Source organism: Streptomyces sp. NK15101, from assembly GCF_020400725.1.
Taxonomy (GTDB): Bacteria; Actinomycetota; Actinomycetes; order Streptomycetales; family Streptomycetaceae; genus Streptomyces.
In genome coordinates this window covers 1-40,492 of sequence record NZ_JAINVG010000072.1, presented here as the reverse complement: position 1 = coordinate 40,492, position 40,492 = coordinate 1, and the positions used below count along the sequence as shown (strand labels likewise).

36 protein-coding genes and 2 pseudogenes are annotated in these 40,492 nt (G+C 74.5%); 18 read left to right on the top strand and 20 right to left on the bottom strand.

What is annotated here, in order from left to right:
• From K7G60_RS29425 to K7G60_RS29415, 3 genes are all read left to right on the top strand, one after another.
• On the top strand, positions 1–103 hold a 103-nt coding region (locus K7G60_RS29425), incomplete at its 5' end, for a DNA alkylation repair protein (RefSeq protein ID WP_225804002.1).
• Between the two features lie 48 nt (positions 104–151).
• Positions 152–1,021: a patatin-like phospholipase family protein gene (locus K7G60_RS29420; RefSeq protein WP_225804000.1), complete on the top strand. Its 870-nt coding sequence runs from the start codon at positions 152–154 to the stop codon at positions 1,019–1,021.
• Positions 1,022–1,043: 22 nt separating this feature from the next.
• A complete protein-coding gene (locus K7G60_RS29415) occupies positions 1,044–1,889 on the top strand; it encodes a spermidine synthase (RefSeq protein WP_225803999.1) in 846 nt (281 codons plus the stop codon).
• Here K7G60_RS29415 and K7G60_RS29410 read toward each other — a convergent pair.
• Complete coding sequence (locus K7G60_RS29410; protein WP_225803998.1) at positions 1,851–3,185, bottom strand: MFS transporter; 1,335 nt, start codon at positions 3,183–3,185, stop codon at positions 1,851–1,853. The genes K7G60_RS29415 and K7G60_RS29410 overlap by 39 nt on opposite strands.
• Positions 3,186–3,437: 252 nt before the next feature.
• Complete coding sequence (locus tag K7G60_RS29405) at positions 3,438–4,556, bottom strand: hypothetical protein (RefSeq protein ID WP_225803997.1); 1,119 nt, start codon at positions 4,554–4,556, stop codon at positions 3,438–3,440.
• A gap of 106 nt (positions 4,557–4,662) precedes the next feature.
• Between K7G60_RS29405 and K7G60_RS29400 the strand changes: the two genes are divergently transcribed.
• Complete coding sequence (locus tag K7G60_RS29400) at positions 4,663–5,115, top strand: DUF4442 domain-containing protein (RefSeq protein ID WP_225803996.1); 453 nt, start codon at positions 4,663–4,665, stop codon at positions 5,113–5,115.
• A 309-nt stretch (positions 5,116–5,424) separates the two neighbouring features.
• Positions 5,425–6,069 (top strand): LysE family translocator, encoded by a 645-nt coding sequence (locus K7G60_RS29395; RefSeq protein WP_225803995.1) that lies wholly within the window; start codon positions 5,425–5,427, stop codon positions 6,067–6,069.
• Positions 6,070–6,326: 257 nt separating this feature from the next.
• Here K7G60_RS29395 and K7G60_RS29390 read toward each other — a convergent pair whose 3' ends face one another.
• Positions 6,327–6,506: a hypothetical protein gene (locus tag K7G60_RS29390; protein WP_225803994.1), complete on the bottom strand. Its 180-nt coding sequence runs from the start codon at positions 6,504–6,506 to the stop codon at positions 6,327–6,329.
• 435 nt (positions 6,507–6,941) lie between these two features.
• Here K7G60_RS29390 and K7G60_RS29385 point away from each other — a divergent pair, with 435 nt between their 5' ends.
• Positions 6,942–7,595 (top strand): DedA family protein, encoded by a 654-nt coding sequence (locus K7G60_RS29385; RefSeq protein ID WP_225803993.1) that lies wholly within the window; start codon positions 6,942–6,944, stop codon positions 7,593–7,595.
• Between the two features lie 170 nt (positions 7,596–7,765).
• Here K7G60_RS29385 and K7G60_RS29380 read toward each other — a convergent pair whose 3' ends face one another.
• Complete coding sequence (locus K7G60_RS29380) at positions 7,766–8,293, bottom strand: gamma carbonic anhydrase family protein (protein WP_225803992.1); 528 nt, start codon at positions 8,291–8,293, stop codon at positions 7,766–7,768.
• Positions 8,294–8,440: 147 nt separating this feature from the next.
• On the opposite strand from K7G60_RS29380, the gene K7G60_RS29375 reads away from it, so the two are divergent.
• The gene (locus K7G60_RS29375) at positions 8,441–9,208 is read left to right on the top strand and encodes an acyltransferase (RefSeq protein WP_225803991.1); all 768 of its coding nucleotides are present in this window, start codon (positions 8,441–8,443) and stop codon (positions 9,206–9,208) included.
• 43 nt (positions 9,209–9,251) lie between these two features.
• Here K7G60_RS29375 and K7G60_RS29370 read toward each other — a convergent pair whose 3' ends face one another.
• Positions 9,252–10,115 (bottom strand): DMT family transporter, encoded by an 864-nt coding sequence (locus tag K7G60_RS29370; protein WP_225803990.1) that lies wholly within the window; start codon positions 10,113–10,115, stop codon positions 9,252–9,254.
• 104 nt (positions 10,116–10,219) lie between these two features.
• On the opposite strand from K7G60_RS29370, the gene K7G60_RS29365 reads away from it, so the two are divergent.
• Both K7G60_RS29365 and K7G60_RS29360 read left to right on the top strand, forming a co-directional pair.
• On the top strand, positions 10,220–10,792 hold the full coding sequence (locus tag K7G60_RS29365) for a helix-turn-helix domain-containing protein (protein WP_225803989.1): 573 nt from the start codon (positions 10,220–10,222) through the stop codon (positions 10,790–10,792).
• Between the two features lie 44 nt (positions 10,793–10,836).
• Positions 10,837–11,400, top strand: coding sequence for a YbaK/EbsC family protein (locus K7G60_RS29360; RefSeq protein WP_225803988.1), 564 nt, complete (start codon positions 10,837–10,839; stop codon positions 11,398–11,400).
• Positions 11,401–11,415: 15 nt separating this feature from the next.
• On the opposite strand, the gene K7G60_RS29355 is transcribed toward K7G60_RS29360, so the two are convergent.
• Positions 11,416–11,856: a CoA-binding protein gene (locus K7G60_RS29355; protein ID WP_225803987.1), complete on the bottom strand. Its 441-nt coding sequence runs from the start codon at positions 11,854–11,856 to the stop codon at positions 11,416–11,418.
• A gap of 239 nt (positions 11,857–12,095) precedes the next feature.
• Between K7G60_RS29355 and K7G60_RS29350 the strand changes: the two genes are divergently transcribed.
• From K7G60_RS29350 to K7G60_RS29340, 3 genes are all read left to right on the top strand, one after another.
• The gene (locus K7G60_RS29350) at positions 12,096–12,722 is read left to right on the top strand and encodes a YigZ family protein (RefSeq protein WP_225803986.1); all 627 of its coding nucleotides are present in this window, start codon (positions 12,096–12,098) and stop codon (positions 12,720–12,722) included.
• A gap of 257 nt (positions 12,723–12,979) precedes the next feature.
• The gene (locus K7G60_RS29345) at positions 12,980–14,149 is read left to right on the top strand and encodes an exonuclease SbcCD subunit D (protein ID WP_225803985.1); all 1,170 of its coding nucleotides are present in this window, start codon (positions 12,980–12,982) and stop codon (positions 14,147–14,149) included.
• Positions 14,146–17,184 (top strand): AAA family ATPase, encoded by a 3,039-nt coding sequence (locus tag K7G60_RS29340; protein WP_225803984.1) that lies wholly within the window; start codon positions 14,146–14,148, stop codon positions 17,182–17,184. The genes K7G60_RS29345 and K7G60_RS29340 overlap by 4 nt, the downstream gene beginning before the upstream one ends.
• Here the strand turns inward: K7G60_RS29340 and K7G60_RS29335 are convergent.
• The 3 genes from K7G60_RS29335 to K7G60_RS29325 all read right to left on the bottom strand — a co-directional run bounded on the left by K7G60_RS29335 (position 17,174) and on the right by K7G60_RS29325 (position 19,944).
• On the bottom strand, positions 17,174–17,623 hold the full coding sequence (locus K7G60_RS29335) for an Lrp/AsnC family transcriptional regulator (RefSeq protein ID WP_225803983.1): 450 nt from the start codon (positions 17,621–17,623) through the stop codon (positions 17,174–17,176). The genes K7G60_RS29340 and K7G60_RS29335 overlap by 11 nt on opposite strands.
• Before the next feature lie 70 nt (positions 17,624–17,693).
• Positions 17,694–19,397, bottom strand: a complete 1,704-nt coding sequence (locus K7G60_RS29330) for a DUF885 domain-containing protein (RefSeq protein WP_225803982.1) — start codon at positions 19,395–19,397, stop codon at positions 17,694–17,696.
• 49 nt (positions 19,398–19,446) lie between these two features.
• Positions 19,447–19,944, bottom strand: coding sequence for an Lrp/AsnC family transcriptional regulator (locus K7G60_RS29325; protein ID WP_030686247.1), 498 nt, complete (start codon positions 19,942–19,944; stop codon positions 19,447–19,449).
• A gap of 59 nt (positions 19,945–20,003) precedes the next feature.
• Between K7G60_RS29325 and K7G60_RS29320 the strand changes: the two genes are divergently transcribed.
• The gene (locus K7G60_RS29320; RefSeq protein ID WP_374115706.1) at positions 20,004–21,230 is read left to right on the top strand and encodes a PLP-dependent aspartate aminotransferase family protein; all 1,227 of its coding nucleotides are present in this window, start codon (positions 20,004–20,006) and stop codon (positions 21,228–21,230) included.
• Here K7G60_RS29320 and K7G60_RS29315 read toward each other — a convergent pair.
• From K7G60_RS29315 to K7G60_RS29290, 6 genes and pseudogenes are all read right to left on the bottom strand, one after another.
• Positions 21,142–22,599 carry a GNAT family N-acetyltransferase gene (locus K7G60_RS29315; protein WP_225803981.1) on the bottom strand — a complete coding sequence of 486 codons (1,458 nt, stop codon included), beginning with the start codon at positions 22,597–22,599 and terminating at the stop codon, positions 21,142–21,144. The genes K7G60_RS29320 and K7G60_RS29315 overlap by 89 nt on opposite strands.
• Before the next feature lie 88 nt (positions 22,600–22,687).
• The gene (locus K7G60_RS29310; RefSeq protein ID WP_225803980.1) at positions 22,688–25,489 is read right to left on the bottom strand and encodes a DUF6493 family protein; all 2,802 of its coding nucleotides are present in this window, start codon (positions 25,487–25,489) and stop codon (positions 22,688–22,690) included.
• A 98-nt stretch (positions 25,490–25,587) separates the two neighbouring features.
• Positions 25,588–25,929 (bottom strand): annotated as a pseudogene (locus K7G60_RS29305) (SWIM zinc finger family protein); the annotation flags it as partial.
• Between the two features lie 68 nt (positions 25,930–25,997).
• Positions 25,998–27,590, bottom strand: coding sequence for an alkaline phosphatase (locus K7G60_RS29300; RefSeq protein ID WP_225803979.1), 1,593 nt, complete (start codon positions 27,588–27,590; stop codon positions 25,998–26,000).
• Between the two features lie 198 nt (positions 27,591–27,788).
• Complete coding sequence (locus K7G60_RS29295) at positions 27,789–29,198, bottom strand: PLP-dependent aminotransferase family protein (RefSeq protein ID WP_225803978.1); 1,410 nt, start codon at positions 29,196–29,198, stop codon at positions 27,789–27,791.
• A gap of 84 nt (positions 29,199–29,282) precedes the next feature.
• A complete protein-coding gene (locus tag K7G60_RS29290) occupies positions 29,283–30,314 on the bottom strand; it encodes a trans-acting enoyl reductase family protein (RefSeq protein ID WP_225803977.1) in 1,032 nt (343 codons plus the stop codon).
• Positions 30,315–30,421: 107 nt separating this feature from the next.
• Between K7G60_RS29290 and K7G60_RS29285 the strand changes: the two genes are divergently transcribed.
• Positions 30,422–31,441 (top strand): helix-turn-helix domain-containing protein, encoded by a 1,020-nt coding sequence (locus K7G60_RS29285; RefSeq protein WP_225803976.1) that lies wholly within the window; start codon positions 30,422–30,424, stop codon positions 31,439–31,441.
• A gap of 10 nt (positions 31,442–31,451) precedes the next feature.
• Positions 31,452–32,288 (top strand): annotated as a pseudogene (locus K7G60_RS39510) (EamA family transporter); the annotation flags it as partial.
• A gap of 48 nt (positions 32,289–32,336) precedes the next feature.
• On the opposite strand, the gene K7G60_RS29280 reads toward K7G60_RS39510, so the two are convergent.
• Positions 32,337–33,110, bottom strand: a complete 774-nt coding sequence (locus K7G60_RS29280) for an alpha/beta fold hydrolase (RefSeq protein WP_263986459.1) — start codon at positions 33,108–33,110, stop codon at positions 32,337–32,339.
• 230 nt (positions 33,111–33,340) lie between these two features.
• Here K7G60_RS29280 and K7G60_RS29275 point away from each other — a divergent pair, with 230 nt between their 5' ends.
• Together K7G60_RS29275 and K7G60_RS29270 are read left to right on the top strand one after the other, a co-directional pair.
• Positions 33,341–34,240 (top strand): RNA polymerase sigma-70 factor, encoded by a 900-nt coding sequence (locus tag K7G60_RS29275; RefSeq protein ID WP_225803974.1) that lies wholly within the window; start codon positions 33,341–33,343, stop codon positions 34,238–34,240.
• Positions 34,241–34,498: 258 nt separating this feature from the next.
• Positions 34,499–35,239 (top strand): GntR family transcriptional regulator, encoded by a 741-nt coding sequence (locus tag K7G60_RS29270; RefSeq protein WP_225803973.1) that lies wholly within the window; start codon positions 34,499–34,501, stop codon positions 35,237–35,239.
• Between the two features lie 48 nt (positions 35,240–35,287).
• Here the strand turns inward: K7G60_RS29270 and K7G60_RS29265 are convergent, their stop codons facing one another.
• From K7G60_RS29265 to K7G60_RS29250, 4 genes are all read right to left on the bottom strand, one after another.
• The gene (locus K7G60_RS29265) at positions 35,288–36,445 is read right to left on the bottom strand and encodes an ROK family transcriptional regulator (protein ID WP_225803972.1); all 1,158 of its coding nucleotides are present in this window, start codon (positions 36,443–36,445) and stop codon (positions 35,288–35,290) included.
• 217 nt (positions 36,446–36,662) lie between these two features.
• Positions 36,663–37,148, bottom strand: a complete 486-nt coding sequence (gene mug, locus K7G60_RS29260; protein WP_225803971.1) for a G/U mismatch-specific DNA glycosylase — start codon at positions 37,146–37,148, stop codon at positions 36,663–36,665.
• 62 nt (positions 37,149–37,210) lie between these two features.
• Positions 37,211–38,653 carry an adenylosuccinate lyase gene (gene purB / locus K7G60_RS29255; protein ID WP_177181809.1) on the bottom strand — a complete coding sequence of 481 codons (1,443 nt, stop codon included), beginning with the start codon at positions 38,651–38,653 and terminating at the stop codon, positions 37,211–37,213.
• Between the two features lie 98 nt (positions 38,654–38,751).
• On the bottom strand, positions 38,752–39,534 hold the full coding sequence (locus tag K7G60_RS29250; RefSeq protein ID WP_225803970.1) for an SGNH/GDSL hydrolase family protein: 783 nt from the start codon (positions 39,532–39,534) through the stop codon (positions 38,752–38,754).
• Positions 39,535–39,598: 64 nt separating this feature from the next.
• On the opposite strand from K7G60_RS29250, the gene K7G60_RS29245 reads away from it, so the two are divergent.
• A partial coding sequence (locus K7G60_RS29245; protein ID WP_225803969.1) for a maleylpyruvate isomerase N-terminal domain-containing protein occupies positions 39,599–40,492 on the top strand: 894 nt, incomplete at its 3' end.

Below are 40,492 nucleotides of genomic sequence, written 5' to 3'. Positions count from 1 at the left end.
CGAGTACGGCAGGACGGCCCCCGCCGAGGTCCGCGCCTTCGTCACCGCCCACGGCTCCCGCCTCTCCCCGCTCTCCGTCCGCGAGGCCCTCAAGAACCTCTGACCCCACCCCGGTCGAGGCCCGGGCCAACTCCTGCGCCAGACTCGGCACATGACGCAGACGGGGAAGCGGGCGGGGAAGCGGACGGCGCTGGTCCTGGGGGCCGGCGGGCTCGTCGGAGCGGGATGGGAGGCCGGGGTGCTGCGCGGGCTCCTCGACGCCGGGATCGATCCGACCACCGCCGACCTGGTCGTCGGCAGCTCCGCGGGGGCCGTCGTCGGGGCGCGGCTCGCCTCCGGGCGGGGCGGGCTCGACGCCCTGTACGAGGAGCAGCTCGGCGGGGAGGCCGCCGAGCCCGCCGCACGTCTCGGGGTCCCGACGATCCTCCGGTACGCCGTCGCCGTCCTCCGGTCCCGGACCCCCGAGGAGTACGGGCGCAGGCTCGGCCGGCTCGCCCTCGCCACCCCCACGGTGGCCGAGGCGGACCGCCGGGCGGCCGTCGCCCGGCGGCTCGGCCGGGCCGCCGACTGGCCCGCGCGGCCGCTGCTGATCACCGCGGTCGACGCCGAGACCGGTGAACTCACCGCCTACGACGAGGACAGCGGCGTCCCGCTGACCGACGCCGTCACCGCGAGCTGCGCCGTCCCCGGCGTCTGGCCCCCGGCGACGATCGGCGGACGCCGCTGGATCGACGGCGGCATCCACTCCACGGCCAACGCCCACCTCGCCGCCGGCTACGACCGGATCGTCGTCGTCGCCCCCAGCGCCCGGGGCAACAAGGTCGTGCTCTCCCCGGCCCGGCAGGGCGCCGACCTCGCGGCCGCCGGGGCGCGCGTCGAGGTGATCACCCCCGACGGGGCCTCCCGCAAGGCGATCGGGCGCAACGCGCTGGACCCCGCGCACCGGGCCGCCGCGGCCCGCGCCGGACGCGCCCAGGCCGCCTCCCACGCCGAGGCCGTCGCCGCCGTCTGGGCCGGGTGACGAACGGGGTGACAATGAGGGCGTGAACGAGCACATCCCCGTCATCCGCGAGGTCGACCAGGGCACCGCGCGCCTCATGCCCGACGTGGACCGGGAGCGGGCCTGGCTCCTGACGGTCGACGGCGCGCCCCAGTCGTACGTCGACCTGGACGATCCGGCGTACCTGGAGTTCGAGTACGCGCGGCGCCTCGCCCACGTCGTCGACGGCGCCGCCGGGCCCGGCACGCCCCTCGACGTCCTCCACCTGGGCGGCGGGGCGCTCTCGCTGCCCCGGTACGTCGCCGTCACCCGGCCCGGCTCGCGGCAGGACGTCGTCGAGGCCGACCGGGGGCTGCTCGCCCTGGTCGAGGAGCACCTGCCGCTGCCCGAGGGCTCGGGGACCACCGTGCACGCGGCGGACGCCCGAGCCTGGCTGGAGGCGGCCCCGGACGCCTCGGCCGATCTGATCGTGGGCGACGTCTTCGGCGGCTCCCGCGTGCCCGCGCACCTCACCTCCGTCGAGTACGCGCGCGAGGTACGGCGCGTCCTGCGGCCCGGCGGTCTCTACGCCGCCAACCTGGCCGACGGCGCGCCCTTCCCCTTCCTCCGCTCCCAGCTCGCCACCTTCGCCGCCGTCTTCCCCGAGCTGGCGCTCGTCGCGGAGCCCGCCGTGCTGCGCGGCCGCCGCTTCGGGAACGCGGTGCTCGTCGCCTCCGGGCGGGAGATCGACACCGCCCACCTCGCGCGGCGTGCGGCGGCCGACGCCTTCCCCGCGCGCGTGGAGCACGGGGAGGCGCTGGACCGGTTCACCGGCGGCGCGCGGCCGGTCCTCGACGCCGGGGCCGTCCCCTCACCCGTTCCCCCGGAGGGCGCCTTCGGCATCGGCTGAGGGGCCGGGGGCCGCGGCGGTGCCCGGTGCGCCCGCGACCTCCTTCGTGTGCGGGCGGCGCGTCAGGTTCCGTACGTCCGGCACGAACAGGACCAGCGCGGTGACCAGCACCATCAGCGCCGCCGCGCCCCACAGCGCCTCGCTCCGGCCGAACGCGCTCTCGGCCGGGCCCGCGAGGGCCGTGGACAGCGGCAGCAGCGCCGTCGAGCCGAACCAGTCGTACGCCGAGACCCGGGACAGCTTCTCCTCCGGGATCTCCTGGTGCATGGTCGTCATCCACGAGACGCCGAAGACCTCGATCGCCACCCCGCTGACGAACATCGCCGCCGTCAGGCCGGCCGCGTCAAGCGGCACGGCGAGCGCGGCGGAGGGCAGCGCGATCGGGAAGACGCACAGGGTCCCGACGAAGAGCATCCGGCGCGGTTTCCAGCGGGTCATCAGGACGGCGCCCGCGACCGTCCCCGCCCCGTACGCGGCGAGCGCGATGCCCCAGGGGCGCGAGCCGCCCAACTCGTCCCGGGCGACCAGCGGTCCGTACACCGACTCGACCGCACCGATCAGGCCCACCACCACCGAGAACTGCGCGACGATCGACCACAGCCAGGGCCGGCCGACGAACTCCCGCCAGCCCTCCCGCAGATCCGCGAAGAGCCCGCCGCCGGGCGCGCGGTCCGGGATGCCGCTCACGTCGAGGAAGGCGCGCAGGCCGCCCGCGACGGCGAAGGCGACCGCGTCGATCGCGAGGACCCAGCCCGGTCCGACGAAGGCGACGAGTGCGCCGCCGAGCGCCGCACCGCCGATGGCGGCGCCGTGCATCGCCATCCGGAAGACGGCGAAGGCACGGCTCGCCTGCTCCCCGCTGACGCTGGACATGAGCATGCCCTCGGCCGCCGGGTTGAAGAAGGCCTGGCCGGTGCCGCAGAGCGCCGTCAGCACCATCATCTGCCAGATGCGGGCCTCGCCGGAGAGCACGAGGAGGGCGAAGACGGCCTGCGAGGCGCAGTTGAGGGCGTTGGCCGCGACCATCACCCGGTGCCGGGGCACCCGGTCCGCCACCGCGCCGCCGACGAGCAGGAAGAGGACCAGCGGCACGAACCGCGCCATGGCCACCAGACCCACGTCGCCGGCGTCGCCCCCGGCGTCGAAGACCGCCCAGGTCGTGGCGATCAGCGCGCCGTGCGTGCCGAGGTTGGTCACGATGGTCGCGGCGGTGAGCAGGAGGTAGTTGCGGCCGGCCCACTCGGGGCGGCGGGAGCGGGGCGGTGCCTGGCGGGGGGAGGCGGCGGGTGTGGTCACCCCGGGACTATCCCCGGCTCCTGCCCGTACTGCCAACCTGATATGTCCGGACGGTCCGTCACCCCGCGGGAATCCGGCCACCGGGCCGCCCGTGGGCCGGAAGCCGGCCACCGGGCCGCCCGTGGGCCGGAAGCCGGCCACCGGGCCGCCCGTGGGCCGGAAGCCGGCCACCGGGCCGCCTATGGGCCCGGAAGACGGCCACCGGGACCGGAGCGGCCGGTCCCGGTGGCCGGAGGAGCGAGGACGCCGGGGTCAGGACCCGGAGGGGGCGAGCCGGACCGTGGAGAGGATCTGCCGGATCGTCGCGTCGGGCAGCTCGTCCTTGACGCCGTCGGCCCCGTAGAGCACCCAGGTCGAGAAGTCGCCGGCGGCGTTCTTGAAGGAGAAGGCGATGGACTTGCCGTCCGTCTCGCACTTGTTCCGCTTCTTGACGCCCGGCGCCGTGGCGGTTGCCAGGCTGCCGGTGAGGCCGGACTTCGTGGTGTACGGCACGGACTTGGTGATCTTGATGGTGCTCTGCGGCATGTGCTGCGCGTAGCCGCCCCACACCCAGGTGCCGGCCTCGCTGCGGGCGAGGCCGGCGGTGTCCTTGGCGCCCTGGCCGCCCTTGGTGCCCGCGGTGGACAGGCCCCAGGTCTCGTCGGTGCCGTTCTTGTCGACGTCGTACGTGCACCACTTGCTCTTGAGGCTCGTGGGGCTGGACATCGTGACCAGCGGAACGCCACCGCCCTTCTTCTCGTCCTCGAAGTAGGTGATCGAGCCCGGCTTGTGCACCTCCCACTCCGGCGGCACGTCGAAGAGTGTGCCGTACTTCGGGTTGTAGACGACCTTCCAGCCGGGGATCGTCGGCTGCTGCGCCGCGCCGTCGCGCGGGTTGGCGATCCCGGACGACTGGCTCGGGTCGGGCGCCGGGGCGGACGAGGCGTCTGTGGCGGAGACGGACGGCTTGGGATCGGCGGCGGTGTCCTTCTCGCCGTCGTCCTTGCCGAGCACCAGGAATCCGGTGACTCCGGCCGCGACGACCACGGCGGTGGCGGCGACGATCGCCACGAGCGTCGTCTGCTTCTTCTTCCCGCCGTCGGGCCCGCCGGGCTGTCCGGGGCCGGGCACCGCGTACTGCTGCGGCACGGTCGGCTGCTGGTACGGGTTGGGGTAACCCGGCTGCTGCCCGTACCCCTGCTGCGGGTAGCCCGGCTGGGCCGGGGGCTGCTGCGGGTAGCCGGGCTGCGTCGGCGGCTGCTGCGGATACCCGGGCTGGGTCGGCGGCTGCTGATACGGGTTCGGCTGCTGGTACCCCGACTGCTGGTAGGGGTTCTGACTCTGGTCCTGCGGGTTCTGCTCGCCCCCGGGCGGCTGCTGTCCTGGCCACATGGCCAGTAACCATAGAGGTGCGGGGGCCGCTCGACCACGTCCGCCCCCGTGCGGGGCTCGGGCAGGGGATGGCCAAGGCTGCTACTGATGGGTAACATCCCGGTCCATGAGCGCAGACCAGATGTCCGTCGGCGAGATGCTCGCCGCCACGGTCCCCATGGCCGGAACCCTGAACCTGGAGTTCCTGGAGACCACCGCCGAGCGCGCCGTCGTGCGCCTCCCGGACCAGCCCGCCTACCACAACCACGTCGGCGGCCCGCACGCCGGAGCGATGTTCACCCTCGCCGAGTCCGCCAGCGGCGCCATCGTGCTCGCCGCCTTCGGCGACCAGCTGGGCCGCGCGGTCCCGCTCGCCGTCAGGGCCGAGATCGGCTACAAGAAGCTGGCCATGGGCGTCGTCACGGCCACCGCCACCCTCGGCCGCCCCGCCGCCGAGGTCGTCGCCGAGCTCGACGCCGGACAGCGGCCGGAGTTCCCGGTGCGGATCGACATCACCCGTGCGGACGGCGCCGTGACCGGCGAGATGACCGTCGTGTGGACGCTTCGACCCAACGGATGAGCCTCTGACTCGCTCGGACCTTCCCGCGTCCGGCCGCACCGAGGCGAAGGCGTGACGCGGGGTGTGGAAGCCGTCGTCCGGGCCGCGGCACGCCTCGTGTTCCGCCGGACCCCCGGAAATCGCCGGCGTGTTCACGGGGCGGTCGTCGATGCCGTCGGCCGGCTGGAACGAGGGCGCGCGGAGGCGCCGAACGGCAGGGCCGTATCCTGAGCGGGCGACACGGGCACTCAGGCACTGCCGACACGTCGCAGCCGCCGGGCGCCGCCCACGCCGGGTGCCAAGTGCCCGGCAGACGATCGGGAGTCGACAGTGATCAGTCTGGCCGCAGTGGGGGGAGTGGCCCTGGTCGAATTGGGCATGGCCCTGACTCCGGGACCGAACATGATCCATCTCGCCTCCCGCGCGATCACGCAGGGCCGCAGGGCGGGCCTGGTCAGCCTGAGCGGGACCGCCGTGGGGTTCCTGTGCTACCTGCTGGCCGCGGCCGCCGGCCTGTCCGCGTTGTTCGCCGCCGTGCCGCTGGCGTTCACGGTGGTCAAGCTCGCCGGGGCCGCCTACCTGGCCTATCTGGCCTGGACCATGCTCAAACCCGGTGGCCGCTCACCCTTCGCTCCGGCCCAGGACCTGCCTCCCGTCTCCGACGCCCGCCTGTTCTCGATGGGCCTCCTGACCAACCTGCTCAACCCCAAGATCGCCCTCATGTACGCCGCTCTTCTGCCCCAGTTCATGGATTCGCAGGCGGGTCCGGCCTGGGCGCAACTGCTGCAGCTCGGTAGTGTGCAGATCATCGTGGGGATCTCCGTGAACGCTCTCGTCATGCTGGGCGCGGCACGGGTGTCGGGGTTCCTGGCCGCCCGGCCCCGCGTGATGACCGCTCAGCGGTTCGCGGCAGGCGGTCTGCTCGGTGTCTTCGCGCTGCGCACGGCCCTGTCCCGTACGCCTGTCTCGGCCTGAGCCGTGCACGTGCATCCGTGAGACCGGTGCGACCCTGCGGACGAGGCCGAGCGTGACGGCGTTTTCCACCCGCCCCGCCCGACGGCTCTCAGGCCTCGCCGACCTTTCAGGCAGGTGAGCGACGCCCCCTGTGCCTTCGGGCGAGGGCGTCGAGGCCGGTGGGGCGCTGATGGTGCCGGTTTCAGGCGCGTGCCGTCGGCGCGGCCTCCCGCCGCCCCGTCGGGGCCCCGGCCCGGGTGGGGCTTTCCGGACAGGACCTAGGCCGCGAGCTCCTGCTCGGCGCCCGTCGCCTCGGCCCACGCGGCCACGAGTACCTGATAGATCCGCTGCTCGTCGGCCGTCAGCGAGCGGCGCTGTTCGCCGGCACGGGCCCACAGGGTGCGGATGGCATCGTTCAGGGCTTCGGGGCTGGGGGTCTCTCTGTGCGAATCGAGCATGAGTCAAGGCTACGGCCCGGGTCTGACAAGGACCCCGCTTCGGTGACGTGGGCTCCACCACGTCACCGAAGCGGGGTCCTTGCGAGCAGCGCGTGGCCTCATAGATGCCATATGCCACTTTGCCGTCCGGAAACGCCAGGCCCGCCCTGCCGTAAGGGGCGCCGCGAAGCAGGCGGGCCGGCGTGGAGACGGGCATCGCGGACTCGTGGCCCGAGGCCCCGCTGGGCGCTGAGGAGCGTCGACGCCACGCCGGACGCCCGGTCTCCGGCCGTCGCGCGACGCCCTCGCAACCCTCCGGGGTGCGGGGGCGTCCGTATGGGGGGCGGTGCTCGTCGGAGGGCCTCGCCCCCTCGGCCGGGTAGGCTTCCACGGCGTGCCCGTCGAGGTGTGTCCGGGCAATCGAGCAGCTGAGCAGCCGACACGGGAGGAAGCGCGTTGCACGTCCAGGAGTGGCTGGAGACGATCCCCGCGGTCGCCGTCTACGTCCTTGTGGGGGTGGTGATCGGGCTGGAGAGCCTCGGCATCCCGCTCCCGGGCGAGATCGTGCTCGTGAGCTCGGCGCTGCTCGCCTCGCAGCACGGCGACATCAATCCGTACGTCCTCGGCGCCTGCGCCACCGTCGGCGCGATCGTCGGCGACTCGATCGGATACGCGATCGGCCGCAAGGGCGGACGGCCGCTGCTCGCCTGGCTGGGCAGGAAGTTCCCCAAGCACTTCAGCGAGGCCAACATCGGGCTCGCCGAGAGCTCCTTCCAGAAGTGGGGCATGTGGGCGGTCTTCTTCGGCCGCTTCATCGCCCTCCTCCGCATCTTCGCGGGGCCGCTGGCGGGCGTGCTGCACATGCCGTACTGGAAGTTCCTCGTCGCCAACGTCCTCGGCGGCATCGTGTGGGCCGGCGGCACGACGGCCGTCGTCTACTCGGTCGGCATCGTCGCCGAGGCCTGGCTCAAGCGCTTCTCCTGGCTGGGCCTCGTCCTCGCCGTGCTGATCGGCATCGCCTCGATGCTGGTCGTCAGGAACCGCGCCAGGAAGGCGGCGGCGCAGCGGAGCGGGACCGCGGAGCCGGAGCCGGTCCCCGCGACGGACTGAGCGCGGACCGCACGCGTACGGAGCGGAGGGCGGCACCCCGACCGGGTGCCGCCCTCCGTCGTGCGGCGAGGGCGGCGTCCCCGCGATGCGGCGGGGGCGGCGCTCCCGTGGTGGGCGAGGGCGAGGGCGGCGCTCCCGTCGCGCGGTGCCGCCCTCCACCGTGCCGGGCCTCAGTCCCGGAAGGCCTCCGCGTGGACCTTGGCGAGGTGCAGGTACATCTCGGCGTTCAGCCGGATCCCCGCCTTCTCCTCGTCGGTCAGCGGGCGGCGTACCTTCGCCGGGACCCCCGCGACCAGCGAGCCCGGCGGGATCTCCATTCCCTGCGGGACGAGCGCCTGGGCGGCGACGAGCGAGCCGGCGCCGATCCGGGCCCCGTTGAGGACGGTGGCGCCCATGCCGACGAGCACGTCGTCCTCGATCACGCAGCCGTGCACGGTCGCGTTGTGGCCGACGGTCACCCGGTCCCCGATCGAGACGGGGAAACCGGGATCGACGTGGACCGTGCAGTTGTCCTGGACGTTGGAGTCCTCGCCGATCGAGATCGGGCCGCAGTCCGCCCGCAGCACCGCGTGGTACCAGATGCCGGCGCGGGCGCCGAGCGTGACCTCGCCGAGCACCACGGAGGTCGGGGCGGTGAAGGCGGTCGCATCGATCCGCGGCTCCTTGCCGCCCACTCCCTTGATCAACGCCTCTGTCATGGTTCGCTCCTGATCGTCGGATCCTGGGATCGTCAGCCGTCGTGTCACGCCCGGGGGCACCCCCGGGCGCAGCCTATGCCGTGCTCATGACGGACATCACAGCGCACCGCACTGATCAGGTACGACGGCTCCGACTACGGTGGCCGGGTGCCCAGGAACAGAAACACGTTCTCATCCCTCGCCGCCTGGCGGCGCAGGGTCCTCGCCCGTGCCGTACAGGGTGGCTGGCGCTGGGTGCAGCAGGCCGGCTCCGTCACCGCCGAGCACCCGGGGAAGCTGCGGTTCCGCCGCCTCGGCGCGGGCACCCGGCTCGCCTTCCCGCAGGGCACGGTCTTCGGCGAGCCGTGGATCGAGATCGGCGAGTGCTGCATCATCGCCGAGCAGGTCACGCTGACGGCGGGGATGCTGCCGGACCTCGACCTCGGGCCCGACACGGTCCTGACCCTGGGGGACGGGGTCGTCCTCGGGAGGGGCAGCCACGTCATCGCCGACGCGAAGGTGACGATCGGCTCGGACACGTACTGCGGCCCGTACGTCTACATCACCTCGACCAACCACAGTTACGACGATCCCGACGAGCCCGTCGGCCGCCAGTGGCCCCGCTCGGAACCCGTCTCCATCGGTCCCGGCTGCTGGCTCGGCACGGGCGCGGTGGTCCTTCCCGGCGCGCGCCTCGGCCGCAACGTCGTCGTCGCGGCGGGCGCGGTGGTGCGCGGCGAGGTCCCGGACCACTCGGTCGTGGCGGGAGCCCCGGCGAAGGTCGTCCGCAGCTGGGACCCGGAGAACGGCTGGCAGCCCCCGCTCCGCACCCCCGCCCCGACCCCGATCCCGGAGCACGTCACCCCGGAGCAGCTCGCTGCGCTGGCGGTCTGGGAGGCGCAGCGCGCGGGCAGCTCCGAGTCCGTGCCGTCGTGATCCGGCCCGGCCCGGCGGGCGTGCGAAGCCGGCGACGCCGCTTCTAGCCCGTCGCCAGGAGGACCGTGCCCACCAGGGCGAGGCCCGCGCCCGCCGCCTGGACGGCGCGGAGGCGTTCCTTGAGGACGCCGCGGGCCGCGAGGGCCGTGACGACCGGGTAGAGGCTGGCGAGGACGGCGGCGACGGTGACCGGGCCCTGCTGCGCGGCCATCGCGTACGTGCCGTTGGCGGCGACGTCCGCGAGGCCCACGAAGGCGAGGGCCGGGAGCGCGGCGCCGACGACCCGGGTCCCGCCCTCGGGCAGCGCGCGGCCGCCGCGGCGCACCGAGGCGTACAGCGCTCCGCCGCCGACCAGGACGTTGGTGACGCGCTGGACGAAGAGGGCGAGGAACAGGCCCGTGACGGTCGTGGACGCCTCGGCGATGAGCGCCATCACCGAGCCGAAGCCGAAGGCGGCCACCAGGGTCAGCAGGACCGCCTGGCGCTGGACGGGCGCCCCGCGCAGCTCCGGACCGCCCGCGAGCACCACGCCGAGGATCGCCACCCCGATCCCGGCGAACTGGAGCAGTCCCGGCCGGTCGCCGACGAGCAGGCCGACGGAGACGGGGACGACGACGCCGAGGGAGCCGAGCGGGGAGACCACGCCCATGGGGCCGAGCGCGAGCGCCTTGTAGAACGCGAGCATGGCCGCCGGTCCGACGACGCCCGCCCCGACCGCGTACCAGAGCTGGGGGCCCGCCTCGGTCCAGGCGCCGGTCGCGAGGACGATCGCGCCCAGGACGAGGACCGCGAGGACCTGGGAGACCACGACGACGGTGAGGGCGGGGATCCGGCGGGTGAGGAGTCCGCCCCCGAAGTCGGCGAGGCCCCAGAGAAGGCTGGTGGCCAGGGCGAACAGGGCGGTCATGGATCCTCGCAAGGGCGTGCGGCAGTACAGTGCAGTGAACAATCGGGTGCACCCCACCGTAGTTCAGTTCGTTGAACTCTGTCATCCAGAATATTGGACGGAACGTGTCGGACCTCGACCAGCTCACGCAGTCGCTCGCCCGGAACCTGAAGCGCTGGCGCAAGGAGCGGGGACTCACCCTGGACGCGCTCGCCGCACGCGCGGGCGTCAGCCGCGGCATGATCATCCAGATCGAGCAGGCCCGGACCAACCCCAGCGTCGGCACCACCGTGAAGCTGGCCGACGCCCTCGGCGTCTCCATCACGACGCTCCTCGACTACGAGCAGGGCCCCCAGGTCCGGCTCGTCCCGCCCGGCCAGGCCGTCCGGATGTGGTCCACCTCCACCGGCAGCCACACCACCCTCCTGGTCGGCACGGAGGCCCGAGGCCCGCTGGAGCTCTGGTCCTGGACCCTCATGCCGGGCGACGGCACCGCCTCCGACCCGCATCCCGAGGGCACGATCGAGCTGCTGCACGTCACCGCCGGCACGCTCACCCTGGTCGTGGACGGCGAGGACCACCCGCTGCCCGCCGGCACCTCCGCCGTCTTCGAGGCCAACGTCGCGCACGCCTACCGCAACGACGGCGACGAGCCGGCCGAGATGACGATGGCCGTCTCCATCCCGCCCGTACGCTGAGACGGACGTCCCTGATCCGGGCGGCGGTTGTTAGCGTGAGGCGCATGCGCGCACCCATCGGAGACTTCGACGACGCCCGGCCCGCCCCCGACTGCCTCGACCTCCTGACGGCTCCCGTGGCCGCCGCCGTCCGGGCCTGGACGGGGCCCGTCACGGCCGACCAGGTGCTCTACGTGGACACCGACCCGGCCATCGCCGACACGGCCGTCTTCGTGGAGCACCACGGGCCCGAACTCCTCGACGCCTCCGCCAACTGCGTGGTCGTCGCGGGCAGGCGAGGGGAGACGACCACCCTCGCCGCGTGCCTCGTGAAGTCGGCGACCCGCGTCGACGTCAACGGCCTCGTCCGCAAGCACCTCGGCGCCCGAAAGGCCTCGTTCGCGCCGATGGACGCCGCGACCGGCGAGACCGGCATGGAATACGGCGGGATCACCCCGCTCGGCCTCCCCGCCGACTGGCCCCTCCTCGTCGACGCCGCCGTCGTCGACACCGAGTGGGTCCTCGTCGGCAGCGGCCGCCGCCGCGGCAAGCTCATCGTCCCCGGCAAGGCCTTCGCCCAACTCCCCGGCGCCGTCGTCCTGGAGGGCCTCGGCGTCCCCGTCGGCTGAGGACGCGGCCGGGGCTCAGCCCAGGCGCGGTATCTCGATGGCGGGGCAGCGGTCCATGACCATGTCGAGGCCCGCCTCGCGGGTGCGGGCGAACGCGTCGTCGTCGATGACGTCCAGCTGGAACCAGACCGCCTTGGCACCGATCGCGACGGCCTCGTCGGCGACGGCGCCCGCCAGCTCGCTGTTCACGAAGACGTCCACGACGTCGACAGGGAACGGGATGTCGGCCAGGGAGGCGTAACCCCGCTCGCCGTGGACCGTCTCCGCCTTCGGGTGCACCGGGACGATCCGCTTGCCGAAACGCTGGAGGACGGCCGCCACGCCGTACGCGGCACGGGACCGGTTCGACGAGAGGCCGACGACCGCCCAGGTGTCGCCCGTGGACGTCAGGATCCGCCGCACCGTCTCCGACGCGGAGTACGCGGCGGAGTCCGTGGTCGTGGTGTCTACGCTCATCGCTTCTGCTGCCTCTCGTCGGTGCGGTCCGTCTGTGGGGGGAACGAGCCCCGTCGGTCCGTGATTCCCGGCCACGGACCCCGGCGGCCCCGAGATCTTCCCCAGGGGCCGGTCCGGCACCCCGCCCCGCCGCTGCCGGGGAGCGCGGGGCCGGGCGGGACGCGGCGCGCCGGGAAGGCGCCGGAGCGGCCGGAAGGGCGCCGGAGCGGGCCGGGCCGGACGGACCGTAGGCTGGTCGGATGCAGGAGCAGTACCGCACGCTGGCCCGCGAGGGTGTGCACGAGACCGAGATCAACCGCTCGCGCTTCCTCTGCGCGCTCGCGCCCGTCGCCGACGAGCGCGAGGCGCAGGAGTTCGTCGCGCGGATCCGCAGGGAGCACCCGACCGCCACCCACAACTGCTTCGCGTACGTCCTCGGCGCCGACGCCTCCGTACAGAAGGCGAGCGACGACGGCGAGCCCGGCGGCACGGCGGGCGTCCCCATGCTGCAGATGCTGCTGCGCCGCGAGATGCGGTACGTCGCCGCCGTCGTCACCCGCTACTACGGCGGCGTGAAACTGGGCGCGGGCGGTCTGATCCGCGCGTACGGCGGGGTGGTCGGCGAGGCGCTCGACGCCCTCGGCACCGTCGACCGCCGGCGCTTCCGGCTCGCCACCGTCACCGTCGACCACCAGCGCGCGGGCAAGCTGGAGAACGACCTGCGGGCCACCGGCCGCGCCGTCCGCGAGGTGCGGTACGCCGACGCCGTCACGATCGAGATCGGCCTTCCGGACGCGGACGTGCCCGCCTTCCGCGGCTGGCTCGCCGACGCCACGGCCGGCACGGCCTCCTTCGAGCTCGGCGGCGAGGCGTACGGCGACGCGTGAGACGTCGCGCGTGAGATGTCGCGCGTGAGACGCCACACGTGACGCGCCTCACGTGACACACCTCGCGTGAGACGCCCGGCCTGACGGTTCGTCAGTGACGCCCCGTGCACGGCGCGGTGCGGCCGTCCACCGGAGCCCGCCCGGCCGCACGCGTCCCGGTGGACGGCCACGCCCACACGCCGGCTCGGGATAGCGTGGTGCGCGCACGAACGGGAAACACGGCGAGGGGCAGGGCACATGCGGGGTGGGGCGGCATCGTGAGGCTCCTGCACACCTCGGACTGGCATCTCGGCCGGTCCTTCCACCGCGTCGGCCTCCTCGACGCCCAGGCCGCCTTCCTCGACCACCTCGTGGACACCGTCCACGCGCACGACGTGGACGCCGTCCTCGTCGCCGGGGACGTCTACGACCGGGCCGTGCCCCCGCTGCCCGCCGTCGAGCTCTTCGACACCGCGCTGCACCGCCTCGCCGAGGCCGGGGTGCCCACCGTCATGATCTCGGGCAACCACGACTCCGCCCGGCGGCTCGGCGTCGGCGCCCGGCTCATCGAGCGGGCCGGCATCCACCTCCGTACCGACCCCGACGGCATCGGCACCCCCGTCGTCCTCTCCGACGCGCACGGCGAGGTCGCCCTCTACGGGCTGCCCTACCTCGAACCCGCGCTCGTCCGCGAGCGGCTCGGCGCCGAGAAGGGCGGCCACGAGGCCGTCCTCACAGCCGCCATGGACCGGGTCCGCGCCGACCTCGCCCGCCGTCCCGCCGGCACCCGCTCCGTCGTCCTCGCCCACGCCTTCGTCGCGGGCGGCGCGCCGAGCGACAGCGAGCGGGACATCACCGTCGGCGGCGTCGCCGCCGTCCCCGCCGGGATCTTCGACGGCGTCGACTACGTCGCCCTCGGCCACCTCCACGGCAGCCAGACCCTCACCCCGCGCGTCCGCTACTCCGGTTCCCCCCTCGCCTACTCGTTCTCCGAGGCCGACCACCGCAAGACCATGTGGCTGATCGACCTGGGCGAGGACGGAGCGATCACCGGCGACGTACGCCTCGACTGCCCCGTCCCGCGCCCCCTCGCCCGCATCCGGGGCCGGCTCGACGACCTCCTCGCCGACCCCGCGCTCACCCCGCACGAGCAGTCCTGGGTCGAGGCCACCCTCACCGACCCCGTGCGGCCCGCCGAGCCCATGGCCCGGCTCGCCGGACGCTTCCCGCACACCCTCAACCTGGTCTTCGACCCCGAGCGGACCCCGGACGACGCCGGTGTCTCCTACGCCCAGCGGCTCAGGGACCGCAGCGACCAGCAGATCGCGGAGGACTTCGTGGCCCATGTGCGCGGCGGCGCCACCCTCGACGGCGCCGAACGGGCGGTCCTGTACGGCGCCTTCGACGACGTCCGCGTCGACACGGCCGAGCGCGAGGTGGGCCGGTGAGGCTGCACCGCCTGGAGATCACCGCCTTCGGCCCGTTCGGCACCACGCAGCGGATCGACTTCGACGCCCTGTCCTCCGCCGGGCTCTTCCTCCTCCACGGGCCGACCGGCGCCGGCAAGACCTCCGTCCTCGACGCCGTCTGCTTCGCCCTGTACGGGAGCGTGCCCGGCGTCCGCCAGACCCCCGGCGCCTCCCTGCGCAGCGACCACGCCCCCGTCGGCACGTACACCGAGGTCCTCCTCGAACTGACCGTGGGGGACCGGCGCCTGGAGATCACCCGCCGTCCGGCCCAGCAGCGGCCCAAGAAGCGCGGTGGCGGCTTCACCACCGAGAAGGCCCAGACCTGGCTCCGCCAGTACGACCCGGCCACCGGCGAGTGGGCCGGACTCAGCCGCTCCCACCAGGAGATCGGGGAGGAGATCACCCAGCTCGTCGGCATGAGCCGCGAGCAGTTCTGTCAGGTCGTCCTCCTCCCGCAGGGCGACTTCGCCCGCTTCCTGCGCGCCGACGCCGAGGCCCGGGGCAAGCTCCTCGGCCGCCTCTTCGACACCCGCCGCTTCGCCGCCGTCGAGGAACGACTCGCCGAACTGCGCCGCACCGTCCAGCAGCAGGTCGAGGACGGGGACGCGCGGCTGCTCGCCCTCGCCCACCGCATGACCCAGGCCGCCGACGGCCTCGACGCCGCCCGCGCGCCCGTCGAGGGCCGGCCCGGCGACCCCGGGCTCGCCGACTCCGTCCTCACCTGGGCCGCCGTCGCCCGCACCGAGGCGCGTGAAGCCCTCGACATCGCGGGCGTGCGCCTCGCCGCGGCCGAGGAAGCCCGGGCCGCCGCGCGCGCCGCCCTCGACGCGGAGAACGACCTCGCCGCCCGGCAGGCCCGGCACGCCGACGCCCTCCGGCGCCGCGAACGGCTCACCGCGCAGGCCCCCGAGCGCGACCGCCTCCAGGGCGTCCTCGACCGGAGCCTCAAGGCCGACCGGGTGGCCCCCGCGCTCGGCCTGCGCCGCGACGCCGAGCGCGAGCACGCCGTCGCGCACGACGCCCGGGAGCGTGCCCGCGCCCTGCTGCCCCCCGACCTCGCCGAGGCCGGCGCCGAGCACCTCTCCGCCCTCGAGCACCGGCTGCGCGAGGAACTCGGCGGGCTCGACGCGGCCCGCCGCGCCGAGCGCCGCGCGGCCGCCGTCGCCGAGGAACGCGCCACACTCGCCCGGGAGGCACGTGCCGACGAGGACGCGCTCCGGGACGCGGCCGACTGGCTCGCCGGCTGGGAACCGCGCCGCACGGCCCTCACCGAACGCGTCGAGGCCGCCCGCGACGCCGCCGCCCGCGCCGAACACCTCGCGGGCCGGCTGGAGCCCGCGCGCCGCAGGCTCGCCGCGGCCCGCCGCCGCGACTCCCTCGCCCAGGACACCCGGGCGGCCGAGGCCCGCCTCGCGGAGGCCCGCGAGCGGCGCAACGCGGCCCATGAGAGCTGGCTCGACGTCAAGTCCCGCCGCCTGGAGGGCATCGCCGCCGAACTCGCCGTCACCCTCACCCCGGGCGACCCCTGCCAGGTCTGCGGCTCCACCGCCCACCCGGCCCCCGCCCGCACCACCGCCGGCCACGTCGACCGCGCCGCGGAGGACGCCGCCTACGCGGCCTACACCCGCGCCGAGGAGGCCCGCACGGCCGCCGAACGCGAACTCGCCGTCACCCGCGAGTCCTGGTCCGCGGCGCGTACGGAGGTCCTGGCGGGCGCCGAAGCCGGCGCGTCCGAGCCCATGGTGGGCGAACTGGCCTTCGAAGTCGACGAGTTGGCCCGGCTGCACGTCGAGGCGCACGCGCTCGCCGGTCAGACGCACGGCGCGCGGGAGGCGCTCGCACGGGCCGAGCGGGAGTACGAGGAGCGGGTGGCCGCGCAGCGCGAGACCGAGCGGCGGGTCGCCGCGCGGACCTCGCGACGGGAGGCCCTGGAGCGGGAGCAGTCCGCGCTCGACGAGGAACTCGCCCGGGGGCGCGGCGCGTTCGCCAGCGTGGCCGAACACGCCACCCGCCTGGAGCGGCGGATCGCCCTCCTGGTCGACGCCGCCGGAGCCGTACGCACCGCCGAACTCGCCGCCCAGCGCCTCAAGGAGGCCGACGACCGGCTCGCCGACGCCGCCTACCGGGCGGGCTTCGCCACTCCGGCCGAGGCCGCGGACGCCCTCCTCGGCGAGGGCGAGCGCCGCGGCCTCCAGCAGCGCGTGGACGCCTGGCAGGCGGAGGCCGCCGCCGTCGCGGACCGGCTCGCCGAGCCCGGCACCGCCGAGGCAGCCGCCCGGCCGCCCGCCGACCCCGCCGGCGCGGCGGCCGCGCACACGGCGGCCGAACGCGCCCTCCGCGAGGCCGACTCGGCCCTGGCCGCCGCCCGGGAGCGGGCCGCCGGGCTCGCCGGACTCTCCCGGCAGGCCGTCACCGAGGTCCGCCGCCTGGGCCCGCTGCGCGAGGAGTACGACCGGGTGGCCCGGCTCGCCGCCCTCACCGCCGGCACCTCCGCGGAGAACGAGCGCCGGATGCGCCTGGAGTCGTACGTGCTCGCCGCCCGGCTCGAACAGGTCGCGGCGGCCGCGAGCGCCCGCCTCCAGCGCATGTCCTCGGGCCGCTACACCCTCGTCCACTCCGACGCGCGCTCCGGCGGCAGGCGCTCCGGTCTCGGACTGCACGTCATCGACGCCTGGACCGGCAACGAACGCGACACCGCCACGCTCTCCGGCGGCGAGACCTTCTTCGCCTCGCTCGCGCTCGCGCTCGGCCTCGCCGACGTCGTCACGGACGAGGCCGGCGGCGTCAGGCTCGACACCCTCTTCATCGACGAGGGCTTCGGCAGCCTCGACGAGCAGACGCTCGACGAGGTCCTCGACGTCCTCGACTCCCTGCGCGAGCGGGACCGCAGCGTCGGCATCGTCAGTCACGTCGGCGACCTGCGCCGCCGGATCCCGGTCCAGCTGGAGGTCGTCAAGGCGCGGCAGGGCTCGGCGGTGCGGCTGCGGACCGGCGGGGACGCGCTCAGCGGCTGAGGGAGCGCCGGGGCAGCGGAGACGAGTAGACGACGCTGGTGGTCACCGCGCCGAGCGTGGCGATCTTCCCGCTGATCGCCTCCAGGTGCCGCATGGACCGGGCGGCGACCTTGAGGACGAAGCAGTCGTCGCCGGTGACGTGGTGGGCCTCGAGGACCTCGGGCGTGGTGTCGAGCAGGTCGTGGAACGGCTTGTAGTTGCCGTGCGGGTAGCGCAGCCGTACGAAGGCGAGGATGGGCAGGCCCAGGCGGTCCTGGTCGACGATCGCCGTGTACCCGGTGATCACCCCGGCGTCCTCCAGGCGGCGCACCCGTTCGGTCACCGCGGACGGCGACATCGACACGGCACGGGCGAGCTCGGCGAAGCTGGCGCGGCCCTCGGCCTGGAGCGCTTCGAGGATGCGCCAGTCGGTGGCGTCCGGAGTGTAGGCGGTGCTCATGGAGGAGAGCGTGCAGGGGAATCCCCGGTCGATCAAGTGACCGACCGGGGATTCTCGTCATGTGAAAGGCTCAGAGGCGGGAGATCTCGTCCACCAGGTCGTCCAGACCGAGGGGTCCCTGGGAGAGGGCCGCCATGTGCCAGGCCTTCGCGTCGAACGCCTCGCCGTGCGCGGCCCGCGCGTTGGCCCGGCCGAGCAGCCAGGCGCGCTCGCCCAGCTTGTAGCCGATCGCCTGGCCCGGCATCGACAGATAGCGGGTCATCTCGCTCTCCACGAAGGACGGCGGGCGGCTGCTGTGCAGCTGGAAGAACTCCTGGGCGAGTTCCGGCGTCCACCGCTCGCCCGGGTGGAAGGGCGACTCCGCGGGGATCTCCAGGCCGAGGTGCATGCCGATGTCCACGATCACCCGGCACGCGCGCATCATCTGGCCGTCGAGGTAGCCGAGGCGCCGCTCCGCGTCGGGCAGGAAGCCCAGTTCGTCCATCAGCCGCTCGGCGTACAGCGCCCAGCCCTCCGAGTTCGCGCTGACCTTCCCGATGGTCGCCTGGTAGCGGGAGAGCCGGTCGGCGACGTGCGCCCACTGCGCGATCTGCAGGTGGTGGCCGGGGACGCCCTCGTGGTACCAGGTGGACACCAGGTCGTACACCGGGAAACGGGTCGTGCCGTCCACGGGCAGCCAGGTGCGGCCCGGGCGCGAGAAGTCCTCGGACGGACCCGTGTAGTACGGCGCGGCGGCGCCGCCGGGCGGGGCGATCCGGGACTCCACCCGCCGCACCCGCTCGGCGAGTTCGAAGTGGTGGCCGTCGAGCGCCTCGATGGCCTGGTCCATCAGCTCCTGGAGCCAGACCCGGACCTCCTCCACGCCCTCGATGTGCGTGCCGTGCTCGTCGAGGTGGGCGAGCGCCTCCCAGGGGCCCGCGCCCGGCAGGATCCGCTCGGCCTCGGTCCGCATCTCGCCGAGGAGCCGGTGGTACTCGCTCCAGCCGTACGCGTAGGCCTGGTCGAGGTCCAGGTCGGTGCCGTTGAAGAAGCGGGTCCAGCGCTGGTAGCGCTCGCGGCCCACCGTGTTCGGCGCGTCGGCCACGGCCGGCGCGTACACGTCCCGCATCCAGTCCCGCAGCGCCCCGACGGCGGCGGTGGCGCCCTTCGCGGCCGTCGCGAGCTCGGCCCTCAGCTCCTCGGGGAGCGTGGCGGGGCCGGCGGCGGCGAACTCCTCGAACCAGCCGGGCTTGCCGCTCTCCCCGCCCGCCCACTCGGTGAGCTGCTCGACGAACGTGGCGGTGGGGCGCGGCCCGCCGAAGAGCTTGCGCTCCAGGCCCAGCCCGAGCGAGGCGCGGTAGCCGTCGAGTGCGGCCGGGACCGCGCGCAGCCGGGCGGCGACCGCCTCCCAGTCCTCCTCGGTCTCCGTCGGCATGACGGTGAAGACGATGCGGACGCTGTGCGCCGGGGAGCGCATGTTGCTGACCGTGCGGAGGTTCTCCTCGGCCTCGTGCATGGCCAGTTCCGCCGTCAGCCGCTCCCGCAGCAGCCGGGCGCAGCGCCGCTCGGCGTCGCTGTCCGCGCCCGGCGCCCGCTCGGCCTCGTCGAGCCGGGCGAGCGTGCGGCGGGCGAGATCGGCCACCGCACGCTGTCCGGCGGGCGAGAAGTCCGGCAGCAGTCCGGCGCTCTCCTTGACTCCCAGGTACGTACCGGTGATCGGGTCGAGGGCGATGAGTGCGTCGACGTGGTCGTCGGCGACCTGGCGGGGCAGCGCGCTGCTGGAAGTGTCTGGCATGGGGGTCATCCTGGCGCCTCCGGCGGGCCCGCGTCACCCTCGTCGGGCCTCAGTCGGCTGACAAGGAAGGGCCGGGAGAGGGTGGCAGCAGAGGGCCGCATTCCCACTGCTGGAAGATCAGCCGGGTCTCGACGCGGGCCACCTCGCGGCGCGAGGTGAACTCGTCGAGGACGAGACGCTGCAGGTCGGCGGGGTCGGCCACGGCCACGTGCACCAGGTAGTCGTCGGGCCCGGTGAGGTGGAACAGTGCCCGGGACTCCGGCAGGGCCCGGATCCGGTCGACGAACGGACCGATCAGTTCACGCCGGTGGGGGCGGACCTGGACAAGGAGGAGCGCTTCGAGCCCGCGCCCGAGTTTGGCCGGATCCAGTCGTAGCTGGTGTCCGAGGATCACACCGGTGCGGCGCAGCCGTGCCACCCGGTCGAGGCAGGTGGAGGGTGCGACGCCGACCTCGGCGGCGAGTTCGCGGTAGGTGCTCCGGGCGTCGTTCTGCAGGAGGCGAAGAATATGCAGATCGACCGCGTCCAGTACGACAGAATCGGCCATCCGGCGAACGTAACACGGTGATGTGACGCTACTTTCCGGTATCCGTTCACAGTGCCGCCATGGACGCCATGGATCACGGCCTCTCGGCCATCCCGAGGGCCCTTGCCACCGAAGCCGTGCACGCCGGCCGCGAAGACCTCGCCGGACTCGGACTGCACGCCCCGCCGCTCGACCTGTCCACCACCTACCCCTCGTACGACGCCCGGGCCGAGGCCGCCCGGATCGACGAGTTCGCCACCACCGGCGCCCGGCTCGACGGACCGCCCGTCTACGCCCGGCTCGACAACCCGACCGTCGCCCGCTTCGAGGAGGCCCTGGCCCGCCTGGAGGGCGCCGAGGCGGCCGTCGCCTTCGCCAGCGGCATGGCCGCCCTCACCGCCGTGCTCCTCGCCCGGGCGAGCCAGGGGCTGCGGCACGTCGTCGCGGTCCGCCCGCTGTACGGCTGCAGCGACCACCTCCTCGACGCCGGGCTGCTCGGCACCGAGGTGACCTGGACCGACCCGGCGGGCATCGCCGACGCGATCCGGCCCGACACCGGCCTCGTCATGGTCGAGTCGCCCGCCAACCCGACGCTCGCCGAGGCCGACATCCGAGCCGTCGCCCACTCCTGCGGCTCCGTCCCGCTGCTCGTCGACAACACCTTCGCCACTCCGGTGCTCCAGCGGCCCGTCGAGCAGGGCGCGCGGATCGTGCTGCACAGCGCCACCAAGTACCTGGGCGGCCACGGCGACGTCATGGGCGGAGTCGTCGCCTGCGACGAGGAGTTCGCCCGTACCCTCCGTCAGGTCCGGTTCGCCACCGGCGGGGTGCTCCACCCGCTCGCCGGATACCTGCTGCTGCGGGGCCTCTCCACCCTGCCGGTACGGGTCAGGGCGGCGTCCTCGACGGCCGCGGAGCTGGTCCGGCGGCTCGCCACCGACCCCCGCATCGCCCGCGTCCACTACCCGCGGATCGGCGGTGCGATGATCGCCTTCGAGGTGTACGGGGACCCGCACGCCGTGATCGCCGGCGTACGGCTCATCACGCCGGCGGTCAGCCTCGGCAGCGTCGACACCCTCATCCAGCACCCGGCCTCCATCAGCCACCGGATCGTGGCCGAGGGAGACCGGCGCTCCGCCGGCGTCAACGACCGGCTGCTGCGGATGTCGGTCGGCCTCGAGGACGTCGAGGACCTGTGGCGCGACCTGACCGAGGCGCTCAGCGCTCCGCCCGCCGCGTCCCTTCGCGCGGCTGCTCCTGCCGCACCCGGGCGGCCGGTCGGGGTGCCGAGGCCAGCCGGGCCGTGATCACCAGGGTGCCCTCTTCGATCTGGTAGTCGAGGGGGAGGTTCAGCGCCCGCATCGCGGCCACCATCCCCGTGTTGGAGGACTGCGTCACGGCGTACACGCTGTCGCAGCCGGTCTCCTCGGCCATCGCCACCAGTCGGCCGAGGAGCTCGGAGCCGATGCCGCGCCGCTGCCAGTCGTCCTCGACGAGGAGGGCGACCTCCGTCTCGTCGCCGTCCCACAGCAGGTGGCCGAGGGCGACGAGACGGCCGGAGGCCGTCTGCACGGCGAGGGTGCGGCCGAAGCGGGGGCTGAGCAGGTGATCGAGGTAGCGGTCGGCGTCGCCGACGGGACCGTGGTAGCGCAGGCCCAGGGTGCGGGCCGAGCAGCGGTCGTGCATGGCGCGCGCGGCGGCCAGGTCGCGCTGGTCGGCGCGGCGGACCGTGATCTCGTTGCCCTCCGGCAGGGTCAGCACGTCCTGGCTGCGCGGGACGCGGGGGCCGAGCCGGGCGTCGAGCTCGACGAGGGCACGGGCCCGGGCGAACTCGGTCGGGGTGAAGGGCAGATAGGGCCGCTCGACGATGAGGGTGCCGCCGTGCGGGTCGCGCAGCCGCATCACGGTCTCCTCCAGGACGCCCTCGACCGGGGCCTGTTCGCCGGTGGGGCGGCCGGTCAGCGAGACCGCCGGCACGGAGTGGAGGGTGCAGCGGCCGAGGAGCTGCCGCAGCGCGAGCGGCAGTTCGGCCGCGTCGAGCGCGGTACGGGTGGCGAGCCCCAGGACCCTGGTGGGGGTGTCCACCAGGTCGTGGGTGTCGGCCCGCTCGGTCCAGGTGTCGCGGCCGCCGGCCGCGGCCGTCTCGCGGGCGAGGGCCTGCGCGGAGAGGGCGGCGGGGGCGCGCAGCAGGAACTCGTCGACCGTGCCGTCGGCGAGCGGATGGGTCTGGAGGGTGAGGATGTCCACGTCCAGGCGGGCGAGGACCGTGCACAGCGCGGCGAGACTGCCCGGGGTGTCCGCGACGGTGGTCCGCATCCGCCACAGCGTCGTCTCGGCCGGTGTCCCGGACCCCCTCTCCGTCTCCGTCTCCCGCTCGTTCGCCGGGGAGCCGCTCGGGGCCGGCAGGTCCGTGATGGGGTGCCCGCCGGTGTGAGCGGCGGGCGGGGCATGGTCGGCATGACTGCGCCTCCGCGCCCACCAGGTGTGGAACGCGGCGGTGGCGACCAGCGTGATCGCGGAGAAGACCAGGAGGTAGGGGCCGTCGGGGCCCTTGACGATGGTCTTGGCGATCGTGTCGGCCACCACCACGGCGGTGAACAGGGCGGCGAGCTCGATCAGGTCGTGCCGCCAGTGGTGCGGACGGCGGGCGCTCTTCGAAGACGTCACATCGGTCATGACTTCACTGTGACCCAGCGGTGTTGCGTGATCGCGAACGCTTTGTGACTGACGGGTTAAGCGCCGATCTGTTGACTTAAGGGCCGATTCAGACCGTTTCTGTCAGAGGCTGATCGGCCCCCTGACGGAGTGCGCTCAGCAGCCGTCTGGCCTGCACCGCCAGCTGCGTGGAACCCCGCCCCGAGGCGAGCGCGGCGAGCCCGGCGACCTCCCCGACGGCCCCGCACCGCTCCACGCAGTCGGCGGCCACCGCGAGGACCTCGCCGAGCCCCCGCACCGGCCGCGCCGGCGCGAGCACCTCCGGGAGCATCGCCTCGAACACCGCCCAGACCGTCCCGTACGCCCCCGTGGCGGCCGCCGTACGGGCCGCGTCCGCCAGCCGGTTCGGCTTCACCGCGCCCTCCACGACCAGCCACGCCAGCTCCGTGCCGAGCCGACGGGCGTTCAGCTCGCGCCGCGCCGCCAGGACGAGCACGGCGTCCACCGCGCGCAGCCGGTCGTCCGCGTCCACACAGCCGAGACCGAACGCGAGGGCCAGCAGGACCGCCCGGCCGACCGGCCTGTCGGTCTCGGCCAGCGCGGTCAGCGGTTCGGTCCCGCCGCGCGAGTCCCCCTCGGCGCAGTGCACGAGGGCCGGCAGAAGACAGGCCGCGAGCAGCTCACGGTCGGCCGGCAGCACCGGGGCCCACTGCGCCCGGCCCTCCACCCAGTGATGACAGCGGCGGGGAGCCGCCTCCAGGGCGCCACCGAGCCACTGGAAGGCGGGCGGGAACTCCGCCAGGACCGCCTGGTGTTCGACGAGATCGACCACGATCCGGTCGGCCAGCCACCACCTCTTCGGCGTCCTGTCCTCGTCCCGGGGGAGGAGCCGCACGGTGGCCCCCACGGCCGCCTCCTCGCGCAGCCAGGCGGCGAGCCGCAGTCCGGCCGGGGTGCCGAGCGCCGCCGCCTCCTCGGTCGCCCGCCTCGCCGACGGACCGGCCCGCAGCACCCGGAGCAGCGCCTGGGCGAGATCGGCCGGAGCGGGCTCGACGCCGGCGTCCCGGTACTCCCGCAGCCGTTCCACCAGGACCGCCGGGTCGATCGCCCCCGTGCTCCAGGTCGGCGTGGCGAGGAGGAACGGCAGCGCGTCCGTGCCCACGAGGCCGGCGACCTCCCACAGCCGGGCGTCGAGGACCCCCGACAGACCCTGGTGGAGACAGGAGTCCGCGCCGGGGCCCTGGGTGCGGCGGAAGTCGACGAGCGCCGGGTCCAGCAGCCCGAGCAACCCCGCGAGCACCACGTGGATCCCATGGGTCTCGTACGTGAAGTAGTGGGCCTCCTGCTCCCACCGGGGCCGGGGAAAGGCCTCCCGCACCGCCTCCGCCACGGCCGCCCGGTCCCGGTGCGCGTGCCGCACCAGACCGTCGAGCGCCCGCTCGAACGCCGCGGGCTCCTCCGAGAGCCGCCTCACCACCAGCTGCGCAACCAGCTCCTCGACCGTCGTCGCCGGGGGCGCGAGCCGCTGGACCTCCGGCACCGGCGGCAGGATCTCCTCGTACGGAAACGCCGTCCCCTGCCCCAGGTCCGCGCCGAACAGCTCCTCCGCGGCCCGCCGGTGCGTCGGGCTCAGCATCCCGGCGGCCTCCGCGAGTTCGCGCCGCACCTCGGCGTCCACGGCCGGCAGATGACGGCCGACCAGCTTGAGGGCCCGCTCCTGCACGCCGGTGTCCTCGTTCCCGAAGGCCTCCGTCACGGCGGGCAGCAGCTCCCCGGCCGCGCCCGGCTCCTCGGCCAGCACCTTGCCGACCAGCGCCAACTGGGCCCGCACCAGCTTCTTCTCGGTACGGAAGAGGACTCCGGCGGTCATCTCGGCCAGCGCCCCGACCGGCAGAGTCCCCGCCGAGGCGAGCTCCGTCAGGACGTCCTGCGCGTACCCGGCGACGAGCGAGGGGGCGTCGGACGCGATCCCGACCCAGTCCGGGATCCGCTCCCGCAGCGCCTCCGCGTCCGGTTCGAGCAGCCGCACCATCTCCAGAGGGAGGCGCAGGTTCCGGACGGGGCCGCCGCGCAGCAGCCGGGACACGCACACGTCCAGGACCCGAGCCCGGTCCAGGACCCCTTCCCCGACGAGCGTCCGCAGGGCGGTGGGCCAGTGCCTCTGCGGACGACGGCCGAGGGTGCGGGCCAGCCGTTCGGGGGGCTCGGCCATCGCGAGGGCGTGGGCCACCAGGACCGGTGTCTGCGGGTCCTCCCGGAGCCGCTCCACGAGCCGGTCGTCGGTGATGTGCCAGGTCCAGGCGGTGACGTAGCCGTCGGTGGGCGGAACCGTGTACCCCGAGCGGACCACGAGTCCGTGGAGCAGCGTGTAGCTGTTCTCCGCCACCGCCCGGCGCTTGGCCAGACGCCCCGCCAGGTCCGCCGCCCACTCCGGGTCCCGGTCGCCGAGCGCCTCCAGAGCGAGGGCGCCGTCCTTCTCCCACATCAGCAGGTCGCGCGCGCCGAGCCAGCTCGCGGCCGCCGCGGCCGTCGGGAGACAGCCGGCACCCGCCACGTACAGCGCGCTGCGGATGAGGTTCGGCAGGTGCGGGGGCGACGCCCACTTTCCGGCACGCACCTCCGCGCGCAGCGCCTTGAGCCGGGTCAGCGCGACCTTGCGCGCGGCGGCGTCCAGCGGCTCCAGGAGCCCCGGCACCAGGGCGGTCTGCCCCTCGCGCACCGCCGCGAGCAGCTCCTCGATCCCGGCCCCGCCCTTCGCGCCGCCCCCGCCGGCCCGCCCGGCGCCGGCGCCCGCGCCGCCATCCGCAGCGGCCGCGCCGCCGTCAGCGGTGCCACCGCCGGTGCCGGAAGCCGTGCCGTCCCCCGCACCGGCCGTGCCGTCGTTCTCGCCGGTCGCCACGTCGTCAGCCATCCCGGTTCCCATGCTCTTCCCCGTTCCGTTCCCCACGTCGTCCCCCCTGGTGCTCCCCGTGCCCCGCGGCTCGACCCGCGTGCCCGTCCTCACGCCGCCCCGCCGAGGCCCTCGTCGAGCACGTCCAGGCGCGCGTACACCCCGCCGCAGCCGGAGAAGGACTCGAACCGCAGCCGGTCCCCGTTCCCCGTCACCACCGGATCGGGGGATCCGGGCCCCTGCTGCCGGTGGTAGCGGGCGGCGGCCACGTCGGCGACCGCGAGCAGACCCCGGGCCGCGACCTGCGGCGAGGCGAGGAAGCCCGAGAAGAAGCGGGGACGGGCCTCCGCCCCGCTGGGCGTGAGGCCCCCCGCCGTCTCCAGACCGAGCAGCCGGCCGGAGCCCGTGGACTCCGGCGCGGACGGGCGGAGGCAGGCGAGCGCCTGTACGGATCGCGTCATGGGTACGACGGTAGGACCCCGCACTGACAATCACCCGGAACGGACCTCCGCACGCCCCTGACCTGCGGTTACTGACCGACCTGGCCGGGCTGGAGCACCTTGCTGAACAGCACCGTGCCGCCCTCGGCCCGCAGCCGTACGGTCAGCTCCCCGCTGTGGCCGTCGATGTCGACCTCGCCGAAGTACTGCGGGCTCTCCATCGGCGACAGGTTCGCCCGCTCCGGCGCCCGCACGAACACCCGCTCCGGGCCGAAGGTGGCGTCCAGGGCGTTCGCGGGGAAGCCGCCCGCCGCCAGCGGCCCGGACACGAACTCCCAGAAGGGGGCGAAGTCCTGGAAGGCCGCCCGCTCCGGCGCGTAGTGCTGCGCCGAGGTGTAGTGGACGTCCGCCGTCAACCACACCGTGCCGGTGATCCGCCGGTGCTTCACGAACCGCAGCAGCTCCGCGATCTGGAGCTCCCGGCCCAGCGGCGCACCCGGGTCGCCCTGCGCGATCGCCTCGAAGTTCGCCGCGCCGTCCGGCACGACCAGGCCGATCGGCATGTCCGCCGCGAGCACCTTCCACACCGCCCGGGACGCGGCCAGCTCCCGCTTGAGCCAGGCCAGCTGCTCGGCGCCGAGGATGCCGGTGGTGTCGTCGGCCTGCCGGCCGGGCGAGTTGGCGTTCCGGTACGAGCGCATGTCGAGCACGAACACGTCGAGCAGCGGCCCGTACCGCACCACCCGGTGCATCCGCCGCTCGCGCCCCTCCCCGCGCGCGTGGAGCGTGGAGACCGGGAAGTACTCGCCGAACGCCCGCGAGGCCCGGGCCGCGAGGACGTCCACGTCCTTCTCCGCGTAGCGGGGGTCGTCCAGGATCTGTCCCGGATACCAGTTGTTCCGCACCTCGTGGTCGTCCCACTGCACCACCGACGGCACCTGCGCGTTGAAGGCCCGGACGTTGTGGTCGAGAAGGTTGTAGCGGAAGTTGCCCCGGTACTCGTCGAGCGTCTCGGCGACCTTCGACTTCTCCGGCGTCGTGACGTTCCGCCAGATCCGTCCGTCCGGCAGGGTCACGCTCGGCCGGATGACGCCGTCGGCGTAGATCGTGTCACCGCTGCACAGGAAGAAGTCCGGGTCCAGCCTGCGCATCTCCTCGTACGCGCGAAAGCCCCCGATGTCCGGGTTGATGCCCCAGCCCTGCCCCGAGATGTCCCCGGACCACAGGAAGCGGACCCCGTCGCGGCGCCGGTCCGGGGCCGTGCGGAAGGTGCCCAGGACAGGCTCGCCCGCCCGGCGCGGATCGTCCGGGTCGAGGAGGGTGACCCGGTAGTGGATCTGCTCGCCCGCCGGCAGGCCGCGCAGCGCGGTCGTGCCGGTGAAGTCCGTGTCCGCGCCGATCAGCGGCCCGAGGTGGCGGCGCGCGTGCCGGAAGGACTCGGTCGCCGAGGTCTCCACGAGCATCCGCGCCGGCCGGTCCGAGCGCACCCACACCAGACCGGAGGAGGCCGTGACGTCACCCGTCTGCACGCCCCACTCGGCCCGGGGCCGGCCCGAGAGGGCGAACGCCGGGGCTGCGAGGCCGGTGCCGCCGAGGGCGAGCGCGGCCGACGCGGCCAGCGAGCCGCGCAGGACGTTGCGCCGGGCGGGGGAGGGGGAGGAGCCGGGCAGGGGAAGGGACATGAAAGGGCCTCCGGGGTCGGTCGTTCCGGTCGCGGACGGTGCGCCGCCCGTTCCTGCCGGCCCGGGCGCGCCGCCCCATGCCTAACGGCCGGGTGCGGCGGCCACACGAACCCCGTGTGAACAGATCGCCCTGGCCGTTGTGGATCCCGGACGTCGGATCCGGATCCAAGATCCCGGATTCTGGATCCACGACCCTCGTCACCCGCCCCCCAACCCCTCCGCCACCAGCCGGATCCCCTTCGTGACGGCCGAAGGAGACAGATGTGCGTACCCGATGACGAGCCGTACGTCCCCGTCGGCCGGACGGGCGGTGCCGTACTCCTCCAGAGTCCGCAGGGCCACCCCCGCCTCCGCCGCTCGCGCGAGGAACCGTTCCGGAGGCCCGAACCGCTCCGGTACGCGCGCGATGACGTGGAGTCCGGCCGCGATGCCGCTCACCCGGGTGCCCGGCAGGTGCTCCGCGAGGGCGGTGAGCAGCGCGTCCCGCCGCTCCCGGTAGGCGCGTTGGCAGCGGCGCAGCTGGCGGTCGTAGCCGCCGCGCGTCACGAGCTCCGCGAGGACGGCCTGGTCGAGTACGGGATTGCCGAGGTCCATCGTCCGCTTGCGTTCGACGACCTCGTCGAGGAGCGCCTCCGGGACGAGCATCCAGCCGAGCCGCAGCCCCGGGGCCAGCGACTTGCTGACCGAGCCCGCGTAGGCGACCCGTTCGGGATCGAGCCCCTGGAGCGCGCCGACGGGGGCGCGGTCGTAGCGGAAGTCGCCGTCGTAGTCGTCCTCTAGGACGTAACCGTCCACGGCGCGCGCCCAGTCGAGGAGGGCGGCCCGGCGTTCCGCCGACCAGCTGATGCCGGACGGGAACTGGTGCGAGGGCGTCACGACGACCGCCCGCACCCCCGAGTCGGCGAGTGGTTCAGGACGCAGCCCCTCCTCGTCCAGGGGCAGCCACACCGTCTCCAGGCCGGTCGAGGCGAACAGGCGCCCGTGCTCGGGGCTGCCGGGATCCTCGATCCCGACCCGGCCGTGTCCACGCGCGCGCAGGACGAAGCCGAGCAGCGTCGACGCCTGGGCCACGCCCGAGCAGACCACGAGCCGCTCCGGATCGGCCACCACGCCACGGCGCCGCGCCAGCATCGCGGCCAGCGCCTCGCGCAGTTCGGGGAGCCCGCGCGGATCCGGATAGCCGAGCGCCGGGTGGGGGAGCCGGGCGAGCACGGAACGCTGCGCCGCCGCCCACGCACTCCTGGGGAACAGCGACAGGTCGGGGGTCCCCGGGCGGAAGTCCACCCGTACCCCGGGCGCTCCGGCGGCCAGGTCGCGGGCCCCGCGCACGGCCGCTCGGGCCGCGCCGCCCACCCAGGTCCCCGCGCCCCGGCCGCTCCGCAGGTACCCCTCGGCCGTCAGCTGTTCGTACGCCTCGGTGACCAGGCCCCGCGAGACGCCGAGGTCGGCCGCGAGCGCGCGGGTCGACGGCAGCCGCGTCCCGGCCGCGAGCCGGCCCGAACGCACCGCCTCCCGCAGGGCCTCCTGCAGCGCCCGCCCCCGCCGCCGCGCCGGAGCGCCCGCGGCCGGCAGGAGCAGCTCCCAGGCCGCCTGCCCCTGGCTTCCCATGTCGTACGACCCTTCTCGCCGTCCCCGCCCGGGAGTTCGCCGATCCGCCCCGGTCGTGACCCATGATGCCGAGACCGCCCGGAGTCAGTGCCGCACGTCCAGGGAGAGGTGCGCGGACAGCGCGCACAGGAAGTCGGGCGCGTCGAACATCTCGCCTGCCGAGGCGACGCCGGTCGTCCGGGTCCGGCCGGTGAGGATCCGGTGGACGGCCTCCACCGCGAGCGGCGCGCTGACGGCGTAGATGTCCCGGCCGGCGGCGACGGCCCGGCGCTCCGCGCCCCCGGAGCGCACGAGCACGTCCACGAGGAAGGTCTGCGCGGACCGGCCGCGCTCGTCGACCGGGGCCGGTGCGGACGCGTCCGGCGCCGACAGGTCCCGGGCCGCGTCGACCGCCATGTACGTGCGCACCTCGGGCACCGCCAGGTGGCTGGGGACGGTCACGACGTCGGCCATGGTGAACCCGCCGACGACGGGCCGGGTGCCCATGGGGGCGGGGAAGGGCCACTCCAGGACGGGGAGCGCCTCGTCGTGGTACTCCAGCCGGCCTCCGGTGTGGCGGACGTGCCGGCCACCGCGCCGCTCACGGGAGACCTTGCCCGCCGCGAGGGTGCCCGCCGTGGGGTGCCAGCTGCTCAGTCCGTACGCGACGTGCACCTCGTCGGCCGCCGTCCAGTCGCCCATGGCCGTGGTGGCCAGCAGGTCGCCGAGGCCGCCGTAGAAGGCCATCGCGGGGACGATCGCCGTTCCCGCGGCGCGGGCCCGGTCGGCGAAGCGCGCGAAGGTGTCGGCGTTGGCCTCGATCTCGGCGGCCACGTCCACGTACGGGATACCGGCGCGCAACGCGGCCTCGATCACCGGGGCGCCGGTCACGGCGAACGGTCCGGCGCAGTTGACGACGGCCGCGGTGCCGGCCAGCGCGCGGTCGAGCGAGACCGGGTCGTCGACCGACGCCGGGCGGACGTCGAGCCCGTCGTGGGACGCGGCCAGCGTCCGCAGCCTCTCGGCGTCGCGGCCGGAGAGCACCGGGACGAATCCCCGCTCCAGCAGTTCCGCCACCACGAAGCGCCCGGTGTGACCGTAGGCCCCGAACACCGCGACCGTCCGAGCCGATTCCATGACTTCTCCCGTCGACTTGATTATCGAATGTTCAACTACATCCATCCTGGCGGCCGTTGCGGCCGATCGCGAGTGTCCGGAACGCCATGCCCCATACAATTACGGACATGGGTACGCTCGCGCTGGCCGTCACCGGCGGCATGCTGAACTTCGAACTCTCCCTCGCCCACGAGGTGTTCGGCTCCGTCCCGGACGCCGTCGACGTCCCCTGGTACGACGTGACCGTCTGCGGACCGGGCCCCGTGTCGGTCGAGCGGTTCCGCCTGGAACCCGACCGCGGGCTCGACCGGCTCCCGTACGCGGACACGGTGATCGTCCCCGGCTGGGCCGACGTCGACCGGCAGCCGCCCGCCGACCTGGTCGACGCTGTACGGGCGGCCCACGAGGCGGGCGCGCGCGTGGCCTCCCTGTGCACGGGCGCCTTCGTCCTCGCCGCCGCCGGTCTTCTCGACGGACGGCGCGCCACCACGCACTGGGCGCACACCGAGGCCCTGGCGGAGCGGTACCCCCGGGTGGAGGTCGACCCGGACGTGCTCTACGTCGACAACGGCACGGTGCTCACCTCCGCCGGCAAGGCCGCCGCCATGGACCTCTGCCTGCACCTCGTCCGCCTCGACCACGGCTCGGCGATCGCCAACGCGGTCGCCCGCCGCCTGGTCGTGCCCCCGCACCGGGACGGCGGTCAGGCCCAGTTCGTCACCGCGCCCGTGCCCGTCAGGCAGGACCACCCGCTCACCGAGCTGCTGCCCTGGGCGGTCGAGCGGCTCGGCGAACCGCTGACCGTGGAGGACCTGGCACGCCGGGCGCGCATGAGCTCACGCCACCTGAGCCGCCACTTCCGGGCCGCGACCGGCACCACCCCGCTGCAATGGCTGCTCACCCAGCGGATCCGCCGCGCCCAGGAGCTCCTCGAAGCCACCGACGACAGCGTCGACGCCATCGCGGAGGCCACCGGCATGGGCACCGCCACGACGCTGCGCCGCCACTTCAACCGCACCGTCGGCGTCCCCCCGGACACCTACCGCCGCACCTTCCGCGCCCGGACCGCCCCTGGCCCGGGCGCGTCGGAAGTGGTCCCCGATGGCGTGACGGAAGTGGACCTCAACCCGGGCCGCCGGACTCCCTAGCGTCGGGGGCATGAACGCGAACGCCCTGCGCGGGGTCCTCCTGGTGACCCTCGCCTACGCCCTCGTCGGTGCCTCCTTCACCGCCAACAGCCTGCTCGGCGCCTATCCGTACGCGGGCGGACAAGCCCTCCGTTACGGCGCCGCCTGTCTGCTCCTCCTCCCGCTGCTCGGCCGTGGCGGCCTCGCTCCGCTACGGCTCCTGACCGCCCGCCACGGGGTGCGGCTCGCCGCCCTCGCGGCCGTCGGCATGGTCGGCTTCAACCTCGCCGTCCTGGCCGCCGAGCGGACCGCCGAGCCCGCCGTCCCCGGCGTCCTCGTCGGCTGCGCCCCGGTCGTCGTCGCCGTCCTGGTCCCGCTCGTCGAGGGCCGCAGGCCCGCCCCCGCCGTGCTGTACGGGGCGCTGCTCGTCGCCGCCGGTGCCTTCACCGTGCAGGGCTGGGGCCGGACGGACCTGGCCGGGATCGGCTGGTCCGTGGCGGCGCTCGCGGGCGAGGTGGGCTTCACCGTGCTGGCCGTCCCGGTGCTGCGGCTGCTCGGTCCGAAGCTGCTGACGGCCGCCGTGTGCGGGATCGGCGCGGCCGAGGCGGCGCTCGTCGGCCTGGTCGTGGACGGCGCCGGGTTCGTCCGGATGCCGACGGCCGTGGAGACGGGGGCCCTGGTCTGGCAGGCGGCCCTGGCCACGGTCGTCGGGTTCGTCCTCTTCTACATGGGCGTCCAGCGCGTCGGCATGGAGAGGGCCACTCTCTACACCGGGGCCATCCCGATCGCCGCGGCCCTGAGCGCCGCCCTGGTCGGACACGCCGCCTTCGGCCTCCCCCAGGCGGTCGGCAGCCTCCTCGTCGGCGCCGGAGCCGCCCTGGGCACGGGCCTGTTCACCCGCTCGTCCCGCCCGGCCTCAGCGACTGCCGTCCAGGATCACGCGCGCGACCAGAGCGGGGTCGTCGTTCATCGGCACGTGGCCGCAGCCGGGCAGCCGGACCAGACGCGCGGCGGGCAGGACGTGCTTGGCGCGGACGCCCTGACGGCGCAGCAGCAACCGGTCACGGGTGCCCCAGGCGACGGTGACGGGGACCGACGGGACGTCGTCGCGGAAGAGGGCGGCCCGGCCCGTCGCAAGGGTCTGGTGGAAGCCGGTGGCCCCCCGCAGCGCGAGCGTCTCGGCGACCACGGCCTCGGGTGACCGACGGCCGGGCCGGGCGTAGATCGTGCTGGTGAGCACGGTGCGCCCGGCGGCCGTGCGCGAGAGGCGCTCGATCACCGGCACGGGCAGCGACAGGGCCGCGCCGCGCATGGCCCGCAGCGTCCCGAAGGCGTACCGCCGCTCGGCCTCCGACCAGAAGCCGGCGGGGGAGAGGGCGGTGACCGAGCGCACCAGCTTCTCCCGGCCGAGCTCCAGGGCGAGCAGCCCGCCCAGCGAGTTCCCCGCCACGTGCGGCCGCTCGAAGCCGACGGCCTCGCAGAAGGCGCCGAGTACGGGGACGACGGTGGAAAGGCCGTACGGGACGCCCTCCGGCAGCCCGTCGGAGACCCCGAAACCGGGCAGGTCGACGGCGATCACCTCGCGTTCGGCGGCGAGGACGTCGAGCACGGGTTCCCAGGCCTGCCAGTGGTGCCCGATGCCGTGGAGCAGCAGCAGGGGCTCGCCCGCACCCCGCCGCTCGTACGTCATGGACGTGCTGCGGGGACCCGCCGGGGTCTCGATCGTGAACGCGATCCGTGCGGGCACGCGGCTCCTCGCTTCCTCGTGAGCGGCTCGCCGACGAGCGGCTGCCGCGTGAAAACCGTCGCAGGCGCCCCTCCCTAGACGTCCCGTCAGTAAGAATTACCGCTCGGTAGCCAGGAGTTCAAGACGGGATCCGGAAACTGGACAGGGCAGGTGGCGTGGGCTGGGATGGACGGGTGCCCACCGAAACCGACACCCTCACCGAACTCTTCGAGGAGCACCGCCCGATGCTCCTCGGCGTCGCCTACCGGATGCTCGGCCGCACCGCCGACGCCGAGGACGTCGTCCAGGAGGCCTGGCTGCGCTGGACCGCCGCGGACCGGACCGCCGTCCGCGAGCCGCGCGCCTTCCTCGTGCGGATCACCACACGGCTCGCCATCGACCGGCTCCGCCAGGCGCAGGCGCGCCGCGAGTCCTACGTCGGCCCCTGGCTCCCCGAACCCCTCGTCACCGACTTCGGCCCCGCCGCCCCCGACAGCGCCGAGCGCGCCCTGCTCGCCGACTCCGTCTCGCTCGCGGTCCTCGTGGTGCTCGAATCCCTCTCCCCGCTGGAGCGGGCCGTCTTCGTGCTCCGCGAGGCCTTCGGCTTCCCGTACGGGGAGATCGCCACCGCCCTCGACCGCTCCGAGGCCGCCGTGCGCCAGCTCGCCGGGCGCGCCCGGCGCCACGTCGACGAGGGCAGGCCGCGCTACGACGTCGACCCGGCCGAGCGCCGCGACCTCACCGAGCGCTTCCTCTCCGCCGCGGCCGGCGGCGATCTCGGCGAGCTCCTCGCGCTCCTCGCCCCCGACGTCCGGCTGGTCGGCGACAGCGGCGGCAAGTCCAAGGCGCCGCTGCGGATCATCGAGAGCGCCGACAAGGTCGGCCGCTTCCTCGTCGCCGTCGCCGGGGACTCGTGGCAGGGGTACGAGGTCCGCTTCCTGGAGCTCAACGGCGCCCCGGCCGTGCTCGTCCTCGCCGACGGAAGGCCCGAGACCGTCTTCCAGATCGAGGTGCGCGACGGGCTGGTCCAGTGCGTCCACATCATCCGCAACCCCGACAAGCTCCAGGGCCTCGCCGGCCCCGCCGACGCCTGACGGAGCCACGCCGGCCTGCCGGAACCCGCCCCGCCTCCCCTCCCGGGAGGCGGGGCCTTTTGCTGCGCGGGGCTCACGAGGGCGCGAACGTCCTGTGAACGATCCAGGTCAGAGGGTCACATTCAGGGGCGTTCGACGGAGGATTGGTCTTGACCAAGGGGGTGGCTCGCCTTATGGTCGCAGAGTTAGTGCAGGAACCTTTAATAAACAAGGGCGCGGAAAAACGCCGCGGGACACGGCGAATTGCGGAGGATCAGGGTGGGGACCACGCAGCTGGCATCGGTACCGGAGCCGAAGTACCAGCACCTCAAGACGGTGATCGGCGAAGCGCTCGACTCGGACTTCGAGGTCGGGGAGATCCTGCCCAACGAGCGCGAGCTCGCGGCCCGCTTCGGCGTCGCCCGTGCCACACTCCGCCAGGCCCTGGAGCAGCTGGAGCTGGAAGGGCGCCTGCAGCGCCGCCGCGGCGTCGGCACCACCGTCGCCCCGCCGCGCGTCGGCGTCGACGTCTCCACCACCCAGCACGCCTGGCCCGGTGTCGGCGACGACGTCTGGCAGCCCCAGGACTCCACCGCCGGCACGGCCCCGGCCGCCGTCGCGCGCGTCCTGGAGACCGGCGCCGACGAGCAGGTGCACATCGTCCGCCGCCTCCGCATCAGCCAGGGCCAGCCGGTCGCGGCCGAGCTGCTCTACGTGCCGGCCGGCTCCGTCCCGGGCCTCAGCGCCATCGACGCGCCCGCGGGACCCGCCCGTGCCCGCGCCGTGCTCCGCGAGCTCCAGCACCTCGCCCTCGACGGCCAGGACCGCGCCGTGGAGCTCGGCTCCGCCCGTGCCGACGACGCCAAGGAGCTCGACCGGCTGCCGGGCGCGCCCGTCCTCGTCGTGACGACCCGCTACCTCTCCGCCGGGCGTCCGGCCGCCGTCTCCGTGGCCACCTACCGCGCCGACACCTGCCGCCTCACCTTCGGCGACTCGGCCGACCTGGTCATGGCCTCGTAACCCCCCACCCACGAACACCGGCCCGCCGCCCGGCCCCTCCACGAGGCCCTAGCGGCGGGCCGTCACCGTGCCCTCGACGGCGAAGAGCTGCTCCTCGACGTGGTCGAGGGCGAGCCGGAGGGCGCCCGTGCCCACCGCGGCCTCGCCGAGCAGGGACAGCACCACCCGGGGCGGCCGCAGGCAGAACCGCGCCAGTTCCTCGCGGAGCGGCTGGAGCACCCCGTCGAGGCCGGCCGCCCAGCCGCCGACGACCACCAGCTCGGGATCGATGGCGAGGACCAGGGCCGCCACGTCGTGCACGAGCCGCTGGATGAAGCGGTCCACCGCCGCCTCCGCGCGCGCGTCGCCCTTGCGGGCCAGCGCGAAGACCTCGGCGACCGCCTGCTCGTCCAGCGGGTGCAGCGGCTCGTCCGTGGTCGAGAGGAGGCGCTCCGGGGTGGCGCCCCTGCCCAGCAGATGCAGGGCGCCGATCTCCCCGGCCGCCCCGCCGAAGCCCCGGTGCAGCCGGCCGCCGATCAGCGAGCCGGCGCCGGGGCTGAGGCCGGCCAGGACGAAGACGATGTCGTCGGAGTCGGTCGCGGCACCCTTCCAGTGCTCGGCGACGGCCGCCGCGTTGGCGTCGTTCTCCACGATCACCGGGCAGCGGAAGGAGCGCCGCAGCCGCTCGCCGAGCGCGAGGCCCGTCCAGCCGGGCAGCGCCGTGCCGAGGCGTACGGTGCCGTCGGCCTCCACGATGCCGGGCGTGCCGACGCCGACGGCCCGCAGGTTGGACCGGGCGACCCCGGCCCTGCGCAGCACGTCGGCCACGACCGTGCGCACCCGGTCCAGGCGCTCGTCCTCGGACGCCGTCTCCGACACCTCGCGGGACCCGGCGCCGATGATGCGCCCGTCCAGACCGGAGAGCAGGGCGGCGACGCGGTGCGGGCCGATCTCGATGCCGAGCAGATGACCGGCCTCCGCGCGGAAGCGGAACCTCCGCGCCGGGCGTCCCTGCCGCCGGGCCTCGCCCTCCTCGGGCGCCGACTCGACGACGAGACCGCCCTCCATGAGGCCCTCGACGACCCCCTCGACCGTGGGCCGCGACAGGCCCGTGATCCGGGTCAGATCCGTGAGCGTGGGCGCGTCGGCGCCGCGCAGCGCATGGAGTACCACCGCGGAGTTGATCCGCCGCAGCAGAGACGGATCCCCGCCGGTCAGCCGCCCCACAGTGTGTCCTCCCAGCTCGTGCACCTCTTCGGCGGATGGTACTCAATGGGCCCGGTGGCGGCGAGCGCCGCCCCCGCGGCGGACCGGACGCCCCCGCGCCCCGCACCTGGCGGTACGTCAACTGCCGTAGGAGGTGGAGCGGGGCGGGCCCGCCGCCCCGCTCACCGCCCGCCGGGAGCCGCCGGAGGAGCCGAGCCCGCGGCCCGTCCCGGAACCGTCACCGAGCCGCTTCCCGCAGCCGGGCGAACTCCTCGGCCATCGTCGCCGTCGTCCAGTGGGCGTTGAGGCCGCTCGGGTTGGGGAGCACCCAGACGCGGGTGGATCCGATCACCCGGTCCTGCGGCCCGACCATCGCCTTCGGCTCCCCGAAGGCCGTGCGGTACGCGGTGACGCCGACGACCGCGAGCCAGCGCGGCCGGAGGCGTTCCACCTTCTCCACGAGCAGCCGCCCGCCCTCGCGGTACTCCTCGCGGCTCAGCTCGTCGGCCCGGGCGGTCGCCCGCGCCACCACGTTCGTGATGCCGAGCCCGTAGGCGAGGAGTTCCTCCTGCTCGTCCGGCCGCAGCCGCCTCGGCGTGAACCCGGACAGGTGCAGCACCGGCCAGAAGCGGTTGCCCGGCCGGGCGAAGTGGTGGCCCGTCGCCGCCGTCATCAGCCCCGGATTGATCCCGCAGAAGAGGACGGAAAGGCCGCTCGCGACCACGTCGGGAACGACGCGGTCGCGAGCGGCCTCCAGCTCCTCCGCGGAGAACCGGGGGGTCCGGGTCAGAGGATCGCCCCGGGGGTGTAGGCGGCGGCCTCCGGGTGCTGCTTGAGGATCTCCTCGATGCGGGAGACCACGGACGCGACCTGGTCGGCGGCGGCGCCCGTGAAGGACAGCTTGTCCGCCATCAGCTCGTCGAGCTGCGCCCGGTCCAGCGGGATCCGCTCGTCGGCGGCCAGCTTGTCGAGGAGCTCGTTGCGCTCGGCGCCCTGCTCGCGCATGGCGAGGGCGGAGGCGACGGCGTTCTCCTTGATGGCCTCGTGGGCGACCTCGCGGCCCACGCCGGCGCGGACGGCGCCCATGAGGACCTTGGTGGTCGCCAGGAAGGGCAGGTAGCGGTCGAGCTCACGGGCGACGACGGCCGGGAAGGCGCCGAACTCGTCGAGCACGGTGAGGAAGGTCTCCAGGAGGCCGTCGAGCGCGAAGAACGCGTCCGGCAGCGCGACCCGGCGGACCACGGAGCAGGACACGTCGCCCTCGTTCCACTGGTCGCCCGCCAGCTCACCGGTCATCGAGGCGTAGCCGCGCAGGATGACCATGAGGCCGTTGACGCGCTCGCAGGAGCGGGTGTTCATCTTGTGCGGCATCGCCGAGGAGCCGACCTGGCCGGGCTTGAAGCCCTCGGTGACCAGCTCGTGGCCCGCCATCAGACGGATCGTCTTGGCGATCGAGGACGGCGCGGCGGCCAGCTGCACCAGCGAGGTGACCACGTCGTAGTCGAGCGAGCGCGGGTAGACCTGGCCGACCGAGGTGAAGGCGTGCGCGAAGCCGAGGTGACCGGCGATCCGCTGCTCCAGCTCCGCCAGCTTGCCGGCGTCGCCGCCGAGCAGGTCCAGCATGTCCTGCGCGGTGCCGACCGGGCCCTTGATGCCGCGCAGCGGGTAACGGCCGAGCAGCTCCTCCAGGCGCGCGTACGCCACGAGCAGCTCGTCGGCGGCGGTCGCGAAGCGCTTGCCGAGGGTGGTCGCCTGGGCGGCGACGTTGTGCGAGCGGCCGGCCATGACCAGCTCCGCGTACTCGGCGGAGAGCTTGCCGAGGCGGGCGAGGACGGCGACCGTGCGGTCTCGCATCAGCTCCAGGGAGAGCCGGATCTGCAGCTGCTCGACGTTCTCGGTGAGGTCGCGCGAGGTCATGCCCTTGTGCACGTGCTCGTGGCCGGCGAGGGCGTTGAACTCCTCGATCCGGGCCTTCACGTCGTGCCGGGTGACCTTCTCGCGCTCGGCGATGGAGCCGAGGTCGACCTGGTCGAGAACGCGCTCGTAGTCGGCGAGGGCGGCGTCCGGAACCTCGATCCCGAGGTCCTTCTGCGCACGCAGCACGGCGAGCCACAGCTGACGCTCCAGCTTCACCTTCTGCTCGGGAGACCAGAGGACGGCGAGCTCCGCGGAGGCGTAGCGGCCGGCCAGAACGTTGGGGATGCGGGGCTTAGCAGTCACAGCAGTCACGTGGACAGAGTTTACTGGTGGTTTCTGCAGGCCAGCGCCACGGCCCGGTGTGGAGCTTGCTACGAGACGCAGGTCACCCGCGCGCGTGGGCGCCCCCGCTACGCACCGGCCGGGGGTTCGTACGGCAGCAGCTCGGGACGCTTGGGCGGGCGGCCGTCCCCCGAGGAGCGGCCGGTCAGACGCCGTCCGATCCAGGGGCCGAGGTGCTCACGGGCGAAGCGGGCGTCCGCGATCCGGCGGCTCGCCCAGCCGGGGCGTACGGCCGGGGGCAGCGGTGCGCGCCAGTCCTCCTCGGGCGCCAGGCCGAGCGCCTGCCACACGGCCTCGGCGACCCGCCGGTGCCCGTCGGCCGTCAGGTGCAGCCGGTCCACGTCCCACAGCCGGGGGTCGCCGAGCGGCGGGGCGCCGTACAGGTCGACGACCAGGGCGCCGTGCGTGGCGGCGAGCGCGTCGATGTGGGCGAACAGCTCCTCCATCCGGGGGCGGAAGCGCTCCATGACCGGCCCGTTGCGGCCGGGGCTGCGCATGAGGACCAGCTGCCCGCAGGAGGGTGTGAGGCGTTCCACTGCCTCGGTGAGGAGGTCCCGCACCCGGACCATGTCGACCTTGGGGCGCAGGGTGTCGTTGAGCCCGCCGACCAGGGTCACCACATCGGCCTTCATGCTTGCGGCCAGGTCGACTTGCTCGTCGACGATCTGGCCGATGAGCTTGCCGCGCACGGCGAGGTTCGCGTAGCGGAAGCCGGGGGAGCGGGCGGCGAGACGGCCCGCGAGGACGTCGGCCCAGCCCCGGTAGGAGCCGTCGGGCTTCAGGTCCGACATACCCTCGGTGAAGCTGTCCCCGACGGCGACGAGACTGTTGTACGTGGCATTGATCTCCATGGCGGAGTGATCATACCGCGCGGTATGCGCGGGATGCCGTGGAGAACCCGGGAGGGGAAATCCGATGAGCGACGCGCTGCTGAGCGCCCTGGCCGAGTCCCTGGCCGAGCTGGTGACGGCGGTCGAGACCTCCGACGACGAGGTCCTCGATCCCGACACGGCCGTGAAGTGGCTGGAGGGCACCGCCTACACACTGAGGGGACTCGGTGCCGCCGACCGCCGGCTGCTCGACGGGCTGTTCCGCGAGGCGGCGCTGCGGCAGCCGGCCGGCCCGTGGCGCGAGGAGCTCCTCAAGGTCTCCGAGGGCTTCGGCCTGACCGAGGACGCCCACGCCGAGACCTGCGACGCCGCCCTGGCCCACGCCCGGCGCTTCGCCGCGACCGTCCGCGACGCCGACCCCGCGACCCCCGTCCCCACCTGCCCCGGCTGGACCCTGGCGGACCTGACGCGGCACCTGGGCACCGTCCACCACTGGGCCGAGCACCTGGTGCGGACCCGGCCCGCCACCCGGGTCCTCGCCCGCGACGTCCCCCTCGACCTGCCGGCCGACCCCGCCGCGTACGCCGACCGGCTCGAAGCCGCGGCGGAGCGGTTCGCCGCCACCGCGCGCGAGGCCGATCCGGACGCCCCGGTCTGGTCGCCCGGCGCCGACCCGCACGTCCGCCACTACCCGCGCCACGTGCTCTTCGAGACCCTGGTCCACCTCGCCGACGCCGAGCTCGCCGTCGCCGGGACGGCGGGGCCCCTCGACCCCGGAACGGCGGCGGACGCCATCGACCACTTCCTCGGGAACGCCCCGTACATCCCCTGGATCGCCGAACCGCTCGCCCACCTCGACCGCGACGGCGCCGTCCTGCGCCTCGGCGCCCGCGACACCGGCACCGTCTGGACCCTCGTCCTCGGCGGGGGCGGCGTCACCCGGAGCCGGGGGGGGCCGGCGGGCCGGGCGGGGCCGGGG

Excerpts from the sequence above, each read along its gene's own strand:
- K7G60_RS29315 (WP_225803981.1), bottom strand. The coding sequence starts at position 22,599 with ATGACCGATGTGACGTCTTCGAAGAGCGCCCGCCGTCCGCACCACTGG.
- K7G60_RS29360 (WP_225803988.1), top strand. The coding sequence starts at position 10,837 with ATGCGCGCACCCATCGGAGACTTCGACGACGCCCGGCCCGCCCCCGAC.
- K7G60_RS29390 (WP_225803994.1), bottom strand. The coding sequence starts at position 6,506 with ATGCTCGATTCGCACAGAGAGACCCCCAGCCCCGAAGCCCTGAACGAT.
- K7G60_RS29420 (WP_225804000.1), top strand. The coding sequence starts at position 152 with ATGACGCAGACGGGGAAGCGGGCGGGGAAGCGGACGGCGCTGGTCCTG.
- K7G60_RS29320 (WP_374115706.1), top strand. The coding sequence starts at position 20,004 with ATGGACGCCATGGATCACGGCCTCTCGGCCATCCCGAGGGCCCTTGCC.
- K7G60_RS29325 (WP_030686247.1), bottom strand. The coding sequence starts at position 19,944 with ATGGCCGATTCTGTCGTACTGGACGCGGTCGATCTGCATATTCTTCGC.
- K7G60_RS29400 (WP_225803996.1), top strand. The coding sequence starts at position 4,663 with ATGAGCGCAGACCAGATGTCCGTCGGCGAGATGCTCGCCGCCACGGTC.
- K7G60_RS29285 (WP_225803976.1), top strand. The coding sequence starts at position 30,422 with ATGGGTACGCTCGCGCTGGCCGTCACCGGCGGCATGCTGAACTTCGAA.
- K7G60_RS29250 (WP_225803970.1), bottom strand. The coding sequence starts at position 39,534 with ATGGAGATCAATGCCACGTACAACAGTCTCGTCGCCGTCGGGGACAGC.
- K7G60_RS29370 (WP_225803990.1), bottom strand. The coding sequence starts at position 10,115 with ATGACCGCCCTGTTCGCCCTGGCCACCAGCCTTCTCTGGGGCCTCGCC.
- K7G60_RS29355 (WP_225803987.1), bottom strand. The coding sequence starts at position 11,856 with ATGAGCGTAGACACCACGACCACGGACTCCGCCGCGTACTCCGCGTCG.
- K7G60_RS29330 (WP_225803982.1), bottom strand. The coding sequence starts at position 19,397 with ATGCCAGACACTTCCAGCAGCGCGCTGCCCCGCCAGGTCGCCGACGAC.
- K7G60_RS29310 (WP_225803980.1), bottom strand. The coding sequence starts at position 25,489 with ATGGCTGACGACGTGGCGACCGGCGAGAACGACGGCACGGCCGGTGCG.
- K7G60_RS29290 (WP_225803977.1), bottom strand. The coding sequence starts at position 30,314 with ATGGAATCGGCTCGGACGGTCGCGGTGTTCGGGGCCTACGGTCACACC.
- K7G60_RS29350 (WP_225803986.1), top strand. The coding sequence starts at position 12,096 with ATGCAGGAGCAGTACCGCACGCTGGCCCGCGAGGGTGTGCACGAGACC.
- K7G60_RS29380 (WP_225803992.1), bottom strand. The coding sequence starts at position 8,293 with ATGACAGAGGCGTTGATCAAGGGAGTGGGCGGCAAGGAGCCGCGGATC.
- K7G60_RS29295 (WP_225803978.1), bottom strand. The coding sequence starts at position 29,198 with ATGGGAAGCCAGGGGCAGGCGGCCTGGGAGCTGCTCCTGCCGGCCGCG.
- K7G60_RS29300 (WP_225803979.1), bottom strand. The coding sequence starts at position 27,590 with ATGTCCCTTCCCCTGCCCGGCTCCTCCCCCTCCCCCGCCCGGCGCAAC.
- K7G60_RS29280 (WP_263986459.1), bottom strand. The coding sequence starts at position 33,110 with ATGACGTACGAGCGGCGGGGTGCGGGCGAGCCCCTGCTGCTGCTCCAC.
- K7G60_RS29335 (WP_225803983.1), bottom strand. The coding sequence starts at position 17,623 with ATGAGCACCGCCTACACTCCGGACGCCACCGACTGGCGCATCCTCGAA.
- K7G60_RS29405 (WP_225803997.1), bottom strand. The coding sequence starts at position 4,556 with ATGTGGCCAGGACAGCAGCCGCCCGGGGGCGAGCAGAACCCGCAGGAC.